Below are 57,443 nucleotides of genomic sequence, written 5' to 3' on the forward strand. Positions count from 1 at the left end.
CACCACTCTCCCATCTCTCTCCCCCACCTATTCGCCCCCCCCCCCCCCCCGGGGGGGGGGGCGGGGGGGGGCCCCCCCCCCCCCCCCCCCCGGCCGCAGCCGCGGTGGATCAGCAGCCCTGGGTGCTCACCAGGGCGTGGTAGGCGTCCAGGTCGTACTGGTAGCCCTTGACGTCGGGGCCGTCGGTGGCCGGGTCGCCGTGATCGTCGGTCAGTACTCCGTTCTGGTTGAGGCCGTAGCTGTAGTAGCCGTGGTGCAGCTTGTAGACCAGGTCCTGGCTGCCCACGCTGTAGCGCCCCGCGGAGGAGGCCGCGGGGCAGCTGAAGCTGCCCAGTGCGGTCATCGCCACGCGGTTGCCGGTGACGTTCATCCAGCCCTCGAAGACGTAGAGGGCGGAGCTGCGCAGACCCGCCGAGTCGGTGGAATCGAACTCATGGCCCATGCCGAGCTGGCCCTGGACCGGGCTGGTGCTGCCGTCGGCGATGTGGGCGGGTCCGTTGACACTGGTCACCGTCTTGTCGAAGGTGTCGGCGGCGAGCTGGTTCCAGATCCCCATCAGGTCGGTGGCCGGGTGGCCCTCCCAGACGAACGGGCGCTGGACCGGTGCGTTGGCGGCCGGGCCCACGGCGCTGTAGCAGCCGCCCGCGTTGGTCAGGCCGGCCGCGTCGAGCTGGGAGGCCAGGGTGGCGTCGTCGAAGCCGGCCAGCATGGCGTCCCAGCTGGAGGCGCCGAAGTACTGGATCGCGGCGGCCTCCACATCCACGTACCCGTCGCGGTAGTTGGGGTTGTTGGTCTTGCTGAAGTTGCCGAAGCCGCAGATGCCGGAGGAGAAGCTGCTGGCGTCGTTGTAGGTGTAGTTGCCCGCGAAGCCCATCGCCTCCTCCAGCAGCGAGACCCTGTTCTGCTCGGCCGCCGAGAGCTCGCTCCAGGCGGGCCCGTTCTTCAGCAGCAGCAGTGCCTGGGCGACGGGTGCGTGCGCCCACCCCTCCAGGCCGCCGTCCGCGTCCGGCTCATGGCCGCCGGCGATCAGGCTGCGTACCTGGGCGAGCAGCGCACTGTCCACGGTGGTCCCGTTGCTCGCCCTGCTCCCGGGGGCCTGCCGGTCGACCAGGGCCAGGTAGTACAGGACCTTCGCGGCGCCGATGCTGACCGGGTTGGTGCCGGGCCTCGGCACCGCCGAGGTGGGCGCCGCGAACGCGATACCCGGCGCGGCGACCGCCGAGTCGATGTCGGCCTGGGTGAAGCTGCCGCCGCCCCCGCCACCGGAGCCGCTGGTGGTGGCGGTGACCGGGGCGCTGGGTGCGGACTCGGCACCGGAGGCGTCCACGGCGGTCACGGTGTACGAGTGGGTGCTGTTCGCGGCCAGGCCGCTGACGGTGACACCGGTCGTGGTCGAGGTGGCGACCACCGCGCCTCCCTCGTACACCCGGTAGGAGGCGGCGGGGTCACTGCCGGCCGGCTCGGTCCAGTTCAGCGTCGCGGACGAGCTGGTGCTGCCGGTAACCACCAGCCCGGCGGGTGTGGCCGGGGAGGTGCCGCCGCCGCTCTGCTGGGCGGTGGCCAGGGTGAAGTCGGCGAACTCGTCGGTGGTGGTGTGGGTGGGGCTCCACGAGGTGTCGTGACCGCCGTGGAAGGTGGAGAAGAAGGTGCCCGAGACGGGAGTGCCGCCGAGGGTCTGGGTGGTCTGGCAGACGGGAGTCGCTCCGCCGTCGGCCCAGACGGTGATCTGCCCGGAGCCGGTGTTCACCAGCTGCTCCATGGAGTGCCACTTGCCGTCGGCGGGGAAGTGCCAGTTGCCCAGGCACAGGTCCGCGCCGTAACCCGAGCCCGAGGCCGTGTAGAAGTACAGTTCGCCGTCGGGTGCGCTGGTACTGCCGCCGCGCCACATGTAGCGGGTGGACCAGCCGCCGTTGCAGTGCTGGCCGCCGCTCTCGCAGCCGGGCACGCCACCGTAGAGGCCGGGCATCTTCCCGGCGGTCTTGCCGCCGAAGTCGAAACCGACCGGGAACCGGTACCAGTACTTCAGGTCGACGGTCGGGCTCTGGGCCAGCGCCTGCTGCCCGTTCAAGTTGAGGTTCTGGTAGAACTGGCCGCCGCCGAGCCCGCAGCCGCAGCTGGGCGGCCCGCTGAGGGCGGGGTAGGTGACCTGGAGGGCCTGGCCGCCGCCGGGCGCGGTGGAATCGCTGACGGGCTGCAGGTTGGAGTAGGTGCCACGCGGTCGAGGGGAAGCCGTCGAACGTCCCGGTCCACGCCGGGGACCCCGACGCCTTCGCCGCCGACGCCCTGGCCGCCGATGCTGTCGCACTGCTGGGTCCGGCGAAGCCGAGCGAGGCGGCGAGGGCGACCAGCGCCACCACCAGCCCGCAGACGAACAGGCGCCTGGTCCCGCCTCCGGACGGTGCTGTCATCCATCTCATACGTGCCACTCCTGACGGTGGAAAACCTGATGGACATCCCTCAAACGACGGTTCCCTGACGGAGCATCACAGGCAAGGCGTGGCATGGTAAGAGTTCAGAATTATGGTTAGGATTCATGGATATGAACCCTCTTGTGCTATCAAGCCCCTTCCGTCACTGATCATTCGAATGGCGTTCACATAGGAGAGTCCCGGCCAGGCGGGCGGGGCCCACTTCGGTCAGCGGCGCTGCGGTCAGCGCCGCTGCTGCCGGCGGTGCTCCTCGATGGCCTGCCAGACCTTGTCGCGCAGGAACGGGGCCTCGGTGAACCGCACGCCGGTGGCGTCGCGCAGGGCGTTGGCGAAGGCCGGCGGGACGGGGTTGAAGGGGCTCTCGCTCATCGACTTGGCGCCCAGCGGGCCGATCGAGTCGGAGGTCTCGGTGAAGTGGACCTCGGTGCGCGGCACGTCGGCGTAGGCGGGCAGGCGGTAGCGGCGGAAGGCGGCGGTGGTGACCTCGCCGCGATCGTTCACCAGCACCTGTTCGAAGAGGGTCGCGCCGAGCGCCTGGGCGACACCGCCCTCGACCTGGCCGCGGCACTGCATCGGGTTCATCACCTTGCCGGCGTCGGCACCGTGGACGCTGCGCAGGATCTTCATCTCGCCGCTGTCCGGGTCGACCGCGATCCGGAACCACTGCGAGTTGAAGGCCACCGAGCGGGGCGAACCGCCCCAGTGCCCGTCGGCCCTGAGCTCGACCTCCCTGCCGCGCGCGGCCTCGAAGATCTCCTTGAGCGAGACGAGCCGGCCGTCGCACTCCACCGAGTCGGCGGTCAGCCGCAGCAGGCTGCGGGGGGTGCGGGCGTACTCGGCGGTGAAGGAGAGGATCTGCTCGGCGAGCGCGTTGGCGGCCTTCATCACGGCCTTGCCCGCCACCACCGTGCCCGCGGAGCCGAACGCGCCGGTGTCGTGCTTGACCACGTCGGTGTCGGACTGCCGGATCGCGATGCGGTCCACCGTGGTGCCCAGCGCGCCGGCGGTGATCTGCTTGTGGACGGTGGTGGTGCCGTTGCCGAACTCCGCGGTGCCCACCGCGATGTCGTAACTGCCGTCCTCCAGCAGCTTCACCGTGGCGTCGGCGAAGTGGCCGCCGGGCGGTCCGGTGGCGATGGCGGACATCGCGAAGCCCTGCCCGACCAGCCAGCCCTCGGGTGCCAGTTCGGCGCTGCGGTCGTCGGCGAGGGCGTTGCGCACCACCTGGAGGCACTGGTCCAGGCCGTAGCTGGCGATGTGCAGGTCCTCCTCCTCGCCGCAGGGGCCCTCCATGTGGTCGCCGGGGCCGATCACGTTCTTCTCGCGCAGGACGAGCGGATCGATGTCCAGGCGCCGGGCCAGCTCGTCCATCGCCGACTCCAGGGCGAAGGTGACCTGGCCGAGTCCGTAGCCGCGGAACGCGCCGGCGGGCACGCCGTTGGTGTAGACCGAGTACGCGTTCACCTTCTTGTTCGGCGCCTGGTAGACGCCCATCGACTCGCCGACGCTGTGGAACATCACCGCCGGGCCGTGGTTGCCGTACGCGCCGGTGTTGGCGACCACCCGGAACTGAAGGGCGGTCAGCATGCCGTCGCTTCGGGCACCGACCTTCACCGTGACCTTGAAGGGGTGCCGGGTGGTGGCGCCGTAGAACTGCTCGGGGCGGGTGAACTCCAGCTTGACCGGCCGGTGCAGCTTCAGCGCGGCCAGCACCGCGATGTCCTCGGTGAGCATCTCCTGCTTGCCGCCGAACCCGCCGCCGACCCGGCCCGCGATCACCCGGACCTTCTCCATCGGCAGGTCGTACAGGTCGCAGAGGGCGCGCCGGGTCAGGAAGGGCACCTGGGTGCTGGAGCGCACCACCAGCCGCTCCTCGCCGCCGTCCTCACCCTGCTCGAAGTAGGCGACGCAGCCGTGCGTCTCCAGACTGGCGTGCTGGACCCGCTGGGTCCGGAAGGTCTCCTCGTAGACCACGTCGGCCTCGGCGAAGCCCCGCTCGACGTCGCCCAGCTCGCCGTGCACCTCGCCGCAGACGTTGTCCTGGGCGCGGAAGATGCGCGACTCCGGTCCCTTCGGGTGGATCACCGGCGCGCCGGGCAGCATGGCGAGCTCCGGGTCGATGACGTACGGGAGTTCCTCGTACTCCACCACGATCTGCCGGCAGCCCTCCTCGGCGGCCCCCTCGCTGTCGGCGACCACGGCCGCCACGCGCTGCCCGACGAACCGGACCACGTCGTCCAGCACCCGGGTGTCGTCCGGGTCCTCGGTGGGGTGCTCGTGCCGGGCCGAGGAGTACAGCTTGTCGGGGGCGTCGTGGTGGGTGAACACCGCGTGGACGCCGGGCACGCGCAGCGCGCGCGAGGTGTCGATCGAGACGATCCGGGCGTGCGGGTGCGGGGAGCGCAGCAGTTTCATCTGCAGCAGCCCCTCGACCTCGATGTCGAAGGTGTAGCGGGCGGTGCCGGTGACCACCTGCGGCCCGGCCGGCGCCCCCAGGCTGCGGCCCACCGCCTGTCCGGCGCACGGCTGCTCGGCGTGCCTGACCCCGCGGACCGCGTCCTCGATCGCCCGGTAGCCGGTGCAGCGGCACAGGTTGCCCTTCAGCGACCGTGGCAGATCGGTGAGTTGCTCCTCGTTCAGGGCGGAGGTGGTCATCAGGAAGCCGGCCGTGCAGAAACCGCACTGGAAGCCCTGCGCGTCCAGGAACGCCTGCTGCATCGGATGCAGTTCGCCGTCCCTGGCGAGGCCCTCGACGGTGGTCACCGAGCGGCCCTCGGCGCGTACCGCCGGGTAGAGGCAGCTGTGCACCGGCTCGCCGTCGACCTGCACCGTGCAGGCACCGCAGTCACCCGCGTCGCAGCCCTTCTTCACCCCGAACCAGCCGCGCTCGCGCAGGTAGGTGCGCAGGCACTGGCCGGGGCGCGGCTCGGCGTCGAAGGGCTGGTCGTTCACCCGGATCGCGAAGCTCATCGTCTGCACCCCTCGATGTCCTGTGCGGCCTCGACGGCCTGCGTGTCCTCGATGTCCTCGATCAGTTCCCTGCGGACCTCCTCGGCGAAGCGGAAGGTCATGTGCCGTCGCCAGGCCGGCAGTCCGTGGATGTCGTCGAAGTACTCCTCCGCCGCGATCCGGTACTCGATCGCCTCGCGCAGGGCCGCCTCGTTGGGCGGTACCGGGAACCACAGCCGGATCGGCCGCACGGTCGAGGCGGTGACGGTCACCGTCAGGGCGCCGTCCACCGGGTCGGCCGTCCCGATCACCAGCGCCCCGGAGCGGCCCAGGCCGTAGAGCGACGCCTGCCGGAACGCGGTACGGGAGCGCAGCGCACGGGCCGGCAGCGTCACCGAGCGCAGCAGCTCGCCCGGCTGCAGCCGGTTGCGCCCGGCGCCGGTGACGAAGTTCGCGACCGGCAGTTCCCGCGACGCACCGTCCTGGGACCGCAGCAGGCAGACCCCGTCCAGGGCGGCGGTCAGTGAGATCATCGGCCCGGCGGGCAGGGAGTTGCACAGGTTCCCGCCGAGGGTGGCCATGTTCCAGATCTTCCACGACGCCAGAAAGGCCCGGCAGCACTGTTCGAACAGCGGCCCGGCGGTCCACTCGGCGGGCCGCTCCGCGGACCTCGCGAAGCGGGACAGCTGGGCGATCGTGCAGGTCGCGGCGATCTCCAGGCCGCCGTCCGGGGTCACCGCGAGCGGCTCCCAGCCGGTGCGGCTGAGGTCGATCAGGCGGCGCAGGTGCGGCTGCGGCTCGGAGAAGAGATAGGTGCCGCCGCCCAGCCAGGCGTCACCCGGCCGCCACACCTCGCGACGGCGGGCGTCGCGCACCTCCAGCACCGTGTTCAGATCCATGCCGCGATTGAAGCAGCGGCCCGCTTGGAGGGACGACTGGCGAGGGGCACCACGTCCGGCCTGCTGGATTGGTGAATCAACCAAGAGGGATTTCGCTGCTCTGAGGTCGCATCTACGATGCTCTGACGCGCCCGGTCCTCGCATCTGCGGACGACCGCCCGAGCGCGGGCGCACAAGGAGCACGACATGATCGTCGGAGATCTGCTGGAACTGGAGGACCTGCGCCTCGGCCTGGCCTGGGGAACCCCGGAGCTGCTCGGCCGCCAGGTGACCGGGGTGACCTCCACCGACCTGCAGGACCCGGCGCGCTATCTGCAGCCCGGCGAGCTGGTGCTCAGCGGCCTGGTCTGGTGGCAGCCCGCGTCGGGCCGGGAGGGGGCCGCGCTGCGCTTCGCGAACTCGCTGCGCAGCGCGGGGGTCGCCGCGCTGCTGGCCGGTGAGGGGACCCACGGGTGGGTCCCGCCGAGCCTGGTCGACGCCTGCCGCACCCATGGCATCCCGCTGCTGACCGTCCCCAGCGCCACCAGCTTCCGCGCCGTCACCGACCGGATCTACCTCCGCCTGTGGGGCGACCCCGGCAAGGACGCGGGGCGGGCCATGGCCCTGCCGGAACTGGCCCGCCAGGAGCTCGCCGATCTGCTGGACGGCGGCGAGCCGCTGGCGCGGGTCCTGGCCCTGGCGGTGGTCCGGCTGGGCCTGCCCGACTGTGCGGTGCTCTCGGCCACCGGCCGGGTGATCGCCGCCTCCGGCTCCGCCGGCGCGGCCGACCCGGCGGACGGGAGCGCGCCGCACCCCAGCGCCATCGCGCTCGGCCCGGCCGGGGGGTCACCGTTCGACGGCTGGCAGCTGACACCGGGGACGCATCCGCTGATGCACGGCCTGGCCGAGCTGCTGGCGCCGGTCGCGGCGGCCGCCCGCTCCGAGATCGCCGCGCGGCGCAACGCCGCGGCGGCCCTGCTCGACCTGCTCGGGACCGGGGGCGCCGCCGACCGGACCGACCTCGCCGACGCCATCGGCGCCTGCGGCCTGGCCCCCGACCAGGAGCTGACCCCGATCGCCGTACGGATCGACCGGGCCCCGGCGGCCTGGGCGCTGGACGCGCTGACCGAGGCCCTGCACAGCACCGGCGCCGGGTTCGTGGCCGGCCCGGACTCCCGCGGCGAGGCGATCGCCCTGGTGGGCGGGCCGGTCCGGACCGACCTGCTGCGTGAGCTGCTGCCGCGCCTGCAGGCGCGGCTGACCAGCAGCCAGGTACTGCGGATCGGCGTCGGCCCGACCGTCGCACCCACCGCCACCGAGCTGCGCGCGGCCCTGGTCCGGGCCCGCTACGCGCTGGCCGGCGCGGACCCCTTCGCCGACGCCGACGAACCGGCCACCCTGGCCGCGCTGCTGCGCGGCGTCCCGGTCGAGGTGACCGACGCCTACCGGCAGCGGGTCCTCGGCCCGCTGGAGGAGCACGACCGCGAGAACAGCGTCTCGCTGCTCGGCACCCTGACCGCCTTCCTCGACTGCGACGGCTCCTGGGCCCGTACCGCCAAGGCGCTGCACGTCCACGTCAACACCGTCCACTACCGGGTGCGGCGGATCGAGGAACTGATCAGGCGTGACCTCTCCCGGCTCCCGGACCAGACGGACGTCCGCACCGCGCTCCAGGTGGGCCGTCCCTGACCGCCCGGGCACCCGCGCCGACGCCGCCGCGGGCATCTGCACCCAGACCGCCGCATCGTGGACACCCCACGGAGCCGCAGGTCACGGACGTATTCCAGTCGATGGCGAGGGGCTGACGCGTGCAGCGGGAATCCGCTAGCGTCGCCGATCTCTTTAGCTTTTCTTTATCAACGGGAGCAGTCCGTCGTGAACCTTGATTTCAGCAACTCCCCCGGCTTCTCGTGGTACGTGGTGCTGCTGGCGTTCAGCGGCATCGTCATGGCCGTGCTCGCTGTGATCAAGGGCAACCAGAGCACCGGCATGCGGATCTTCAACGGTCTGGTCGGACTCGCGTTCTTCGGCTACGCCGTCTACCTCGCCTTCATCTTCCAGGGCGGCACCTACTTCATCCTCTTCAAGGCGTTCATCCTGCCGGTCCTGCTGGTCGTGAACTTCTTCAAGTCGCTGGGCGCACGCCGCGCCGCCGGCACCGCCGCCGCCCAGCCCGCCCCGTACGGCGCCTACCCGCCGGCCGGCCAGCCCGGCATGCCCTACCCGCCGGCCCAGGCCGCGCCCGGCATGGCGTACCCCCCGGCCGGCCAGCCCGGGATGCCGTACCCGCCCGCGCCGGGCACGGCGTACCCGCAGGCCGCTCCGGTCGCGCCGCCGGTCCAGGCCCCGCCGGTCCAGGACGCAGCGGCCGCGCAGGCCGTCCCGGTGCAGCAGCCCCCGGCGGCGCCGGTCGCCGACGCGCAGGGCTGACGCCCAGCCCCGGCGCAGCCGACCCCGCTGCCGACCCCGCCCGTCACGGCGCGCGGTCGGCAGCGCCGCCCCTCGGTCACGGGCCGTCAGCAGCCCTGCGCGGCAGTCACTTTCCGCCCGCGAGAGCGCGCAGCTGCTCCACCTCGGCCTCGTCCGCGCCCAGAGCGGCGGCAGGCGCGAACAGCGCCGGGATGTCCTTCTGCCGTCCCCACTGGCGCAGGAACTCGGCGTAGGCCAGCAGGGCCTGCAGGTCGCCGGCCTCGATCCCGCCCCGGTAGCAGTCCTCCGCCGTCCGCCGGTCCTTGCGGTCCTCGTAGATCAGGGCCAGGTTCAGCCAGGCGTTGGCCTCGCCGTCGGCCGCCGCCGCCTCGTACTCCTTGATGGCCTCGTCGATCCGGTCCCGGTCGGCCAGGAACAGCGCGTAGTCGAAGTGCGCACCGGGCTCGTCCTGCTGAAGCGCGGTCAGGAACTCGCTCTCGGCGGCGGCCTGCTCCGCCTCGGTGCCGTGCTCGGCGCAGTAGTTCGCCCAGGCCAGCCTGGCTCCCTCGACCTCGTCCGCGAGCGCCTCGGTGAGGTGGGCGCGGGCCTCGTCGTAGCGGCCCAGCTGCACCTCGACCTCGGCCAGCGGCACCAGCACCGAGCGCACGCCCTCGGTCAGGCCCCGGGTCAGCCAGGGCAGCGCCCGCTCGGGGTCGTCGCCCTCCAGGTGCATCCGGCCCAGGTTGCCCAGCGCCATCACGTCGCCGCCCTCGACCGCCAGCAGCAGCACCTCCTCCGCCTCCACCAGGCGGTCCGGGTCGTCGCTGAGGAAGACGCCGAAGTCGTTGAGCGCCCCGGGCTCGCCGTCGCTGATGGCCCGGCGGTACCACTGCTCGGCCTGCTCGCGGTCGTCCAGCTCGTCGGCCAGCACCGCCGCGGTCCACAGCGTCACCGCACGACCGGCCGTGTGGGCGGCCTCCAGAGCCTCCAGCGCGTCCTCCGGCTCCTCGATCTCGATCAGCAGCGCGGCCAGCGCCTCGTAGGCGGTGATCACGCCGGACTCGGCGGTCTGCTGCAGAACGGCCAGCGCGGCGTCGACGTCGCCCCAGGCCTCGACCAGGTCCAGCAGCTTCTCTGCGACCTCGTCATGCCTGCTGTCCCAGGCCCGCGCGTACAACTCCAGGGCGGCCGCGTGGCGGCCCTGGGCCGCCTCCTCGTCCGCGCGCTGCACAAGTACCTGGTCACGCATGGTGGATCCCTTCCTAGGAGCAGTGTGCCCAGTGTGGCAGGGTGGCGGGCGCGAGGGTGGCACGGACAAGGGGCGGGTGAGCGGTGATGGACGGCGACCGGCAGGGCAGCGATCCGGACACGGCGGAGGCGGCGGGCGACCGGGGCGGGGACGCCGCGGACCCGGACTCCGCGCCGGCGGGGCGGAGACGGCTGGTCGTCGCGGCGCTGATGCTGGCGATGGCGCTGGCCGCGATGGACTCATCGGTGGTGTCCACCGCGGTGCCGCAGATCGTCGGCGACCTGGGCGGCTTCAGCTACTTCTCCTGGATGTTCTCCGGCTACCTGCTCACGGTGACGGTCACCATCCCGGTGTACGGCAAGCTCGCCGACTCGCTGGGGCGCAAGCCGGTGCTGCTGGTCGGCTGCGCGATCTTCCTGTTCGGCTCGCTGCTCTGCGCCACCGCCTGGAACATGCCGAGCCTGATCGCGTTCCGGCTGCTGCAGGGACTCGGCGGCGGAGCGATCCAGGGGACGGTGCAGACCATCGCGGCCGACCTCTACCCGCTGAAGCAGCGGGGCCGGATCCAGGCCGCGATGTCCACGGTCTGGGCGGTGTCGGCGGTCGCCGGGCCGACCATCGGCGGGCTGCTGGCCGGGTACGCGGACTGGCGCTGGATCTTCCTGGTGAACCTGCCGATCGGCCTGGTGGCCCTGTTCCTGCTGCTGCGCCATCTGCACGAGGAGGTGCGGACCCGCAGCGCCCGGGTCGACTGGGCCGGTGCCCTCGGCCTGTTCTGCTCCACCGGCCTGCTGCTGTTCGCCCTGGTCCAGGGCGGGGTGGCCTGGGCCTGGACGTCCCCGCAGAGCCTCGTCCTGTTCGCGACGAGCGCGCTGGGCGTGGTGGTGACGGTGTGGATCGAACGCAGGGCGGCGGAACCGATCATCCCGGGCTGGGTCTGGCGCCGCCGCGTCATCGCCGGCGTCAACCTGGCACTGGGCTTCCTCGGCGTGCTGATGATCGCACCGGTGGTCTTCCTGCCCATGTACGCGCAGTCGGTGCTCGGGCTCGCCCCGGTCGCGGCCGGGTTCGTGCTCTCCGTGATGACCATCAGCTGGCCGATATCCGCGGCCCTCTCCGGCCGCGTCTACCTGCGCATAGGCTTCCGCGACACCGCCGTGATCGGCGCGGCCTGCGCGACGGTGGTCCTGGCCGGATTCACCCTGCTGCCCTTCGGCGGCGCGGCCTGGCAGCCGGCCCTGGTGATGCTGCTGCTGGGGGCCGTCCTGGGGCTGTTCCAGCTGCCGCTGATCGTCGGGGTGCAGTCCAGCGTCCCCTGGCACGAGCGCGGCACCGCCACCGCCTCGATCCTGTTCTGCCGCCAGGTCGGCCAGAGCGTGGGCGCGGTGCTGTTCGCGGTGGTCGCCAACTCCACCCTGGCCTCCCGGCTGCGGGACGCCCCGGCCGCGATCCGCGGCGGGCTGCCAGGCAGCCTGGACCAGGTGTCCAACGCGCTGCTCGACCACGCCGGGGGACGTCACAGCGGAGGCAGTCAGGGCGGCGCGGGCCACGGCGGGCTGGGCTCCGCCGCCACCGACTACCTGCGGCACGCCGTCGCGGCGGCGGTCGACCACGTCTACCTCGGCGCGGCCGGGGCGGCGGCGCTGGCCACGGTGGTACTGCTGGTCGTCGCGCCCCGGCGCTTCCCGATCACCGAGGCCAAGTAGCCCCCGCCACCGAGAGGAAACGATCCCGCCCATGGCCAGCACTCCTGCCCCCGGCCGCGCCACGCACCAGGGACCGGCCTGGCGCGAGGTCGCCGACCGGGTGTTCCAGCGCCGGTACGAGCCCTGCGACGTGACGGTCGGCGCGGTCGTCGGCAGCGAGGGTCTGCTCGTCGTCGACACCCGCTGCAGCCTCGCCGAGGGCCGCGAACTGCGGGAGCACCTGCGGCAGCTGTCGGCCGCTCCGGTGCGCTGGGTGGTGAACACCCACTCCCACTTCGACCACGTCTGGGGCAACGCCGAGTTCACCGCGCCCCGGCTGCTGCCACCGGCGCAGCTGTGGGCGCACCGGGCGGCGGCGGCCTCGATGCGGGACTCGGGGAGCGACCAGGAGGCGGTGGCGTTCAAGGAGCTGATGACCGCGAAGGGCGGGACGTGGGCGGCCGGGATGGCCGAGCTGGTGGAGGTGGTCCCGGACCATCTGGTGGACCTCAGCCACACCCTGGACCTCGGCGACCGCCTGGTGGAGCTGCGGCACCCCGGACGCGGCCACACCGACGGCGACCTGCTGGTGCACATCCCGGACGCGGACGCGCTGCTGGCCGGCGACCTGGTCGAGGAGTCCGGACCGCCCGCACTCGGCCCCGACTCCTACCCGCTGGACTGGGCGCCCACCCTGGACGCCGTGCTCGCCGGGATCGGCCCGGACACGGTGATCGTGCCCGGCCACGGCGACCCGGTCGCCCCGGCCTTCGTCCGGGCCCAGCGCGACCGGTTGGCCGCCACCGCCGCCCGGCTGACCCGGCTGCACGCCGCCGGCGTACCCGCCTCCGAGGCGCTCGCGGCCGACACCGGCTGGCTGTTCGACGCGGACACGCTGACCCACGCCGTCCCCCGCGCCTACGCCCAACTCGACGGCACCCTGGGCTGACCGCAGCGGTGCCGGTCGCACCCCGGCGGCATGCCCGTGCACGGACAAAATGGCCCACTCCGTGAAGGCGCTCAAACAGCTGATACGTCACATACTGGTTGTGTCAGCACCGTGTGTCGCCGGAAGGGGCAAGTCGCCATGTCCAATGTCGAGCCGCAGACACGCTCCGCCTCCGCTTCCTCCCCAGCATCGGCCACCGCCGATCCCGCACCTCTGGGCCTGGCCGGGTTCGCCATGACCACGCTCGTCCTCAGCTGCTTCAACGCAGGGTTCCTCGACAAGGCGGCCGCGGGCGTGGTGCTCCCACTCGCCCTCTTCTACGGCGGGCTGGCCCAGTTCCTCGCCGGGATGTGGGAGTTCCGCCGGGGCAACACGTTCGGCGCAACCGCGTTCAGCTCCTTCGGCGCGTTCTGGCTGGCGTACTACGCCCTGATCAAGGACGTCGCCCCGACCCTGGTCCTCTCCCACGACGCCAACAAGGCACTCGGCCTGTTCCTGCTGGCCTGGGCCATCTTCACGGCGTACATGACCGTCGCGGCGATCCGGGTCAGCGGCGCGGTGCTGGGCGTGTTCGTCGCCCTGACCGTGACCTTCGCGCTCCTCTCCATCGGTGAGTTCGCCAAGAACGACTCGATCACCAAGGCCGGCGGCTGGCTGGGGCTGATCACCGCGGCACTGGCCTGGTACGCCTCCTTCGCCGGTGTGCTGAGCAGCACCTTCGGGCGGCCGGTGGTACCCACCTGGCCCGCACGCCAGCAGAGTTAGCACTCCGCAGTCCCCTCGGGCGCGGGGCTCCCCCGCCGGACCGGTCATGCCACACCCAGCATGCCGTGGACGGCGGTGAGGGGCCCCGCGCCGCTGTTGGTGCACGGACCTCGTGCACGCGTCTAGTCCGTACCGACCAGTCGGTACTAGCCTCCCCTCACGCCCTCGCCGCCGGAGGCAGACGCGCCCGCGCGCCGTGACCGTCCGGCCCCGACCGCGCGCCGCCCCACCCGTACCGGTGCACCGAGGAGCAGCATGACCGCCACGCCGTCCACAGCCGACGTCCCCGCGCCGAGACCCGCAACCGCCCCGCTCGCGCTGCTCTGGCGGCGCGAGCTGGCGCACTACCCGGACACCGCCCGCCGCTACGCCTACCTGGCGATCGTGGTGCTGACCACGATCGTTCTGTACTACGCGCTCTACATCCAGTACGCCGTCGCGACCTCGATCATCACCCACTTCCACATGACCTACCGCTACTTCATCTGGGTGTCGGTGGTCGGGAACGCGGTCGGGGCGTTCGCCTCGCTGGTGGCCGGTCTGGCCGACCGCTGGGGCCGCGCCAACATGGTCGTCTACGGGCTGCTGGTGACCGGGCTGCTGGTGCTGTTCGGCCTGCCGAACGCGAACAGCAAGACCCTCTACCTGGTGCTGTTCGCCCTGGTCGGCTTTGTCGAGGGCATCGTGCTGGTGGCCACCCCGGCGCTGATCCGGGACTTCTCACCGCAGTTGGGCCGGGCCACCGCGATGGGGTACTGGACCATGGGACCGGTGCTGGGCAGCCTGGTGGTCACCACGGTGACCAGCAACACCCTGGACTCCTCCAGCTGGCAGGACGAGCTGCGGTTCGCCGGCATCTCGGCGCTGATCGTCTTCCTGGTCGCGCTGGCGGGGCTGCGCGAGCTGTCGCCCCGGTTGCGCGACCAGATCATGGTGACCCTGCGGGACCGCGCCCTGGTCGAGGCCAAGGCCAAGGGGCTCGACCTGACGGAGATTCAGGGACAGAACCACTGGCGGCAGATGATGCGGCTGGACGTGGTCGGCTCGGCCTTCGCGATCAGCGTCTTCCTGCTGCTGTACTTCGCCGCGGTGGGCAACTTCGTGGTGTACTTCGCGACCACCTTCGGCTACTCGGAGCAGCGGGTGAACGCGCTGGCGAACTGGTACTGGGCCGCGAACGCCATCGCCCTGGTGGTGGCCGGACTGCTCTCGGACCGGCTGCGGGTGCGCAAGCCGTTCATGGTGGTGGGCGCGGTCGGCAGCATCGGCTTCACGCTCTGGTTCGCGCTGAGCGCGACTCGTCCGGCCACCGGCTACTACACCTTCGCCTGGATGTTCGTCGGCATCGGGGTGCTGGCCGGCTTCACCTACGCGCCGTGGATGGCGAGTTTCACCGAGACCGTGGAGCGGCGCAGTCCGGCGGCCACGGCCACCGGCCTGGCGGTGTGGGGCTGGATCATCCGGATCGTGGTGGCGGTCTCGGCCGCGTTCGTCCCGGTCGTGGTGACCTCGGCGACCCCGCTGGTGGAGCACGGCGCCCAGGTGGCCGTCGCTCAGCAGGAGGCCGGTCCGGCGCTGGCGATCTACACCCAGCACGCGCAGCTGTTCGGCGAGCTCGCGAAGTACCCGCCGACGGCGATCCCGCCGGCCCTGCAGGCGCAGGCGGTCCAGGAGGTGGGCCTGCCGGGCCTGTTGGCCGTGCAGAAGGCGGCGCAGCCACTCTCGGTGCTGCAGCAGTACGGACCCGAGGTCCAGGCCGCCCAGGCGGACAACCCGCAGAACTGGCGCACCTGGTGGTTCGTCTGCCTGGCCGGGCAGCTGCTGTTCCTGCCGTTCATCTTCGTGATGGCAGGCCGCTGGAGTCCGAAGCGGGCCCGTGCGGACGCGGAGGAGCACCAGCGGCTGGTGGACGCCGAGTTGGCCGCACTGGCAGGCGGCGAGGCCTGACACCCCGCCTCCGGGGCGAGGTGTCAGGCACGGACCCGCCCGCCGGTGCGGGGGCGGTGACGGGGGCTACTGCTGGACGAAGACGGCCACGGTGCGGGCCGGGACGGTGAAGGTTCCGGTGCCCGGGTCGAAGGCGGCGGTCTTCACGACCGGGTCGGTGCCGTCCAGTTGGGCCGGGTGGAGCTGCTGGGCGGTGCCGGCCAGGGTCGGCAGCGTCTGCCGCTCGGTGGTCGGGGTGGCGTTGAACACCACGGTCACCGAGCGGTAGGTGTGCAGGCCGGTGCCGTCGAGGTGGAGCGTGATCACGCCCGGGGTCTCGCCGGCGGTGCCGGACAGCGGGTAGCTGAGCCGCTGCTGCACCTCGGCGGCGGTGGCCATCGAGAACAGCGGGGTGGACTGCTTGATCCGCAGGAACTGCTGGTACTGCGCGGAGGCGGAGAGTTCCGCCGGGCAGCCCGGGACCAGCGCCGGGTTCGCCAGCAGCGGCTGGGCGAAGGGCCAGAAGGACTGGTTGGACGCCGCCGGCGGCAGCCCGCGGCCGAAGCCGTTGCCCTGGGCGCAGTTCCACTGGATGGCGTTGAACCAGTCGCCGCTGTCGAAGGAGTTGGCGTCCAGCGACTTGGACCGCAGCAGGTCGCTGCCGGCCACGGCGAAGCCGGGGCCCTGGGACAGTGCGGTGGTGGCCAGGGACAGCGACTGCATCCTGGCCCGGTCGGCCATCGAGGTGCCGGCCGGCAGCTTGTAGACCAGGGCGTCGTAGAGGTCGAGGTTGTCGTGCGCGTCCACGTAGGTGATGGCCTCACCGGGGTTGGCGGTGTAGCCGGTCGGTGAGCCGTTGTAGTCGACCTCGGAGCCGGTGACCGTCCTGCCGCCGCTGTCGGTGAAGGAGTAGCCGGCCAGATCGCCGGTCAGGCCGACCTTGATCTGGTCCATGGAGTGCAGCAGTGCCGCCTTCTGCTGGGCGGCGCCGCCGTTGACCGCGGCGCCGTTGGGGTCGGTGGAGAGGCCGGAGCCGAAGCCCTGGATCCGCGGGTCGGTGTCGAACGGGCCGCCGCCGCGGACCGCGTCGCGCTGGCGGTCGTTGAAGGTGGCGATGCCGGTGCCCGCCATGTTCACCTGCGTGGCCTGCACGAAGCGGGCGTTGTCGGCGACCACGCCGAAGTTCCAGCCCTCGCCGTAGAGGAACTCGCTGCGGCCGGTCCGCTGGAGCGAGGCCTGCACGTCGAGCATGGTCTGCTTGGGGTCCAGGCCCATCAGGTCGAAGCGGAAGCCGTCCACGTGGTACTGGGTGGCCCAGGTCCGGGTGGAGTCCACCACCAGCTTGTTCATCATGGTGTGCTCGGGCGCGGTGTCGGCGCAGCAGCTGTCCGTGGTGACCGCGCCGGTCGCCGAGAGGCGCTGGTAGTAGCCGGGGACGATCTGGTCCAGGACCGACCTCGGGTCCTGCCCGGACGCGGCGGTGTGGTTGTAGACCACGTCCATGACCACCCGCAGCCCGACCTTGTGCAGGGCGGCGACCATCTGACGGAACTGCAGGGTACGGGTGGTGCCGTCGGGGACGGTCGAGTAGGAGCCCTCGGGGACGGTGTAGTGGTAGGGGTCGTAGCCCCAGTTGTAGGCGTCGGTGGCGGCGGTCCTGGCGATGCAGGCCTGCTGTTGCTGCGAGTCGGAGGGGTAGGAGGCGAGGTCGCAGGGCGGGGTGGACTGCTCGGCCTTGCTCTCCGGGACCGAGGAGAAGTCGAAGGCCGGCAGCAGGTGCACGGTGGTGACGCCGGACTTGGCCAGCGCCGCCAGGTGCTTCATCCCGAGGGAGCTGAGGTCGGTGAAGGCGAGGTAGGTACCGCGGTCGGCGGCCGGGACGGTGCTGTCGGCGACCGAGAAGTCACGGACGTGGAGCTCCTGGATCTCCTGCCGGGTCGGGCCGACCGGCGCGGGTGACTTCTCGGCGGTCCAGCCGGTGGGCGCGGTGCCGGGGGCGTCGAGGTCGACGATCTCGCTGCGCCTGGAGTCGGCGGAGAGCGCCAGCGAGTAGGGGTCGGTGACGTGGTTGGTCACCAGTTGCTGCACGGACGGCGCCCAGACGGTGACCCGGTAGAGGTAGTACTTGCCCTTCCAGGAGCCGTTCCCGGTCGCGGACCAGACGCCCGTACGGTCGTCACGGTGCATGGCGACCAGGTGCGCGGTGGGTGCGCCGGGGCTGTCGTAGAGCTCCAGACTGACGGTGGAGGCGGTCGGCGCCCAGACCGAGAGCGTCACCGAACCTCCGCTGACGACCGGGCCCAGCTGGGCGTGGACGGCCTTGGACGCGTACACCGCGTCCAGCACACCCGGGGTCTGCACGCCGGTGGCGGCCAGCAGCGCGCCGTTGGCCTCGCGCTCGGTCATGATCAGCTGTCCGCGCAGCGCGGTGCTGACCCGGTTGGTGTCGCGGGGGTCGACGGTGAAGGCGGTGTAGCCCTTGAGCTCGGGATGCGCCGCGAGTTGAACCGCCGTCAGACCTCCTGCCACGGGCAGCAGTCGGAGCCAGTAGCCGGGGTCGCTGAGGTCGCCGTCCTTGATGGCCAGGGTGCCTGTCGGCGAATAGACCATCTCCGCCGAGGCTCCGGCGGCGAGGTTCTGGCCGAAGCCCCAGGCGGACGGGACGGCGACGGTGGTCGCGTCGATCCACTGGGCCTTGGACTGGCCAAGGTTGAGGTCCGCGGCGGAGGCGGTGGACTGCGGCAGGATGTAGCCGGGGGTGCCGTCGGTGATCCAGACCTCGCGGCCGTTGACGGCGAAGTTCAGCTCCTGGTTGTCCGGCAGGTCCTTGGTGTCGCCGTTGTGGATGATGTAGTCGAGGACGCTCGCGCCGGGTGCCAGCGGCACCGTGAAGACGTCGCCGAAGGCGTCCGTCCCGGAGGGCTGCAGCGGGCTGGTCCAGCTGGTGGGGGTGGCCGCGCCGGTCCAGTCGTGCAGGCCCCAGCCTGCGTAGTTCCCGTCGGTGCGGTGGTAGTGCAGGATCGCGGTGTTCGCGGGGACGGGCGGCGTCGGGCCGGGGTTGCTGGTGTAGGTGGTCTGGTCGCCGGAGTCGACCCAGACCTCGCCGGTGGCGGAGAGGTCGATGGAGCGGTCGGCGGCGCCGTCCTTGGTGCCGTTGTTCTCCACGATGAAGCCGACGGTGGAGGCGCCGGGCTTCACCTTCACATAGGCGAAGGCCCCGTAGGCGTCCCGTCCGACGAAGGGGTGGCCGGCCGGCCAGGTGGTGCCCTCGCCGTCCGCGATGTCGCCCCAGGCGTAGAGGTTCCAGCCCGCGTAGTCGCCGTCGGCGCGGTGGTAGTGGACCACCGCGTAGGTACGGGTGGAGGCGGTGGGCTTGACCACCGGCGCCGGGGTCCCGGCGGTCGTGGCGGCGGTGGCGTCGGCGAGCCGCCCCGCACTGTCCTGGACCACGGCCTTGTAGCGGACGGTGCTGCCGGGGGTGACCCCGGCCAGGTTCTGGGTGACCTGGTAGGGCGCGTGGTCGGCGGTGCCCAGGGTCTGCCACGTCCCGCCGCCCACGGAGGCGGCGAAGGTGACCCGGTCGAAGCCCCCGCCGGGGACGGTCGCGGCGACGGTGGCGGTGCCGGTCGTACCGGCGGCAGGCGCGGTGAGCGTCACGGACGGTCCGGCGGCGGGCCTGGCCAGCTTCGCGGTGGCCCGGTAGACGACGGCCGACTGCGCCGGGACGGTGATCGCCAGCCTGCTGTCGGCGCCGGTGGTCGCGGCGTCGACCGCGCCGCCGTAGATCGGGTCGAAGGTCATCCCGGACGAGTAGGTGGGCACACTGACGCTCTGCGCGGTGCTCGCGTTGTTCACCGCGACCAGGTACTCGACCTGCTGCTTCGCGTCGATGCGGGAGAAGGCGTAGACGCCGGGCCCGTTGGCGGCGTAGCGCTCGACCTGGGCGCCGTCCTCCAGCGCCGGGTTGGCCCTGCGCAGCGCGGCGAGGGTGGCAATGGTCGTGTACAGCGGGGTGCTGGTGCTGTAGCGGTCGGCGGATCCGGGAGTACCGCCGATGACGGTGTCGGTGTTGTACTCGTCGACCTTGGACGCGAACATGTCCTGGCGGGCCGACTTGTCGCCGCCGGTACCGGTGAAGCCCTGCTCGTCGCCGTAGTAGACCACCGGCTGACCCCGGGTGAGGAACTGCAGCTGCTGCGCCAGCTGGTCCTTGCGCAGCAGCTGGGCGTTGCTGTCACCAGGGCCGGCGGACTGCAGGAAGTAGCCGATCCGGCCCATGTCGTGGTTGCCGAGGAAGGTCGGCAGCTCGTAGGCGTTGGTGTCGGCGGTGGTGTACTTGTAGTCGTTCGCGTAGAGGGAGGAAAGCGCCTGCGCCGAACCGCCGTTCGCGACATAGCTCTGCGCCGCCGACTGGAACGGGAAGTCCAGCGTCGCCTGCAGCTTGCCCTGGGTCACATAGGACGAGGTGGTCGACGTGTCGCTGTCGTAGACCTCGCCGAACATGAAGAAGTTCTTGTTGCCGTGCTGGGCCGCGTAGGTCTTGAGCGCCGGAGCCCACTGCTGCCAGAACGCCATGTTGACGTTCTTCACGGTGTCGATCCGGAAGCCGTCGACTCCGGTGGTCCTGACCCAGTCCTCGTAGATCTTCTCGAACCCCTGGACCACGCGCGGATCCTGGGTGTCGAGGTCGTCGAGGCCGGAGAAGTCGCCCTCGGTTCCGGACTCGCCGGTGAAGGTGGAGTTGCCCCGGTTGTGGTACATCGTCGGGTCGTTGAGCCAGGACGGGGTCTTCGCGGTGGCGTCGCCCGGCTGGTCGAAGACCGGCGTGTACGGGAAGGAACCGGTGGTCAGCTTCGGATAGTTCGAGGTGCCGTTGGCCGCGTTGGCGTTGGCTATCGCGGTGGTGTCGACCGGACGGCCAGTGGCGTCCAGGGTCGGGTAGGCGCCGGTGGAGCGGTAGCCGTAGGTCTGCTGCGCGTAGTCGATGACGTCGGCGGTGTGGTTGGTGATGACGTCGAAGAAGACCTTCATCCCCATCGCATGCGCCTTCGCGATCAGCTCCTTGAGCTGCGCGTTGGTGCCGAAGTGCGGGTCGACCTGGGTGAAGTCGGTGATCCAGTAGCCGTGGTAGCCGGCCGAGGCGTTGGCGCCGGTGCCCTGGACCGGCTTGTTCTTGAAGATCGGGGCCATCCAGATCGCCGTGGTGCCCAGCTTCTTGATGTAGTCGAGCTTGCCGATCAGGCCCTGGAGATCGCCCCCGTGGCAGAAGCCCTTGTCGGTCGGGTCGAAGCCGTTGGCCATCCGGCTGCCGGTGATCCCACCGGTGTCATTGCTGGTGTCGCCGTTGGCGAAACGGTCCGGCATGACGAAGTAGTACTGCTCGCGGGTCAGGTCGTGCCGGTCCGGGGTGGCCGCCAGCGCCTGGTCCGACGGCGCGGCGGACAGCACGGCGGGTTGCGGCGCGGAGGTCAACGGCGCCGCGGCGGCCGGGGCCACGAGGGCCAGGCCTGGCGCGATGAGGGCAACCGAGGCGATCAGGCTGCAGAGTCTGGCTCTTCTGGCCACGCGGGCTCTCCCTTTGAGGTGGCGTCAGCCGATGCGGCGACTAGCGAGGACCGTACTGTCAGCAAGTTGTTTCAGCAAGATGCTGAAAGGATTTCCATCGCTGTCCGCACGCCCCCGTCCTCGAACCATCCGCCGGCACCTGACGGTCGACGCGTCCCCGTCGCAGGGCGCCCTCACCCGGACGGGTCAGTACGGCCGCGGCCGGAGCCGGGCCATCACCCGTACGGCGGAACGTCCCGCTGCGGCGGCCCTCGGCTCCGAGCAGGCCGGCGGCCACCGAGGGAACGGCCAGTAGGACTTCAGAGGGATATCCGGCCACGAATCCGCGACCAGAGGGTGACCAGGTCCCAGCAGGCCGCGTGGCAGACTTCTGCCCCATGGGGAACCCGACGAGGGACCACGACAGCGGCGTCCACGCCGCAACGGTGCGCCCTGCCGGTTCCGTCGAGCACGACGGCGGAACCCTTCGTACCGCGCCCCGCCCCGCCGTTGCGGCGCCCCCCGCACCGCTCCGGCGCCGGGTCCCGGATCGCTGCCGACAGTTGCTCCGCAGCCACTTCCGCTCTCCCGGCCGCCCCCGGCTCTGGTTCGAGCTGCTGCTGACGGCGGTCGGTTACACCGGCTACACCCTGGTCCGCAACGCCGTCCCGGAGATACGGGCCAGGGCCGAGAGCAACGCCCGGGACATCTGGCGGCTGGAGGAGTTCCTGCACATCGCGTACGAGAGGTCGTTCAACCACGCGGTGGACTCGGTCAGCTGGCTGATCACCGCGATGAACTACGACTACGCGACCCTGCACTTCGTGATGACCATCGCCGTGCTGGTGTGGCTGTTCCGTTTTCAGCCAGGCCGCTACCCGGCAGCCCGGCTGGCGCTGTTCGTGACCACCGCACTGGCCCTGGTCGGCTACTACTTCTACCCGCTCGCCCCACCCCGGCTGATGGACCGGGCGGGCTTCGTCGACACCGTCGCCGAGCACCACACCTGGGGTTCGATGGCGTCCGGGGACATGGCCAACGTCTCCAACCAGTTCGCCGCGATGCCGTCGATGCACATCGGCTGGTCGCTGTGGTGCGGCCTCACGCTGGCCTTCCTGGCCCGACGCCGCTGGGTGCGGCTGCTCGGGCTGCTGTACCCGGTGACCACACTGATGGTGATCGTGGCCAGCGCCAACCACTTCTTCATGGACGCGATCGCCGGTGCGCTCTGCACGGGCGCGGGGATAGCGGTGTCCCGGCTGGTCTACGGGCGCTGGGTCTACGCCTTCCCCCGTGACGGCGCGGAGCGCCCGGTGCTGAGCGGCCGCCCCACGCCGCGCCCGGCCCGCTCCCGGGTGGCCCTCACCCGCTGAAGCCCTCCGGGCCGGCCGCAGCCGTCGGTCAGCCGTAGAAGACGGCTTCGACGACGGCGCGGGCCCGGCGGGCCCGGCGGCGGTAGTCGTCGACCATCGTGCCCGCGTGCCCGTCGCCGTAGCCGAGGTAGCGGGCCACGCCCGCCAGTTCGGTGGAGTCGCCGGGGAAGCTGTCCCCGGCCCGGCCGCGTACCAGCATCACCGCGTTGCGGACCCGGGTGGCCTGGACCCAGGCGGCGTCCAGCGCCCGTGCCTGCTCCTCGGTCAGCAGCCGCTCCGCCAGCGCGGCGGCCAGCGCGGCCCGGGTCCGGGTGGTCCGCAGCGCCGGAACCCGGTGCGCGTGCTGGAGCTGCAGCAGCTGCACCGTCCACTCGACGTCGGCCAGGCCGCCGGGGCCCAGCTTGGTGTGGGTGGTGGGGTCCGCGCCGCGCGGCAGCCGCTCGGTCTCCACCCGGGCCTTGATCCGGCGGATCTCCCGCAACTCGGCCGGGCTCACCCCGGCCGCCGGGTACCGCAGCGGGTCGATCAGCTCGGTGAAGGCCGCGCCCAGCGCCGCGTCCCCGGCGACCGGCGCGGCACGCAGCAGCGCCTGGCTCTCCCAGGTGTGCGACCAGCGCCTGTAGTAGGCCGCGTAGGAGGCGATGGTGCGCACCAGCGGCCCCTGCCGGCCCTCCGGGCGCAGGTCCGCGTCGATCAGCAGCGGCGGCTCGGTCGACGGCAGCTGCAGCAGCCGCCGCAGCTCCTCGACGACCTGGCGGGCGGCGGTACCGGCGACGGTCTCGTCCGCACCGGGCAGCGGGTCGTGGACGAACATCACGTCGGCGTCGCTGCCGTACCCCAGCTCGGCACCACCAAGCCGGCCCATCCCGATCACCGCCAGCCGGGTCGGCAGCGGCGCCCCGAGAGCGGCCTCGACCGAGGCCGAGCAGGCGGCGAGGGCGCCGCCGATGGTGGCGGTGGTGAGCGCGGTCAGGGCCTCCGCCGAGGCGGCGGCGGACTCGCCCGGGTCCTCGCCCAGACGGCCCAGGACGTCGGCGGCGGAGGTGCGGAACAGCTCCCGCCGGCGGACCGACCGCACCGCGGCCACCGCCGCCGGGGCGTCGGCCGCGCGGCCGACGGCGGAGGCGGTCTCCTGCTCCAGCGCGGCCGCCGTCCTGGGCTGCAGCCCGTCCCGGTCACCGAGCAGGGCGACCGCCTCCGGGGCGCGCAGCAGCAGGTCCGGGGCGAGCCGGCCGGAGGAGAGGATCCGGGCCAGGTTCTCCGCGGTCGCGCCCTCGTCCCTGAGCAGCCGCAGGTACCAGGGGGTGGAGCCAAGGCTGTCGGAGACCTTGCGGAAGTGGAGCAGCCCGGCGTCCGGGTCGGCGGAGTCGGCGAACCAGCCCAGCATCACCGGCAGCAGGGTGCGCTGCAGCGCGGCCCTGCGGCTGACGCCGGTGGCCAGCGACTGCAGGTGGCGCAGCGCGTCGGCGGGCGCGCGGTAGCCGAGGGCCGAGAGCCGGGCCCGGGCCGCGGCGGCGGTGAGGCCGTTCAGGCCGAGGCCGCTGGTCAGCCCGGCCTCCTCCGCGCCCAGCTGGGCGACCGCGTCCAGCAGCGGCCGGTAGAACAGCTTCTCGTGCAGCCGCCGCACCTCGCGGGCGTGCCGGCGCCACTCCGTGCGCAGCTCGTTCACCGGATCGGTGCGCAGCCCCAGCGAGCGGCCGAGCCGGCGCAGGTCGTCCTCGCCGGTGGGGACGAGGTGGGTGCGGCGCAGCTGGAACAGCTGGATCCGGTGCTCCATCGCGCGCAGGAACCGGTACGCGGCGTCCAGCGCGGCCGCGTCCGCGCGGCCCACGTAGCCGCCGGCCGACAGGTCGGCGAGCGCGGCCAGGGTGGTGGGGCTGCGCAGCGAGGCGTCCGCGCGGCCGTGCACCAGTTGCAGCAGCTGCACCGAGAACTCGACGTCGCGCAGCCCGCCCGGGCCGAGCTTGAGCTCGCGTTCGACCTGGGCGGCCGGGATGGCGTCGACCACGCGGCGGCGCATCTGCTGCACGTCCTGGACGAAGTTCTCCCGCTCGGAGGCCTGCCACACCATCGGGGTGACCGCGTCCAGGTAGGCCTGGCCGAGCTCGGCGTCGCCGGCGATCGGACGCGCCTTCAGCAGCGCCTGGAACTCCCAGGTCTTGGCCCAGCGCTGGTAGTAGGCCAGGTGGCTGGCCAGGGTGCGCACCAGCGGGCCGTTCTTGCCCTCGGGGCGCAGGTTGGCGTCGACCGGCCAGATGGTGCCCTCGCGGGTGGTGTCGGAGCAGAGCCGCATCATCCGGGCCGCCAGCCGGGTGGCGGCCCGGACGGCGGCGCCGTCGTCGGCGGCGCCCTCGCGGGGTTCGGCGACGAAGACCACGTCCACGTCGGAGACGTAGTTCAGCTCGTGGCCGCCGCACTTGCCCATGGCGATCACGGCCAGCCGGCAGCCGCTCGCGGCGGCGGGGTCCTCCTCGGCGGCGATGTCCAGCGCGGCCTGCAGGGTGGCCCCGGCGAGGTCGGCCAGCTCGGCGGCGGTCTGGCTGATCTGGGTGGTGCCGGTGAGGTCGCGGGCGGCGATGCCCAGCAGGCAGCGGCGGTAGCCGGTGCGCAGCAGGTCCGCGCGGGAGCTGCCGGGCACGGTGACGGCGGGCCAGATGTGGCTGTAGAGGGTGCGCAGGAACTCCTCCGGGCCGGGGTGGATGTCCCGCAGCTCGAAGGAGATCAGCGCGTGCCAGTCGTGGGGGTGCCGGGCCAGGTGGTCCCCCAGCGCCGCGCTGGCGCCGAGGACCGCGAGCAGCCGGTCCCGCAGCGGCTTGGCGCTGGTGACGGTGTCGAGCAGCAGCCGGCGGTCGGCGGGGTCGCAGGCCTCGGCGAGCCGGGACAGGCCCTGCAGCGCCAGATCGGGGTCGGCGGTGGCCGCCAGGGCGTCCAGCAGCACGGTGTCGGCGGCGTGCTCCGCCAGCGCGGGCGCCGCCAGCCGCCGTACGGCGGCGTCCGGGTCGGTGAACCCGCGCCGCGCCAGCCGCGACGCCGGATTCACCCGCCGCGCCCCGCTGCGCGCGCTCCCCCCGATGCCGCCTGCCGTGCTGTCCAAGGCGCTGCCCCTCCGACGACCGACTGACCGACTCCAGCCACTGAAGACTCTCGCAACAAGATCCGAGCCTACGTGCTCTGTGCGAATGATGCCCCGTCAGGACTCATCCAGCAGCCCGCAGGGTCCCCACCGGCTTGGCAAGGACCTTGCGGTGGCCGGCTTCAAGCCGGTGCGAGGTGGGTCAGCCCGATGTCCGTCGCGGCGGTCGTCAGCTCCCCGTCATAGGTCAGGAAGGCGTCCAGCTCCGCAGCCAGCGGTTGCGCCGTCGCCAGGTGGATCGCGTCCAGCGTCCCCAGCTTCCGCACCTCGAAGGCCGCAGCTCGCGTCAGCACGTCGTCGTCCAACACGATCTGATCGACACCCTTGAGCGCGTTGGCAACCAGGAACGGGATGCGCTGCCGATCGATACCAGCGCGGCGAAAGGTCCGGGCGATCTCCACCCCGGCAAGCTGCGAGGTGACCAGGTAGACGTCAGTGCGCAGGGCACCACGCCATTGACGCAGGGCCGCGGTTTGGGGTTCCGGCTGTACGAGCTTGAGCAGGACGCAGGAGTCCAGGTAGTAGAGACTCACCCCCGGCGCTCTTTGTCCCGGTCAGCGATCAGTTGATCGGACAACGAGGGCAGTTCAGCCAGGTCGTCAAGCAGTTCCGGCATGGCACCGGGGTGCGGCGTGCGGCGGACCTTCCCCTCCGTCGCCAGCCGACCCAGGGTGGACTCGGGCTGCGTCGACGGGGTCATCCGGATGACCTCCCTGCCGTGCTCCGTGAGTATGACGGTGACGCCCTGGCGCACCTTCGCGGTGATCTTGGCGGGGTTGTGGTTCAACTCTCCGAGCGGGATCGTCTCCATATCTCCAATGTACACAATAAATGTGTATCTCCAGAAGCAGTGGGCACGACAGAGGCCAGCGGGTCGATCCCGCTGGCCTCTGTTCGTTCTACTAGCCCAGGGCTCTGACCTGCGGCTACAGCACCGGGAGGTTCTTCCTCAGTTCGAAGGGGGTGACCTCGGAGCGGTACTCCTCCCACTCCTGGCGCTTGTTGCGCAGGAAGAAGTCGAAGACGTGCTCGCCGAGGGTCTCCTGGACCAGTTCGCTGTTCTGCATCAGGTCGATGGCCTCGCCGAGGTTCTGCGGGAGGGGCTCGATGCCCATCGCGCGGCGCTCCATGCTGCTGAGCGCCCAGACGTCGTCGTCGGCGCCGGGGGGCAGTTCGTAGCCCTCCTGAATGCCCTTCAGGCCGGCCGCCAGGATGACCGAGTAGGCCAGGTAGGGGTTGCAGCCGGTGTCCAGGGAGCGGATCTCGACCCGGGTCGAGCCCTGCTTGCTGGGCTTGTACATCGGGACCCGGACCAGGGCGGAGCGGTTGTTGTGGCCCCAGCAGATGTACGAGGGGGCCTCGCCGCCGGCGCCCGCGGAGCGCTGCGAGCCGCCCCAGATGCGCTTGTAGGAGTTGACCCACTGGTTCGTTATGGCCGCGGTCTCCGCCGCGTGCCGGAGCAGACCGGCGATGAAGGAGCGGCCGACCTTGGAGAGCTGGTACTCGGAACCCGCCTCGTGGAAGGCGTTGCGGTCGCCCTCGAACAGTGAGAGGTGGGTGTGCATGCCCGAACCCGGGTGCTGGGAGAAGGGCTTGGGCATGAAGCTGGCGTGCACGCCCTGCTCCAGCGCGACCTCCTTCATCACCGAGCGGAAGGTCATGATGTTGTCGGCGGTGGAGAGCGCGTCCGCGTAGCGGAGGTCGATCTCCTGCTGGCCGGGGGCGCCCTCGTGGTGGCTGAACTCCACCGAGATGCCCATCGACTCCAGCATGGTGATGGCCTGTCGGCGGAAGTCGTGGCCGACGCCGCGCGGGGTGTGGTCGAAGTAGCCGGAGTGGTCCGCGGGGACCGGCACGGTGCCGTCGCTCGGCAGGTTGTTGAGCAGGAAGAACTCGATCTCGGGGTGGGTGTAGAAGGTGAACCCGAGCGCGGCGCACTTCTCCAGCGTCCGCTTGAGCACGTACCGCGGGTCCGCGTACGAGGGCGAGCCGTCCGGCATCAGGATGTCGCAGAACATCCGCGCCGTACCGGGGGCCTCGGAGCGCCAGGGCAGTATCTGGAACGTCGCCGGGTCCGGCTTCGCCAGCATGTCCGATTCGTACACCCGGGCGAAGCCCTCGATGGCGGACCCGTCGAAGCCGATGCCCTCCTCGAACGCCTGGTCGAGCTCGGCGGGGGCGACGGCGACGGACTTCAGAAAGCCGAGGACATCCGTGAACCACAGCCGGACGAACCGGATGTCGCGCTCTTCGAGTGTGCGGAGAACAAACTCCTGCTGCTTACCCATGGCGACAGTCTCACCTCTGCTCTTTACGAATGCGTTACGTGGGAACGGCCGGGGCGGCGCTCCGCGCACCCACGTGTCCGCTGAGTCGTATCATCGCAGATTCGAGCCGGGCGCAGAGCTGACCGGGAGTGGGGCCCGACCAGCGGTTTCTGCGCACCGCCGGCCCCCGGACGGCCCGGGTGCCGCAAGTCCCGCCCCGCGGCCGTACCCCTGACCGCACATAACGTCGGATAGACGATTACGCTGGGCCCGTGCCTTCTCTACGCCTCGCGCTGAACCAGATCGACACCACCGTCGGCGACATCGCCGGGAACGGCGACCTGATCGTCCGGTGGACCCGTCACGCCGTCGAGCAGGGCGCCCACCTGGTCGCCTTCCCCGAGATGACACTCACCGGCTACCCGGTCGAGGACCTCGCACTCCGCCCCTCGTTCGTGGACGCCTCGCGCGCCGCGCTGGTCGCGCTGGCCGAGCGGCTGCAGGCGGAGGGCCTGGGCGACGCCGCCGTGGTCGTCGGCTACCTCGGCCGGTCCACCACCTCCTCGCCGCGGCTGGGCCTGCCGGTCGGCTCGCCGCAGAACTGCGCCGCGCTGCTGCACGGCGGCAAGGTGGTCGCCCGGCTGGCCAAGCACCACCTCCCCAACTACGGCGTGTTCGACGAGTTCCGCTACTTCGTGCCCGGCGACACCCTCCCCGTGGTCCGGCTGCACGGCGTCGACGTCGCGCTCGCCATCTGCGAGGACATCTGGCAGGACGGCGGCCGGGTGCAGGCCGCCCGGCAGGCCGGCGCCGGACTGCTGCTGGTGGTCAACGCCTCCCCGTACGAGGCGAAGAAGGGCGACGAGCGGCTGGAGATGGTGCGCCGCCGCGCCGCCGAGGCGGGCTGCACCCTCGCCTACGTGAACCAGGTCGGCGGCCAGGACGAGCTGGTCTTCGACGGCGCTTCGCTGGTCGTCGACGGCACCGGCGAGCTGCTGGCGCAGGCGCCGCAGTTCGAGGAGTCCTGCCTGCTGCTGGACCTGGAGCTGCCGCAGGGCGCGGTCCCGGCCCCGCAGGGCAGCCGGTTCGTCGCCGACGGCCTGGAGATCCTGCACACCCTGCTCGGCGAGGACGTCCTCGATGGCACCGACTCGGCCGACCGGGTGACGCCGACTCAGGCGCCGCGACTGGGCGAGGAGGAGGAGATCTACGGCGCGCTGGTCACCGGCCTGCGCGCGTACGTCCGGAAGAACGGCTTCAAGTCGGTGCTGATCGGGCTGTCCGGCGGCATCGACTCGGCGCTGGTCGCCGCACTGGCGGTGGACGCCGTCGGCGCGGAGAACGTCTACTGCGTCTCCATGCCCAGTGCCTACTCCTCGCAGCACTCCCGCGACGACGCGGCCGAACTGGCCCGCAGGACCGGGCTGCACTTCCGGACCGTTTCGATCGCGCCGATGTTCGACGCCTACATGGGCGAGCTGGGACTGACCGGTCTGGCCGAGGAGAACCTCCAGTCCCGGCTGCGCGGCACGCTGCTGATGGCGATCTCCAACCAGGAGAACCACCTGGTGCTCGCCCCGGGCAACAAGAGCGAGCTGGCCGTGGGCTACTCCACCCTCTACGGCGACTCGGTCGGCGCCTACGGGCCGATCAAGGACGTCTACAAGTCGCTGATCTTCCGGCTGGCGCGCTGGCGCAACCAGTCCGCGGTCGAGCGCGGCGAGACGCCGCCGATCCCGGAGAACACCATCAGCAAACCGCCGAGCGCCGAGCTGCGCCCCGGCCAGGTCGACAGCGACTCGCTGCCGGACTACGACCTGCTCGACGCGGTGCTCACCGCCTACGTCGAACGGGATCTGGGCCGGGCCGAGATCCTGGCCCAGGGCTACGACGCCGCGGTGGTCGACCGGGTGATCCGGCTGGTGGACACCGCCGAGTACAAGCGGCGGCAGTACCCGCCGGGCACGAAGATCTCGTCCAAGAACTTCGGCCGCGACCGGCGCCAGCCGATCACCAACCGCTGGCGCGAGGCCTGACCCGGGTGGTCAGAGCTGGATGTGGGCGGCGATCGGGAGGTGGTCGCTGCCCGTGGTCGGCAGCGTCCAGGCGTCGGTGGGTGTCACGCCCCGGGTCATGATCTGGTCGATCCGGGCCATCGGGAACTCGGCCGGGTAGCTGAAGCCGAAGCCCGCCCCGGCCGACCCCTGCGCCGACCGCATCTGCGCGGTGACCGGGGCCAGGCTGCGGTCGTTCATGGTGCCGTTGAGGTCGCCCAGCAGCACCACCCTGGACAGCGGCTCAGCCTCGAGCGCGTTCCCGAGCGCCTGCGCGCTCTGGTTCCGCTGGTTCGCGGTGAACCCGTTGTCGAAGTTCACCCGAACGGAGGGCATATGGGCGACATAGACCGCCACTGAACCCTGCGGCGTGGCGACCGTGGTCCGCAGCGCGCGGGTCCAGCCGATCCTGATGTCCACCACCCGGGTGTCACTCAGCGGGTACCTGGACCAGAGCCCGACCGTGCCCTCGATCGCGTGGTACGGGTACTGCCCGGCCAGCCGCTGTTCGAACTCCGGCATCTCGCCGCCGGACAGCTCCTCCAGGGCGATCACGTCCGGCGCGGCGGCCTCCAGGGTGCGCACGGTGCCGGGGATGTCGGTGTTGTAGGCCCACACGTTGTGCTGGACCACGGTGAAGTCGTAGGCGCCGCCGCTCTTGTCACCGAGCAGCGAGCCGAACAGCGCGACCCAGATCGCGGTCGGCAGCAGCACCGCGATCAGCGCCGTGGCGGAACGCCGCACCAGACCGAGCACCAGCAGCACCGGGACGGCCAGGCCGAGCCAGGGCAGGAAGGTCTCCATCAGGCTGCCGAGGTTGCCGATGCTGTCCGGAACCTCGCGGTGGAAGGCCAGCAGGCCGGCCACCGCCAGCGCCAGCAGGGCCGGGATCCAGCCGCGCCGCCAGGTGGACCGGCCCCGACGGTCCCGTCCCCAGCCGCCGACGCCGGGGACGCGGGACCGCCGGGGACCCGTGCTCGCCTGCTCCGACTGCGTCACCTGTGCCATGTCCGTCCTTCGTGCCTCGTCCTGCAACCATCACCTGTGGTGATCATCGCTGTTGCCAGCGTATGGGTGCGAAGACGCGGACATGGGTGGTTCAGGTTCCGGCTTGCGGCAAATGCCCTTCTTCCCCACATGCGGAAACAGGCAGCGTCGTGGTCGCGGCGACCCTTCCGGGGACGGCGGCGGGCGCGGCGATGCCCTGGAGGACGGTGTCCACGATGGTCGCCGAGAGTGTCGGGTCGTCCAGTCGCGGCTCGGGCTGGAGCAGCGTCCGGGACAGCATCGGGCCGACGATCAGCTCGCCCAGCAGGTCGAGGTCCACGTCCCCGCGGATCTCACCGCGCTGGACGCCGCGCTCCAGCAGTTGCCGCAGCCGCAGCCGGCGCGGCTCGATGATCTGGGAGTGGTAGTGCCGGTAGAGCTCCGGCAGCGCCCGCAGCTCGGCGGAGAGCGCGCCCAGCGAGGTGTGCGAGCGCCGCGCCAGCGCCGCGCGCCGCAGGTACTCCAGCACCTCGACCAGGCAGTCGCGGACGCTCTCCGCAGTGATCTCCGGCTCCGGCTCGTCCGTCCGCCGGAGCACGTCCAGCAGCAGTTCCTCCTTGTTGGACCAGCGCCGATAGATGGTGGCCTTGCCGACGCCCGCCCGCGCGGCGATGCCCTCGATCGACAGCCCGGTCAGGGTGCCGCCCTGCTCCAGCAGGTCCAGCACGGCGTCGACGATGGCCTGCTCGGCGGCCCCGCTCCGGGGTCGCCCCCGGCGGCGGGCGGCGGCCCGGCACGGGCCCTCCACGGCGGTCGCCCCGCCCACCGCGCCCACGTCGCCCGCGGTGCTCACCTCGTCCACCGTGCTCACGTCGTTCATGGTGCTCACGTCACCGCTCCGCCGTCGGGCCTGCCGCGTCCTCGGTGGCGCGGGGCCTGCCGGGCAGGAAACTCAGTGCCACGACCGCGCCCAGCACCGCCACGCCGGACGCGGCCAGCGCGGTGACGTGCATGGCGTGGATGAAGGCGTCCTTGGCCGGGTCGACCAGGCCGGCCGCACGCTGACCGATCCTGTCGACCACGCCCAGGGTGCCCTCGATCGACTCGCCCGCCGGGGTCCGGTACGGCGCGGGCAGCGCGTTCAGCCGGTCCTTGATGCCGCTGCGGTAGGTGGTGGAGAGCAGCGCGCCCAGGATGGCGACCCCGAGCGAGCCGCCGACCTGGCGGAAGGTGTTGTTCACCGCCGACCCCGAACCGGCCTTCTCGCGCGGCAGGCTGGACATGATGGTGACCGTCGCCGGGGGCATCACCAGGGCCATGCCGGCGCCCTGGACGAAGGCCAGCACCTCCAGCACCCAGATCCCGGTGGCGCGTCCGAGCAGCAGGAAGCCGGCGAAGGTCGCGGCGATCATCAGCAGTCCGGCGGCGCAGGTCGCCTTCACCCCGAAGCGGGTGACCACGTGCCGGGCCCGGGGCGAGACCAGCAGCTGCGCGACGGCCAGCGGGAGCAGCAGCAGACCGGCCTGCAGCGGCGAGTAGCCGCGCACGCTCTGCAGGTAGAACACGCTGACGAAGGTGACCCCCATCAGTGCGAAGAAGGTCAGCCCGATGGACACGACCGAGGCCGAGAAGTGCCGGTTCCGGAACCAGCCGATGTCCAGCACCGGATGCCGGCTGCGCAGCTGGTAGAGCACGAATCCGGCCAGCACCAGCAGGCCCGCCAGGATCGGCGCCCAGGACTGGGTGACGGTGAAGTCGGCGACCTGGCCGCCCTTGATGATGCCGTAGATCAGCGAGACCAGGCCGACCACGGAGAGCAGCACGCCGATCGGGTCCAGCCGGCCCGGGTTGGGGTCCCGGGAGTCGGGCACCAGCCAGACCATCCCGACCACCGCCGCCACCACGATGGGGACGTTGACCAGGAACACCGAGCCCCACCAGAAGTGCGCCAGCAGCAGTCCGCCGGCGATCGGGCCGATGGCGATGGCCAGGCCGACCGCTCCGGACCAGATGCCGATGGCCCTGGGCTGCTCCTCGCGCTCGAAGACGTTCATGATGATCGCCAGCGTGGCCGGCAGCACGAAGGCGCCGCCGACGCCCATCGCGGCGCGATAGCCGATGAGCTCGGCCGGCGAGTCGCCATCGAGCAGAGCAGCGACCCGGCGCCGAACACCACCATGCCGAAGAGCAGCGTCTTCTTGCGTCCCAGCCGGTCGCCGAGCAGGCCCGCGGTGAACAGCAGGCCGGCGAAGACCAGGGTGTAGGAGTTGATCGCCCACTCCAGCTGGCTCTGTGTCGCCCCGATCCCCACCGGGGCGGGCGTGGCGATGGTCTTCATCGCGACGTTGAGTATCGAGCTGTCGAGCACGACGACGAGCAGGCTGAACAGCAGCACGGTGAGGATCGCCCAGCGGCGCCGGTGTATCGCGTCGGGGACCCGCCGGGTGGCGACGGGGGCAGTGGTGGTCATGACGACCACCCTAGACCTCTTTCCGATACGGCACCGTCTCGTATCGGAAAGATTCGATAACGGTCGCCCCGGTCCCGGCCCTTTGCGCGCAGCCGACGACATGTCAGCATGGAGGGGAATCCGGGGACGCCCCTGCGGCGCCACGAGACGACCCACACAGGAGACAGTCATGCAGAACGGTTCGCTTCCGCCTGCCCCAGAGTCGGCCGACCGCCCGACGAGTCCGCTGCCGGCCGGCCCCGCGCCGAAGTCGCTCTACGGCGGTGTCACCTCCCGCCGTGTCACCGTCCGCGACCTCGCCGCGGCCAAGCAGCGCGGCGAGCGCTGGCCCATGCTCACCGCCTACGACGCGCCGACCGCGAGCGTCTTCGACGACGCCGGGATCCCGGTGCTGCTCGTCGGCGACTCGGCCGGGAACTGTCACCTCGGCTACGAGACCACCGTGCCGGTGACGATGGACCAGATGGTGATGCTCTCCGCCGCGGTGGTGCGCGGCACCAAGCGCGCGATGATCGTCGCCGACCTCCCCTTCGGCTCCTACCAGGAGTCCCCCGCGCAGGCCCTGCACAACGCCGCGCGACTGATGAAGGAGGCCGGGGTCGGGGCGGTCAAGCTGGAGGGCGGCGAGCGCTCGGCGCCCGCGACCGAGCTGCTGGTCCAGGCCGGTGTCCCGGTGATGGCCCACCTAGGCCTCACCCCGCAGTCCGTGCACGCCTTCGGCGGCTACCCGGTCCAGGGCCGCGGCGACGAGGCGGCCCACCAGCTGCTGCGTGACGCCAAGACCGCGCAGGCGGCCGGCGCCTTCGCCGTGGTCCTGGAGGCCGTCCCGGCCGAGCTGGCCCAGCAGGTGACCGCCTCGGTGCACATCCCCACCGTGGGGATCGGCGCCGGTGCCGGCTGCGACGCCCAGGTCCTGGTCTGGACGGACATGGCCGGGATGACCGACGGGCACGTCCCGAAGTTCGTCAAGCAGTACGCCGACCTGCGCGGCGTCCTGGGCGAGGCGGCCCGCGCCTTCGCCAGTGACGTGATCGGCGGCAGCTTCCCCGCCGAGGAGCACAGCTTCCACTGACCACCCTGTGGGGGCGTGGGGAGGTCTCCCCGCGCCCCCGCCCGGGCGGCGCCGCGGGCGGGGGCGCGCGGGCGGGGGCGCGCGGGCGGGCAAAACTCGGGTGCGGTGCGGAGCGCCGGATGGGAGGGTGCGCGGATGAACCGACAGAAGATCAGTTCCATCGCCCACCTGGACCACCCCATCGCCGCCCCGCTGACCGACGAGTCGGTGCGGCGGCTGCTGGACCGCGCGCTGCCGCGCGGGGACGAGCGGGTGCTCGACCTCGGCTGCGCGCGGGGCGAGTGGCTGGTACGGGCGGTCGAGGGACGGCCGGGGCTCTCGGCGGACGGGGTCGACCTCGACGTCACGACCATCGAGCGGGCGAGCGCGGAGCTCGCCGGGTCGGGGCCGGCCGGACAGATCACCCTGCACGCCGGGGACGCCAACGACTTCGACTCCGGGCACCGCTACGACCTGGTGCTGTGCGTCGGAGCGACCCATGCCTTCGGCGGGCTGCTGCCGACGCTGGAGTCCGTCAGCCACCATCTCGCCCCCGGCGGGTCGGTACTGGTCGGCGAGGGCTACTGGCAGCGCGAGCCCACGCCGGCCGCGGTGGAGATCTTCGGCGGCGGGGAGGACCCGTACCACGACCTGGCGACCACCGTGGAGCAGGTGGTCGAGGCCGGCTGGACGCCGGTGTACGGGCACACCAGCACCGCCCACGAGCTGGACGACTACGAGTGGTGCTGGACCGGGACGCTCTCGCGCCGGGCACTGGACCACCCCGAGGACCCGGACGGCGCGGAGCTGCTGAAGGCCGCGACGATCCACCGCGAGGAGTGGCTGCGCGGCTACCGCGACATCTTCGGCTTCGTCACCCTGCAGCTGCGCCGGACCTCCGAGGGAGAGCCGAGCGGGGTCTGACAGTACGATCGGCTGCGCTCTGCCGGTACGGTCGGCAGCGGCACCGCGACGCGCGCCCTGGAACGCGCCCGCGCTGCCTGGCGTTCACCCGGTGTCGCTTGTCGTGGGGAGTGGCGGGCGACATGATCGGCACTCCCCCAGCCGTTCGGAGCCCCGTACCCATGACGTACCACGACGCACACGCCCACGCGGAACGGAAGATCAGCGTGATCTTCTGGGTCCTCCTCGCCGTCCTGGCCGCGTCCGGCTGGTCGCTCTGGGCCGACCAGGGCAACGCCCGGGTCGGCGTGTTCCTGTTCGTCGTCGCGGGCTGGCTGATCTCGCTCTGCCTCCACGAGTACGCGCACGCCCGCACGGCGCTGCAGGGCGGTGACATCTCGGTGGGGACCAAGGGCTACCTGACCCTGAACCCGCTGAAGTACACGCATCCGGTCTACAGCTTCATCATGCCGCTGGTCTTCATCATCCTCGGCGGCATCGCACTGCCCGGTGGCGCGGTGTTCATCGAGCGCGGCCGGATCCAGGGGAAGTGGAAGCACAGCCTGATCTCGGCGGCGGGACCGGCGGTGAACCTGCTCTTCGGACTGGTGCTGCTGATCGGGCTGAGCACGGTCTCGCTACCGTCCGCGATCGGCCATCTGAACTTCTTCTCGGCCATCGGCTACCTGGCGATGCTGCAGATCATGGCGGGGATCCTGAACCTGGTGCCGATGCCCGGGCTGGACGGCTACGGCATCATCGAGCCCTGGCTCTCCTACGCCAACCGGCGCGCGTTCGGCAACCTCGCCCCGTACGGGATGATGATCGTCTTCCTGCTGCTGTGGAACCCGACCGTCAACGACTGGTTCTTCAACACCGTGATCCACAGCGTCCTCGCGCCCTTCGGCTACTCCTGGGAGCTCGCGGGCACCGGCAGCGGGCTGTTCCACTTCTTCAACCTGCACCTGGGCAGCATCTTCGGGAGCTGAGCTGCCGCCGGCCTCCCGCTAGCGGACGCGGGCGCGGCGCCACTGCACCCAGCCCACGTTGCTGGAGATGCCGGCCAGCAGCACCCAGGCCAGGCCGATCCAGAAGCCCGCGAGCACCGACACCACGGCGGCGGCCAGCGCCAGCACGGCGAGGACGAAGGCGAGCAGGGCGAAACGGGGCATCGAGCACTCCAGAAGAGAAACGGGCCGGACCCGGACCATTGTGTCCGACGTCCGGCCCGGCTCCGCTCCAGGGGTCAGCGGTCAGGCGTCAGCGGTCAGGCGTCAGCGGTCAGGCGTCAGCGGTCAGGCGTGAGGCGTCACCTCGGCAGGCAGGCGTCAGACGTCGGTGATCCGCAGACCCGCGTGCGCCTTGTAGCGGCGGTTCACCGAGATCAGGTTGGCGACCAGCGACTCCACCTGGTGCGCGTTGCGCAGCCGCCCCGCGAACACGCCCCGCATTCCGGGGACCCGGTTCGCCAGCGCCTGCACGGCGTCCGTCGCGGCCCGCTCCTCGCCCAGCACCAGCACGTCGATGTCCACCTCCTCGACGCTGGGGTCCAGCAGCAGCACCGCCGAGAGGTGGTGGAACGCGGCGGTGACCCGGGAGTCCGGCAGCAGCGCGGCGGCCTGCTGCGCGGCGCTGCCCTCGGCCGGCTTCAGCGCGTAGGCGCCCTGCTTGTCGAAGCCCAGCGGGTTGACGCAGTCCACCACGATCTTCCCGGCGAGCTGCTCGCGCAGTGACTCCAGCAGTTCCGCGTGCCCCTCCCAGGGCACCGCCACGATCACGATGTCGCTCTCCGCCGCGGTGGTGGCGTTGTCCGCCCCGCGCACGCCGAGGCCCAGCTCCTCGGCCTTCTCCTGGGCCCGCTCGGCGCTGCGCGAGCCGATCACCACCTGCTGGCCCGCCCTGGCCAGTCGGTAGGCGAGGCCGCGCCCCTGCGGGCCGGTGCCGCCGAGGACGCCGACCACCAGGCCGGAGACGTCGGGCAGGTCGAACGGGCTGCGGGCGGGAGCTGAGGCCGCTTCAGATGTACTCATTCACGAATCCTCCCATCGCGGCCCCCGCCTGCGGGAGCATGGAGGGCATGGATGCGGTCAGGGTCACAGTGCTGCGAGAACTGCTCGACGGGACACCATGGCTGGCGCGCACCCAGGGCTTCGCGGTCGCGCTGCGCGGCGCGGTCACCCGCCGCTCGGCGGCCCCGGGCGGGCTGCTGCTGGTCGGCACCGAACGCCGGGAGCCGTGGCACCTGGCCGCGCACCTGGACGACGAGGCCGCGTGGTGCGGACTCCCGCAGCTGTCCCCCACCCTGGTCCGGCACAGTGTCCCGCCGGGCTCGCCGCCGCACCTCGCAGTGCCGCTGCGGCGGCTGGAGCGCACCCGGCGCGGTGAGACGGTCTTCGTCGTCGCCCCCGAGCCCACCGACGAGCGGCTGCTGGAGCGGGTGCAGGACGCGCGGCGGACCGGCGCGACGGTGCTGGCGCTGGAGAGCGACGACCGGGAGCTGCGCGGGCTCGCCCACGAGGCGCTGACCGTGCCGGCGGGGGACCCGACGCTGACCTTCGACGTGGTCCAGCACCTGGTCAGCGCGGCGGCCGGGGAGTCCGTGACCGCGGCCCCGGTCCGCACCGGGCTGCGCGGACGGCTGGCCCAGGTGGTCGACCGGCTCTCCGCACCGCCCCCGCCGATGCGCTGGTGACCCCCCACCGGCCGCCCGGCCGCCGACGGTCCCCCGCCGCAGCTGCCGGCGCCCGCCGGTGCCGTCATCCGCCGGCGAGACGCCGGTCTGCCGAGGCAGCTGCCGAGCTACCGGCCCGCACCGTCGGCGCGGTTCGGACGGTCGGCGCGGGTGGGTCGTAGCACGGCGGCCGTCGCCGCGCCGGAGGCGACCACGGCGACCGCTGCGGCGAGGCGCGCCCAGGCGCCGCTGTCCGTGACCGGCAGCAGCGCGGCGGCGAACACCAGCAGGGCGGAGGCGTAGGCCGCGAGCAGCGCCCAGGGCCTGCGCGCCGTCCGCGCGCCGGGCGGACCGGCCGCAGCGGCGTCCACGCTCACCAGGTAGGTCAGCAGCAGCACCACCTCGCAGCCGGCCAGCCAGTCCGGCGGCCGATGCAGCGTCAGCAGCACCACGCAGCCGACCGCGAACACCGTGGCACGGTGCCGCGCGATCCGGTTACGCAGCCGGAATCCGCTGATGACCGGACGCGCCAGCACCGGCGCCGCCCCGAAGAACCCGCCGGCGGCCGCCAGCAGTGGCAGCAGCAGGTCGATCGGAGGCCGGGAGGCCCACGCGGTCGGATCGGTGGCGAGCAGGGCCAGCACGCAGCCGAGCAGCCGCAGCGGCCAGCCGAACCCGGTGGCCCCGGGCCCGGGAGCGGGAGCGGCCGACACGAGGAACGCGGGCGCGAGCGCCGCCGTACCCGTACCCGTCCGGAACTGCGACGGCTGGATCTCCGCCGCCTGGGTCTCCGCCGCCTGGGATTCTGTCAGCTGGGTCTCCGTCAGCCGGCTTCCGCTCATCGGATCCTCCCCTGGACGCGGGTGCGGAGCAGCGGCGCGAGCGAGAGGTCCAGCGTGCCGCCCTCCCACGGAACCACCGGGACACCCTTCTCGATCAGGCTGTAGCGCACCGCCTCACGGTCCAGCCGCCACAGCCGCAGCGCGAGTTGCTCCACGGCGTCGTTCTCGGCGATCCTCGGGTCGCCGATCGGGATCTCCACCACGACCAGCGGGTTGCCGCGCTCGGCCAGGCCGCCGAGGACGTCCATGATCCGGGTGTCCGCCAGCGGCGTCACCGCGTACACCAGGGCTCCGTGCGGCAGCGCGGGCGGGGGCAGCCGGTTCAGGTCCGGGGTGTTGAAGGCCAGGTCGCGGCGGATGTCCAGGACGGTCTGCACGATCCGGTAGAAGTACGCGTCACCGGTGCCCGGCTGCAGCCAGTACAGCTTGCCGCCGACCGAGACGATGCCGACCCGGTCGTGGCTGCGCAGGTAGGTGCGGACCAGGCCGGCCGCCACCCGCAGCGAGGAGTCCAGGCTGGAGGCCCCGGTGAGCGGGTCGGCCACGTCGCTGAAGGCGTCGAGCAGGATCACCGCGTCGGCGGTGCGCTCGGCCGCGAACTGGTTGATCTGGATGCTGCCGCGACGGGTGGTGGAGGGCCAGTGGATCCGCCGCTGCCGCTCGCCCCAGACGTGCGGGCGCACGCCGACGACCTCGACGCCCTCGCCGCTCTGCCGCGCGGTGTGCTCGCCCAGACGGTCCGGCAGCCGGACCGGGATGGGGGTGAGACTGCCGTCGACCGGCATCGGGAACACCTCGACCTCGCCGAGGTCGACCCGCAGGGTGCGCCGGGCCAGGCCCCCGGCGTCGTACAGGTCGAGGTCGACGACGCCCAGCGACCAGCGGCCCCAGCGGCGGGCGGTGAACCCGAGGGTGACCACGGCTCCGGTCACGTCCACCGAGACCAGCGTGGTGCCGGGGCCGGGGGCGACCCCGGGGTCGATCCAGCCGGAGACGCCGTCGAACGCGACGGTGACGGTGGCGGTGAGCGGCTCGCCCTCGAAGCAGCGCCGGGTCGGGACCTCGGCGGTGGCCCGGCTGCGGCTCGGCCGGGCGCCCCCCGCTGCCGCGAGCAGCAGCAGGCAGGCGGGGCCCGCTGCCAGCGCGAGCAGCCAGCCCTCTCCGCTGAGCAGGGCCGCCGCCACGGCCGCGGCGCCGACCGTGGCCAGCCGCAGCACCCGCTCCCCGGGCCGCCAGCCCTCCGGCTGCGCCAGCGGCGCGCCGGAGTCGTCGTCCCCGGGCCCCGCTCCCAGCGCCCGCAGCACCGCCGCGTTCGCGGGCGTCATGCGGAGGCGGGGGACGGCGCCGGCACGGCGGGCGCGGGGTTGGCGCGCGGGGTGGTGCGCGGGGTGGGGACGGTGTCGACCAGGCCCGCGATGACGTCGTCGGCGCTGATCCGGCGGACCCACAGCTCGGGGCGCAGGCTGATCCGGTGGGCCAGGGCGGGCACGGCCACCGCCTTGACGTCCTCGGGGACGACGTAGTCGCGGCCGGCCATCACCGCACGGGCGCGGGCGAGCTGGACCAGGGCGAGCCCTCCCCGGGGCGAGGCGCCGACCTGGATCTGGGCGTGCTTACGGCTCGCGTCGATCAGCGCGACGATGTAGTCCACCAGGTCGTCGTCGATCTCGACCCGCTCCAGGCTGTCGCGCATCGCCAGCACCTCGGCCGGGTCGGACACCGCCGCCAGCACCGCCTCGGGCGCGGAGCGGTCCAGCCGGGCCCTGAGCATCGCGGCCTCGTCCGCCACCGGCAGGTAGCCCATCCGCACGCGCAGCAGGAAGCGGTCCAGCTGGGCCTCGGGGAGGGTGTAGGTGCCCTCGTACTCGATCGGGTTGTCGGTGGCGATCACCACGAACGGGGACGGCAGCCGCCGGGTCACCCCGTCCACCGAGACCTGCGCCTCGGCCATCGCCTCCAGCAGCGCCGCCTGGGTCTTCGGCGGGGTGCGGTTGATCTCGTCGGCGAGCAGCAGGTGGGTGAAGACCGGGCCCGGACGGAACACCATCTCGCCGGTGCGCTGGTCGTAGAACGGCGCACCGGACACGTCCGAGGGGAGCAGGTCGGGGGTGAACTGGATCCGGCTGAAGTCCAGCCCCAGGACGGTGGCGAAGGACCGCGCCAGCAGCGTCTTGCCGAGCCCGGGCAGGTCCTCGATCAGCACGTGGCCGCCGGCCAGGACGCCCAGCATCACCAGTTCCAGGGCCCCGCGCTTGCCCACGACGGCGCGCTCCACCTCGGCGAGGACGGCGTGGGCCCGCTCCCCCGCCTGCTGCGGCGTCAGCGTCGGCACGGGCGCGCCGGGCCGGATCGTGGTGGTGGTCGTTGCGGTCACGGTGCTCCTCGGTGGACGGTGAGGTGCCGGTCGGGCCGGCGCGGGGCGGCGGTCGGCGCTCCGGGGGTCACAGGTGCTCCAGGCGGTCGACCAGGGCGGTGAGCAGGTGGGGCGGCAGCGGCTCCGGCGCGAGCCTGGGATCGACCCGGCGGACCGTGGCGCCGCCGGCGGGGCGCGCGTCCAGCGGGTGCCTGCTGATCCGGACCCGGGACGGGTCGATCCACGGCCACAGCTCGGGGCCGATGAGCGCGGCGGCCCGCTCGGGCTGGGTGTGCAGCGACACTCCGTGCCGCTCGGCCAGCCGGACCGCGAACAGGCGCTGCAGCAGCGGGCGCAGGTGGAGTTCGTAACCGGACAGCGACTCGTGCGAGTCCTCGATCGCCGCGTCCCAGTACCGCAGGGTGGGTTCGCGGCTGCCGACCAGGCGGACCTTGCGGCGGTAGTCGCTGTCCATGGCGTCCGCGCCCTGCACGTAGCGGACGGCCAGCGGCACGACGGCGGCCAGGGCGGCCGCGCCGCCCGCCGCGGCGGTGAGCCCGCCGACCAGGGCGAGCACGGTCTCGATGACGAGGGCGGCTCCGCCGAGGAAGAGCAGCGACTCGGGCAGCACCCCGAGCCGGGGCGCGGGACGGGAGCTCACGGCGCGACCACCTCCGACGGGGCGGCTGCGGCAGCCGCGTCGGCGGCCGCAGCCGCGGCCCGGCGCTCGCGCTCCCTGCGGGCGAGGTGCGCGGCGAGGTGGCCGCTGATGGCGTCCAGCGCGGCGCGGGCGCGGCGCAGCTGGTCCACGTCCATGGGGTGGGTGGAGTAGCGGGCCTCGCGGAACAGCTCCGCCAGGACGACCGACTCCGGGCCGACCGGCAGGCCCGCCTCGCTTGCGCGCAGCAGCGTGTCGGCCGGGCTGTCCGCGGCCTGCCGGCGGACCCCGCCGCCGGCCAGCGAGTCCTCCATCGCCGCGTAGCAGGCGATGACGGCGGCCCGTACGTCCTCCCCGCGCAGCGCCAGGCGCCCCGCGCTGACGGCCTCCGACAGCGCGGCGGTCCCGTCCTCGGGGGCGAGCGCCGAGACGACCGGCGCCGAGGGCCTGGTCCTGACCTGCAGCCAGCGCAGGACCGCGACGACGCCGACGACGACCAGGGCCAGGCAGAGCAGTCCGACCAGGAACAGCAGGATCGTGCCCAGCGGCAGACCCGCCGCCGACTGCTTCGGATCCGGCGCGGGGGTGCTGAGCGGGTGCGTGGGCCCGGCGCTGGCCTGCGCGGTCACCACCGGCAGTGGCGGGTTGTCAGGGCCCTTGGCCTGCCCGGTACCGAGGGCGATGACCGAGACGAAGGTGACCAGGGTGGCACCGAGCAGCACCGCGAAGGTCATCGAGGCCAGCCGCGCCTCACGCCCGGTCCCCATCGGCCGCTCGTCCTGCCGGGCCCGGTACTTGGCGGCGGCGGTGCAACCGGCGATGAACACGACCAGTGCGACCAGCACCCACCAGCCGTTCAGCGGTCCGTCCCCGCCGAAGGGCGCGGGTCCGGCCGCGTGCAGGCTCATCGCGGCCACCGACAGCCCAAGCACGGCCACGACCGCGAGCACGGCCTTCACCGCGCCGCTCCCGCCGCCGGAGGCCCCGCCGACGGAAGCCCTGTCGCCGTCGAAGCCCCGGCCGGGGGACCTGCCCTTGCCGACGGCCCTGCCGCCGTCGAAGGCCCGGTGACCGTCAGCGGCCCGGTCACCGTCAGCGGCACCCGCGCCGCCGGAGCGGTCCTGTCGCGGCGCGGCGGCCGCGCCGGGGTCCGTCACCGCGCCGGGGTCAGCGCCCCTGTCGTCCGCCACGCCTGAGTGCCCCCCGAGCCGTACTGGTCCCGCCCCGTCCGTACCGGGCGGCGAAGCTCCGTACGCGGCCTGGTCTCGGTGTCACCCTGGCACGTTCACCGCACCGGCGCCAAGAGGGTGCCCGGTATGCCACCGATGTCCGGATCGGTGGCTGCTGCCCGGCTACTTCCAGCGCGGGTCGTTGTCCCACTCCTCGTTGCGCTCCCGGGTCTTCTCCAGCGCCCGGGCGGCGTCGGCCTCGGTCGGGTACGGGCCGAGCCGGGCGCGCCCCGGGCAGACCATGCCCTTCTCGACCGCCTTGTGCTTCAGGCAGTAGTACCAGCCCTCGTCGGGGTCCCCGCTCGCGGTGGTCCCGGTCATACGCCGCTCCTTCGCCGGTCGTCCTGCCCCCATCCTGCCCTGGACGGCAGGCCCCACGCCTGCCGTCCAGCCGTTCGGGACGAACGTCGGGCCCCCCGATCGTGAGGATCGTTAGGATTGAGCCCATGTCTCCCCTCGTACCGGGCACCCTCTCGCCCACCCGCAGCGTTCCGGCGCACATCCCGCGCCCCGAGTACGTCGGCCGCAAGGCGCCGAAGCCCTACACGGGCCCCGAGGTGCAGACGGCGGAGACGATCGAGAAGATGCGGATCGCCGGCCGGATCGCGGCCCGCGCGATGGAGGCCGCGGCCGCCGCGATCACCCCCGGGGTGACCACCGACGAGCTCGACCGGATCGCGCACGCGTACATGTGCGACCACGACGCCTACCCCTCGGACCTCGGCTACCGGGGCTTCCCCAAGTCGATCTGCACCTCCGTCAACGAGGTGATCTGCCACGGCATCCCGGACTCGACCGTGCTGCAGGACGGCGACATCGTCAATCTGGACGTGACCGCCTTCATCCACGGCGTGCACGGCGACCTCAACGCCACGTACCTGGTCGGGGACGTGGACGAGGAGTCCAAGCTGCTGGTGGAGCGCACCCTGGAGGCGACCCGGCGCGGCATCGCGGCGGTGAAGCCGGGCCGGCAGATCAACATCATCGGACGGGTCATCGAGTCCTACGCCAAGCGCTTCGGCTACGGCGTGGTCCGGGACTTCACCGGACACGGCATCAACACGTCGTTCCACTCCGGGCTGATCGTGCCGCACTACGACGCCCCGCACGCCACCACGGTGATCCGTCCCGGGATGACCTTCACCATCGAGCCGATGCTGACGCTGGGCACCTACCAGCACGAGGTCTGGTCCGACGGCTGGACCGTGGTCACCAAGGACCGCAAGCGCACCGCGCAGTTCGAGCACACCATGGTGGTGACCGAGGACGGCACCGAGATCCTGACGCTGCCCTGACCCCGCCGTCCGGCCCCGTGGCCCGGCCCCGCCGTCCGGCCTAGCCGATCAGCCACTGCTCCCCGACGGCCACCGCGCCCACGGCGGTGCAGGCGTCGGTGAGCACGTCCAGCACCCGCAGCGGGTCCGGCAGCGGCAGGTCGGGGCCGCGGACCCAGGTGGCCGTCGTCCCGTCGATCAGGCGGGACGGCGGCAGCAGGACATAGCTGCCCTTGGTGTGCCAGCGCAGGCCGGGATGCTCGGAGACGTCCTCGGGGCGGGTGTCCAGCTCGGAGGTCCACCACTCGTCCTCGTCGAGGGAGGCGCGGCTGGTGGTGAAGAAGAGGTAGCGGTCCTCGCCTATCGCGGCCACCGGGCCCGGGGCGACGCCGAGTTCGTCCATCTGCTCCAGCGCGAGGCGGCCGGCCTCGGCCGGGACGTCCAGGACGTCGTGCGCCCGGCCGGTCGCGGTCACGGCGTTGGCCAGCGGGTCGCGCGCCAGCCAGCGGCCGACCTGCTCGACGTCCACGGTGGCCTGGGACTGCCAGGCGAAGGACAGTGGATGCTGCGCCGGGGCCGGACAGCCGACCCGGTCGCAGGAGCAGCGGTAGTCCTCCGCGTGCGCGGCGGGCGCCACCGGGAATCCCGCACGCACGGCACGGAGCAGCTGCTCCAGGCGCGAGGCGGCGTCCTCCGCACCGGACGGAACCGCACCGCCGGTGCCCGTGCCGGTCCATCTGCGCCACCAGCTACTGCGCCTCGCGGGTTCCATCGAGCCCCTCTCGCCTCCCTACACATCCCAGGGTTGCCGGAATGTGTACAGGCAGGATACGGGTGCGAAGGGTGTGCTGTGTGCGAGGGGCCGGAAGTGCGAAGCTGTCGGCATGCGACAGGCCCACACACAGTTCGTCGGCGGGCCGCTGGACGGCAAGGTGCTGGCGGTGGCGGTGAACCTGGCGGAGCGCGTGCCCCGGGAGTACCGGCTGCCGGTCCCCGCGCGCGGGGACGCCCCCGCCCAGGTGCTGGTCTACCACCGCCAGGAGGTCCGCGGCGCCGCGGTCAGCTGTTGACCATCTGGGTCAGCTGGCCGGCGGAGGGAACCTGGTCGGTGACGTTGAGTCCGTTGGACGCGCCGGCCTGCTTCACCCCGGTCATCACGTTCTGGACCTGGTTGAAGTCGGCGTCGCTCGCCGTGCCGCCCTTGATCTTGCTCGGCAGGTTCTTGATGCTGTCCACGCCCGACTGCAGCGCATTGGTGGCCTTGGACAGGGTCGGGTCGCCCTTGGCGTCGTTGAGCGCGGCCTTCAGCCGGTTGTAGGTGAAGGCCGCGGCCAGCGCGCCCTTCACCAGTGCGGCGGTGCGCCCGCTCGCCCCCTTCTGGAAGGTCCCCGCCTTGAACGGCTTGTAGAGCCACTGGTAAGAGGCCCCCGCGGCCAGGCTGGCGTTGGCGACGAAGCGGGTCTTGGCGAAGGCGATCGCGGAGGCGCTGTTCGTGGGCGTCGCCGCGTTGGCGGTCAGGCTGGCGTTGTCGCTGGACTTCTTGGAACAGGCGGGCAGCACCAGCAGCGCCGCCGCGAGGGTGACCGCGACGACGGAGGCGCGAAAGCGGGGCGACGACAACACGGCGGGTCCTCCGGAGGTTCGGAACGGCACTCTCCGGCCCACGCTCACACGCCGCCCCCGGACCGGCGAGCCGCTACGGGCCGAACGGGTGAGCCCGCCCCGGCCATCGCTCCGACCCCGGCTCCTGACACCGTTCCCGCCGGGACGGTCAGTCGGGCTCGGGGTACCGGGCGCCGTGCAGGCGGGGTTCCAGACCGATCCAGATCACCGACATCAGGCGCCGGGCGGTCTCCTCCGGCGGCTCGGGACCGGTGTCCAGGACCCAGCCGGCCAGCGCGTCGGCGGCGCCGACGATGGCCTGGGCCACCGCCGCGGCCTCACCCCGGTCCGGGCTGTCGCCCTGACGCGGCGTATCACCCTGACGGGGCGTCGGGACGGAGCTCAGCGCGGCGCGCCGGACCAGCGCGGTGACCGCGTTGGTGACCTGGCGGCGGGCCGCCGCCACCTCCTCGACGATCGGCTCGCCCTGTGCCCGGGCCTGCTGGTACAGCACGATCCAGCTGTCCCGGTGCTCCGCGACGAAGGCGAAGAACGCGGTCAGTCCCCGGCGCAGCTGCTCACCGGTCTCCAGGCCGGGCTCCGCCGCCTGGCCGACCGCCGCGATCAGCCGGTCCGCCTCGCGGCGGATGCAGGCGGCGAACAGCGCCTCCTTGGAGCCCAGGTACAGGTACAGCATGGGCTTGGAGACGTCCGAGGCCTCCGCGATCTCGTCCATCGAGGCGGCGTGGTAGCCGCAGCGGGAGAAGACCCGCACCGCCGCGTCCAGCATCTGCTGCTCGCGTTGGGCACGCGGCACCCGCTTGGCCTTCGGTGGGGCCGCAGCCTCGGTGGCACTCAAGGCCGCGGGGTGTGCATCCGATCGCATGGAGTGAAGCATAGGGGGCGTTCCGTCGCCGCCGACCCGAGGAGGCCGGGAGATCATGAGCGGGCGCGGCGACGGGCAGGCGGACGGGTGACGCGCGGCACGCACCCGGGCCCTTGCGTTCCCTCCGCGACCGCCATTAACTAGCATCGCTAGTTAATGGCGGCGCAGCGCGGCCCCGACGACGGAAGGACCATCCGGTGCGACAGCATGGAGACCAGTACATCGGCGGCGAGTGGCGGGACTCCCTCGGGAGCGACTCGATCCCCGTACTGAACCCGGCGACCGAGGAGGTCATCGCGTCCGTACCGGCCGGCACCGCCGAGGACGTCGACGCCGCCGTGCGCGCGGCCCGGGCCGCCGCCCCGTCCTGGGGCGCGACCACGCCCACCCAGCGCCTGGAGTACCTGAGCCGGCTCTGCGAGGGCCTGGCCGCCCAGCAGCAGGAGATCGCCGAGACCGTGGTCGCCGAACTCGGCTGCCCGATCGGCTTCGCCACCGCCGTGCAGGCGGCGCTGCCGCTCGGCGTGGCGCACTCCTACCTCGACCTGCTGGACGGGTACGAGTTCTCCGAGCAGGTCGGCAACTCCATCGTCTACGCCGAGCCGGCCGGGGTGGTCGCCGCGATCACCCCGTGGAACTACCCGCTGCACCAGATCGTGGCCAAGGTCGTCCCGGCGCTCGCGGCCGGCTGCACCGTGGTGCTCAAGCCCGCCGAGGACACCCCGCTGGTGGCCCGGCTGTTCGCCGGCCTGGTGCACCGGGCCGGCTTCCCGGCCGGGGTGTTCAACCTGGTCACCGGTATCGGCACGGTCGCGGGGGCAGCCCTGGCCGCCCACCCGGAGGTGGACCTGGTCTCGTTCACCGGTTCCACGGCCGTGGGCCGGAGCATCGCCGAGACCGCCGGACGCGGCATCAAGCGGGTGGCCCTGGAACTGGGCGGCAAGTCCGCCAACGTGGTGCTTCCCGGCGCCGACCTGGCCCGCGCGGTGAACGTCAACGTCGGCAACGTCTTCGCCAACTCCGGCCAGACCTGCAGCGCCTGGACCCGGCTGCTGGTCCAGCAGGACCAGTACGAGGAGGCCGTCGCGCTCGCCGCCAAGGCCGCCGAGAAGTACGTCCCCGGCGACCCGGCCGCGCCCGACACCCGGCTGGGCCCGGTGGTGAACGCCAAGCAGCGGGACCGCGTGCGCGGCTACATCGAGACCGCGGTGCGCGAGGGCGCCCGCGTCGTCGCCGGCGGCCCGGAGGCCCCCGAGGGGCTGCCGGTCGGCTTCTACGTCCGCCCGACCGTACTGGCCGACGTCCGGCCGGACACGACGGTGGCGCAGCAGGAGATCTTCGGCCCGGTCCTGTCGATCCTCGCCTACCGCGACGAGGAGCACGCCCTGGAGATCGCCAACGGCACCGAGTACGGCCTGGCCGGCGGCGTCTGGGCAGCCGACAACGAGACCGCGGCGGCGTTCGCCCGCCGGATGGACACCGGCCAGGTCGACATCAACGGCGGCCGCTTCAACCCGCTGGCGCCCTTCGGCGGCTACAAGGGCTCCGGCGTGGGCCGCGAGCTGGGACGCCACGGCCTGGAGGAGTTCCTCCAGCCGAAGTCCCTGCAGTTCTGATCAGTCGTCCGCCCCTCCTTCCGGAAGAGGAACCACACACATGGTCCGCGCCGCCCTGCTCCCCGCCGTGGGCGCTCCCCTGGAGCTCACCGAGATCGAGCTGCCCGAGCCCGGCCCCGGCCGGGTCCGGGTGAAGCTCGCCGCCGCCGGCGTCTGCCACTCCGACCTGTCGCTCTCCACCGGGGTGCTCCGCGCGTCCACCCCGGTGGTCCTCGGCCACGAGGGCGCCGGCACCGTCGTCGCGGTCGGCGAGGGCGTCCGCTCAGTGCGACCCGGCGACCCGGTCGTGCTGAACTGGGCGCCGGCCTGCGGCCACTGCCACCTCTGCGTGATCGGCGAGCCGTGGCTCTGCGAGAACTCCTACGCCGCCTCGGTGCAGGGCTACGCCGCCCTCGCCGACGGCAGCACGGTCTACCCGGGGCTGGGCGTCGCCGCCTTCGCCGAGGAGACCGTGGTCGGCGAGAACGCGCTGATCCCGCTGCCCGAGGGCGTTCCGCTGACCTCGGCCGCGCTGCTCGGCTGCGCCGTGCTCACCGGCTACGGCGCGGTCCACAACTCCGCGCGGGTGAAGGCGGGCGAGTCCGTGGTGGTCTACGGGCTGGGCGGGGTCGGCCTGGCCGTGCTGCAGGCCGCCCGGATCGCGGGCGCGGCCCCGATCATCGCGGTGGACGTCACCCCGGAGAAGGAGGAGCTGGCCCGGCTGCACGGCGCCACCGACTTCCTGATCGCGGACGAGCAGACCCCGAAGGCGGTGCGCGCGCTCACCGGCGGGCACGGCGCGGACCACGCGTTCGAATGCGTCGGCCGGAGCAGCACGATCCGCGCGGCCTGGTCGGCCACCCGGCGCGGCGGACGGACCACGGTGGTGGGCATCGGCGGCAAGGCCGACATGGTGTCCTTCTCCGCCCTGGAGATCTTCCACTTCGCCCGGACCCTGACCGCCTGCGTCTACGGCAACAGCGACCCGGTCAAGGACATCCCGGTGCTGGCCGAGCACGTCCGCTCCGGTGCGCTCGACCTGGAGGCGCTGATCACCGACCGGATCACGCTGGACGAGATCCCGGCCGCGTTCGAGCGGATGGCCGCCGGGCGCGGCGGCCGATCGCTGGTGGTCTTCTAGCACGAGGCGGCTCCACCGGCACGATGTGGTTCGACGCGGCGGGGTGTTCCTCGTTAAGGTGGTTCGTTCCCCCGCTTGCTCCAGGACCGAGGAAATCACGTGAGCACCGATCACCCCGCCAGCGCGCCCCAGGTCCTCCAGGAGGCCGAGCGGCGACGCACCTTCGCCGTGATCAGCCACCCCGACGCCGGAAAGTCGACGCTGACCGAGGCGCTCGCGCTGCACGCCCAGGCGATCACCTCGGCCGGTGCGGTGCACGGCAAGGGCGGTCGGCGCGGGGTCACCTCCGACTGGATGGAGCTGGAGCGCGACCGCGGCATCTCGGTGACCTCAGCCGCGCTGCAGTTCGGACACCGGGGCCATGTGATGAACCTGGTCGACACCCCCGGCCACGCGGACTTCTCCGAGGACACCTACCGGGTCCTGGCCGCCGTCGACTGCGCGATCATGCTGGTGGACGCGGCCAAGGGCCTGGAGGAGCAGACCCGCAAGCTGTTCTCGGTCTGCCGGCACCGCGGCGTCCCGGTGATCACCTTCATCAACAAGTGGGACCGCCGGGGCCGCGAGGCGCTGGAACTGCTGGACGACATCGAGACCGTGCTGGGGATCACCCCCGTGCCGGTGGTGTGGCCGGTCGGCAACGCCGGCAACCTGCGCGGTCTGGTGCAGGCCTCGGACACCGAGCAGATGCTGCGCTTCACCCGCGTCCCCGGCGGCACCCACAAGGCCGTGGAGGAGCGGCTGACCTCCGAGCAGGCCACCGCCGAGGAGGGCGGCCTGTGGGAGACCGCGCTGGAGGAGCTGGAACTCGTGCTCTCCTCCGGTCCCGGCTGGGACCCGGAGGCCTTCCGGGCCGGGAAGATCAGCCCGGTGTTCTTCGGCGCCGCGCTCACCAACATCGGCGTCGGCCTGCTGCTGGACGCCGTGGTCGACCTGGCCCCGGCCCCCGGACCGCGTCCACTGGCCGCGCCCGCGACCGGCGGGGGCGGCGGCGCTGCCGGCAGCGGCGGCTCGGCCGTGCCGGCGACCCGTCCGGTCGAGTCGGACTTCTCCGGCCTGGTGTTCAAGATCCAGGCGAACATGGACCCGGCGCACCGCGACCGGATCGCCTTCGTCCGGGTCTGCTCCGGCGTGTTCGAGCGCGGGATGTCGGTGACCCGGGCCGCGAGCGGGCGCTCCTTCGCGACGAAGTACGCGCACACCGTCTTCGGCGCCGAGCGCACCGTCGTCGACACCTCGTACCCGGGCGACGTGGTCGGCCTGATCAACGCCACCGCGCTGCGGGTCGGCGACACCCTCTACGCGGGCAAGAAGGCCGAGTTCCCGCCGCTGCCGGCGTTCGCCCCGGAGCACTTCGCGGTGGCCCGGCCCAAGGACATCAGCCGCTCCAAGCAGTTCCGCAAGGGCATCTCGCAGCTGGACGAGGAGGGCGTGGTGCAGGTGCTGGTCTCGGACCGGCGCGGTGACCAGGCCCCGGTGCTGGCGGCGGTCGGGCCGATGCAGTTCGACGTGGTGCTGCACCGGATGGAGCACGAGTTCTCGTCCCCCATCGCGCTGGACCACCTCCCGTACAACATCGCCCGGGTCACCGACGCCGAGGGCGCGGCCACGCTGCACCGCACCCGCCTGGTCAACGGCGAGGCGCTCACCCGCCGCTCCGACGACGTGCTGCTGGCGCTCTTCGGCGACAAGTGGCAGATGAACAGCTTCGTCCGCGGCAACCCCGACGTAAAGCTGGAAGCCCTCATCGCCACCGCCGACTAGGGGCAATTGGGGGCGCGGGGCTCTGCTTGATCAACTGCACGCGCTGCCAACCATGCACCTTCGTAGGGGGTTGGCAGCACAGAGCCCCGCGCCTGCCTCACTCCTGCCGCTCGCCGGAGGTGAACCGGGAGATGATCAGCGCGATGATGATGATCGCCCCGTTCAGGCACTGGTTCCACAGCGGCGGGACCCCCGCCAGGGTCATCACGTTGACGACGAGCTGAAGCGTCAGCACCCCCGTCAGCGCGCCGAAGAGCGTGCCGCGGCCGCCGTTCAGGCTGACCCCGCCGATGACGGTGGCGGCGAAGACCTGGAAGATCCAGCCGCTGCCCTGGTCGGCGGAGATCGAGCCGTAGTGACCGGTGTAGAGGATCCCGGCGAAGGCGGCGAGCGTGCCGCCGAGGATCAGCACGATCCAGGTGATCCGGTCCACCCGGATCCCCGCGGTGCGCGCGGCCTCGGGGTTGCCGCCGATGGCGTAGAGCGCGCGGCCGTGCCGCAGCCAGGCCAGCGCGCAGCCGCCGACCGCGAACAGCAGCACGCAGATCCACACCGCCGCCGGGGCGCCGAACCACGAGGCGCTGCCCAGGTAGGTGAAGGAGCTGGGCACGTTCACGATCGACTGGCCCTGGGACAGCGCGACCTGAAGCCCCCTCAGCATGGTGAGCCCGCCGAGGGTGACGATGAATCCGTTGAGCCGCAGCTTCAGGATCAGGAAGCCGTTGAACCCGCCGATGACCGCGCCGACCAGCAGGCAGAGCGGGATCGCGGCCCAGCCGGGGAACAGGCCAAGACCGTTGAAGCGTCCGCCGGAGGTGGGCAGGACCAGCCAGACGGCGACGACCGGGGCGACGCCGATGGTGGACTCCAGCGAGAGGTCCATCCGGCCGCAGATCAGGATCAGCGCCTCGGCCAGCACCAGCAGGCTGAGTTCGGTCGACTGCTGGGCGACGTTGACCAGGTTGGTCGTGGTCAGGAAGGCCGGCGAGACGATGAAGCCGATCACCCCGAGCACCAGCAGCACCGGGACCAGCGACAGGTCCCGGTAGCGCTGCAGCTCGAACCGGCGGCGCCGCGCGGCGCCCGCCGCCCCGTCGCCGGCCGACAGGGCGGTGTCCGGCGGTACGGCGGCCGTCGCGGTGTCGGCGGTCCCGGTGTCACTGACGGATGGCATGGATTCCCTCTTCATCGCTGGTCCTGGGCTTCGGCGGGGGTGCGGACGGGGTCGGGGTCCGCGCTGGTGAGTCCCTCCATCGCGGCGACGAGCTGCTCGTCCGTCCAGCCGGGGGCGAACTCGCCGACGACCCGGCCGTGGAACATCGCCAGGACCCGGTCGCAGCTGCGCAGGTCGTCGAGCTCGTCGGAGACGACCAGCGCGGCCCGGCCGTCCCGGGCATGCCGGCGGATGCGCTCCAGGAGGAACTCCTTGGACCTGACGTCCACGCCGTTCGTCGGCCGGATCGCGACCAGCAGCCGCGGGTCGGTGGCCAGCGCCCGCGCGACGACGACCTTCTGCTGGTTGCCGCCGGACAGCGCGCCGACGATGGTGGCCGGACCCGGGGTGCGGATGTCCAGGTCCGCGATCATGCGTCCGGCGAAGGCGGCGATACGCGACGGCAGTACCGTCCCGTACGGGCCGAGCTGGTCGGTGACGGTGAGGGTGGCGTTCTCGGCGACGCTGCGGCCCACGACCAGCCCCTGCAGATGCCGGTCCTCGGGTACCAGGCCGACGCCGGCGGCCAGCGCCGCCGGGACCGAGCCGGGCCTGACCGCGCGTCCGTCGACGGCGACCGTACCGCCGGCCGGGCGGTGCAGCCCGGCCAGCGTCTCGCCGACCTGGACGTTGCCGCTGGCGGTGGCCCCGGCCAGCCCCAGCACCTCGCCCGCCCGGACCGTCAGCGACAACTCCTGGTACGCGCCCGGGAGGTGCAGGCCGTCGACGGTCAGCAGATCCTCCCCTGGCACGGACGCAGCGGCCGAGGACGCGGCGGGCGTCACGGCGGAGGACGCGGCCGCCGGAGCACGGCCCGACTCCCCGGTCATCGCCTCGACCAGCGCCGCGTGGCCGAGTTCGGCGACCGGCGCGGTGAGGATGTGCCGGGCGTCCCGGTAGACGGTGACGCTGCTGCAGAGCTCGTACACCTCGGCGAGGTGGTGCGAGATGAACAGAAAGGCCACGCCCGAGCGTTGCAGCTCGCGGAGCTTGGCGAAGAGCCGCTCGATGCCGCGCGCGTCGAGCTTGGCGGTGGGCTCGTCCAGGATGACGAACCGGGCGCCGAAGGACAGCGCCTTGGCGATCTCGACGAACTGCCGCTGCTCCACCGTCAGTTCCTTCGCCCGAAGGCCTGGGTCGACCTCGACCCCGTACTCGGCCAGCAGTTCGGCGGCCCGGGCACGCAGCTGCTTCCAGCGGATCGGGCGGAAGGCGCTGCCGCCCTGCCGGTTCACGAAGAGGTTCTCGGCGACCGTCAGATCCGGGATCGCGGTGGAGCGCTGGTAGACGCAGGCGACCCGGCTGCGCCAGGCGGCCTGGTCCCCGACGGCGGGTGCGGGCTGCCCGCCGAAGCGCAGGGTGCCGCTGTCGGCCCGCTGCATGCCGGTGAGGATCGAGACGAGCGTGGACTTGCCCGCCCCGTTGCGGCCGACCAGGGCATGCGACTCCCCCGGCGCGACGGCGATCCGCGCGTCGCTCAGGGCGACGGTGGTGCCGAAGCGCTTGGAGATCCCGTGGGCCTCGACCACGGGTACCGGGTCGGTCGGGCTGGTTGGCGTGTCGGCCACGGCCGTTGGTCCTCTCAGGTGCGTCCGGGCGGATCAGGCCCGGACCTCGGTCGGCTGCCTCGACTACTTGGAGACGGTGTTGCCCCACAGTGTGGTGTCGTCCACGTTGGCCTTGGTCACCAGGGGCGCGGGCAGTTGGTCCTCCAGGCCGTTGGGGATGGCGATGATGGTGGAGTTGTGGTCGGTCGGGCCCGGCTGGAAGGTCTTGCCCGCGACCGCCGCCTCGGCGTAGTACAGCGCGTACTTGGCGTAGAGGTCGGCCGGCTGCGAGATGGTGGCGTCGATCTGGCCCTTGCGGATCGCGTCGAACTCCTGCGGGATGCCGTCGTTGGAGATGATGGTGATGTGGCCGGGCGTCCCGGCCGGCTTGAGCAGCCCCTTCTGCTGCAGAAGCGCCAGGGTGGGCTGCAGGAAGACGCCGCCGGCCTGCATGTAGAGGCCGTTGAGGTCGGGGTTCTGGGCCAGCGTGGTGGCCAGCTTGCTGGAGGCGACGTCGCCCTTCCAGTCGGTGACCAGCGGGAAGACCTGGATACCGGGGAAGTTGGTCTTCATGCAGTCGGCGAAGGCCTCGGAGCGGTCCCGGCCGTTGATCGAGGTCAGGTCCCCCTCGAACTCGGCGACCTTGCCCTTGCCCTTGAGCTGCGCGCCCAGGAACTGGCAGGCCTTGGTGCCGTAGGCGCGGTTGTCGGCGCGGACCACCATGTAGACCTTGCCCTTGTCGGGCCTGGTGTCGACGCTGACCACCGGGATGTTCCTGGCCGCCAGGGCGTCCAGGGTGGAGGCGATCGCGCCGGTGTCCTGAGGGGCCATCACGATGGCCTTGGCGCCGGTGTTCTCGAAGACCTGGACGTTGGCCACCAGCTTGGTGACGTCGTTCTGCGAGTTGCTGACCGGGAGTTCGTTGACGCCGTCGGCGGTCACGTCGGACTTGAGGTACTGGGCGTAGGAGTTCCAGAAGTCCGAGTCGGAGCGCGGCAGATCGATGCCGATCGGCGGCTTGGCGGCGGCGGTCCCGGTGGCGGTGGTGCTGCCGCGGTTGCAGGCGGCCAGGCCGGTCACCAGAAGCAGCGTGACGGCCGTGGCGGCGGTGGTACGTGCGGTGCTGCGGTTCATGACCTTCACATCTCCCGGGATTCAGGTACTACGCAGTGGACATCCGAGCAGTTGACATCCGATGTATCTGAGAGTCGGAGGCAGTACGGAGGCGCACTGTCACCCTTCCGGCGGGGTGGCAGGCCCCGCCGCCACCCGTAGGTCTCCCAGGACCGGCCCCTGGCGATCAGGACGTTACGACGGTCTTGCCTGCACTGACAAGGGATTGCACAATCCCAATTCCGCCACGGACCACACATCCGATGAATTTCTTGCGCGGCTGGCTGACCATCCGTAAACTCCCCAGCCAGACCAGCCCTCCGACCTTTGGGTTGGCCATCTGCCTCAGCTGGTGAGAGGAACTCCCTTGTCCGACGCGACCACGCGCATCACCGGGGTCGACACCTACGACATCCGCTTCCCCACCTCCCGAGAGCTGGACGGCTCCGATGCGATGAACCCCGACCCGGACTACTCCGCGGCCTACCTGGTGCTGCGCACCGACGACCCCGGCGGCGCCGAGGGCCACGGTTTCAGCTTCACCATCGGGCGGGGCAACGACGTGCTGGTGGCCGCGATCCAGGCACTGCGCCCGCACATCGTCGGCCGGGACCTGCGGGCCCTCTGCGCCGACCCGGGCTCGCTCTCCCGCGACCTCGTCGGCGACAGCCAACTCCGCTGGCTGGGGCCGGAGAAGGGCGTGATGCACATGGCCATCGGGGCCGTCGTCAACGCCGTGTGGGACCTGGCGGCGAAGCGGGCGGGCAAGCCGCTGTGGCAGTTCCTCGCCGACGCGGAACCCGAGTGGCTGGTCGGCCAGGTCGACTTCCGGTACCTGGAGGACGTGCTGACGCCGGATCAGGCGCTGGCGATGCTGCGGCAGGCCGTCCCCGGACGGGCCGGGCGGACCGAACGGCTGCGGGCCGAGGGCTACCCCGGCTACACCACCTCCCCCGGCTGGCTCGGCTACTCCGACGAGAAGCTGACCCGGCTCGCCCGGCAGGCCGTCGCCGACGGTTTCACCCAGATCAAGCTGAAGGTCGGCGCCGACCTCGCCGACGACATCCGGCGTTGCCGCACCGCCCGTGCCGCCGTCGGACCCGACGTGCGGATGGCCGTGGACGCCAACCAGCGCTGGGGCGTCGAGGAGGCGGTGCACTGGACCAAGGCCCTGGCCGAGTTCGACCCGTACTGGGTCGAGGAGCCCACCAGCCCCGACGACGTCCTCGGCCATGCCGCGATCCGGGCCGGGATCGCCCCGGTCAGGGTCGCCACCGGCGAGCACGTGCAGAACCGCATCGTCTTCAAGCAGTTGCTGCAGGCCGGTGCCATCGACGTGCTGCAACTGGACGCCGCCCGGGTCGCCGGGGTCAACGAGAACCTGGCGATCCTGCTGCTGGCCGCGAAGTTCGGCGTCCCGGTGTGCCCGCACGCGGGCGGCGTGGGGCTGTGCGAACTGGTGCAGCACCTGTCGATGTTCGACTACGTCGCGCTGTCCGGGACCACCGAGGACCGGGTCATCGAGTACGTCGACCACCTGCACCAGCACTTCGTGCAGCCGGTACGGCTGGAGCGGGGCCACTACCTGGCCCCGTCCGCGCCCGGATTCTCCGCCGAGATGTGGCCCGGGTCCATCGCCCGCTACACCTACCCGACCGGCGCCTTCTGGGCCGCAGACGCCCTTGCCCAGGGCGCGGCGGCCCAGCAGACTGCTCGCACCCGCACCCCGGAGGCCACCCCATGACCGCTTCCAGCACCCCTGGCGCTTCCCCCCGCTCCCCCGGTTCTCCCCACCCCCACGACACCCCCGACGCCCCGGCCGGCCCCAACGCCCCGACCGGCGACGACCGCCACCGCCCCGGCGGCGCCGGCGAGCTGGCCGGACTGCGCGCCGTGGTCACCGGCGGCGCCTCCGGCATCGGCCGCGCCACCGCCCTGCTGCTGGCCGCCCGTGGCGCGGACGTCGCCGTGCTGGACCTGGCCGGCGAGACGGTCGGGGCCCCGCTGCGCGGCTTCAAGGCCGACGTCGCCGACGACGCCTCGGTACGCGCGGCCGTCGACGCCGCCGTCGAGGCGCTGGGCGGCCTGGACATCCTGGTCAACAACGCCGGTATCGGCGCGGCCGGGACGGTCGCGGACAACCCCGACGAGGAGTGGCACCGGGTGCTGGACGTCAACGTCCTGGGCCTGGTCCGGGTCACCCGGGCCGCGCTGCCCAGCCTGCGCCGCTCCCGGCACGCCGCCATCGTCAACACCTGCTCCGTCGCCGCCACCGCCGGGCTTCCGCAGCGCGCGCTGTACTCGGCGAGCAAGGGCGCGGTGCTCGCACTGACCCTGGCCATGGCCGCCGACCACGTCCGCGAGGGCATCCGGGTCAACTGCGTCAACCCCGGTACGACGGACACCCCGTGGGTCGGTCGGCTGCTCGACGTCGCCCCCGACCCGGAGGCCGAGCGGGCCGCGCTGAACGCCCGGCAGCCCATGGGCCGCCTCGTCGGCGCGGACGAGGTCGCCGCCGCCATCGTCTACCTGGC

44 protein-coding genes and 1 pseudogene (1 of these 45 running past the window's edge) are annotated in these 57,443 nt (G+C 72.4%); 19 read left to right on the forward strand and 26 right to left on the reverse strand.

Annotated features, from left to right (window positions below; genetic code table 11):
* Positions 1–109 precede the first annotated feature (109 nt).
* From ABH925_RS24610 to ABH925_RS24620, 3 genes are all read right to left on the reverse strand, one after another.
* Entirely contained in the window at positions 110–2,305 is a 2,196-nt protein-coding gene (locus tag ABH925_RS24610; protein WP_370151047.1) for a polysaccharide lyase, read from the reverse strand.
* 346 nt (positions 2,306–2,651) lie between these two features.
* Entirely contained in the window at positions 2,652–5,399 is a 2,748-nt protein-coding gene (locus ABH925_RS24615) for a molybdopterin-dependent oxidoreductase (RefSeq protein ID WP_370151048.1), read from the reverse strand.
* The gene (locus tag ABH925_RS24620) at positions 5,396–6,277 is read right to left on the reverse strand and encodes a xanthine dehydrogenase family protein subunit M (RefSeq protein ID WP_370151049.1); all 882 of its coding nucleotides are present in this window, start codon (positions 6,275–6,277) and stop codon (positions 5,396–5,398) included. The genes ABH925_RS24615 and ABH925_RS24620 overlap by 4 nt, the downstream gene beginning before the upstream one ends.
* A gap of 186 nt (positions 6,278–6,463) precedes the next feature.
* Here ABH925_RS24620 and ABH925_RS24625 point away from each other — a divergent pair, with 186 nt between their 5' ends.
* Both ABH925_RS24625 and ABH925_RS24630 read left to right on the forward strand, forming a co-directional pair.
* Positions 6,464–7,945 carry a PucR family transcriptional regulator gene (locus tag ABH925_RS24625; RefSeq protein WP_370151050.1) on the forward strand — a complete coding sequence of 494 codons (1,482 nt, stop codon included), beginning with the start codon at positions 6,464–6,466 and terminating at the stop codon, positions 7,943–7,945.
* Between the two features lie 186 nt (positions 7,946–8,131).
* Complete coding sequence (locus ABH925_RS24630; RefSeq protein WP_370151052.1) at positions 8,132–8,686, forward strand: hypothetical protein; 555 nt, start codon at positions 8,132–8,134, stop codon at positions 8,684–8,686.
* 106 nt (positions 8,687–8,792) lie between these two features.
* Here the strand turns inward: ABH925_RS24630 and ABH925_RS24635 are convergent, their stop codons facing one another.
* Positions 8,793–9,914, reverse strand: a complete 1,122-nt coding sequence (locus tag ABH925_RS24635) for a hypothetical protein (protein WP_370151053.1) — start codon at positions 9,912–9,914, stop codon at positions 8,793–8,795.
* 86 nt (positions 9,915–10,000) lie between these two features.
* On the opposite strand from ABH925_RS24635, the gene ABH925_RS24640 reads away from it, so the two are divergent.
* The 4 genes from ABH925_RS24640 (at position 10,001) to ABH925_RS24655 (ending at position 15,260) form a co-directional block, all read left to right on the forward strand.
* Positions 10,001–11,620: an MDR family MFS transporter gene (locus ABH925_RS24640; RefSeq protein ID WP_370151054.1), complete on the forward strand. Its 1,620-nt coding sequence runs from the start codon at positions 10,001–10,003 to the stop codon at positions 11,618–11,620.
* Between the two features lie 31 nt (positions 11,621–11,651).
* Complete coding sequence (locus ABH925_RS24645; protein WP_370151055.1) at positions 11,652–12,548, forward strand: MBL fold metallo-hydrolase; 897 nt, start codon at positions 11,652–11,654, stop codon at positions 12,546–12,548.
* 138 nt (positions 12,549–12,686) lie between these two features.
* On the forward strand, positions 12,687–13,313 hold the full coding sequence (locus ABH925_RS24650) for an acetate uptake transporter (RefSeq protein WP_370151057.1): 627 nt from the start codon (positions 12,687–12,689) through the stop codon (positions 13,311–13,313).
* Between the two features lie 255 nt (positions 13,314–13,568).
* Positions 13,569–15,260, forward strand: coding sequence for an MFS transporter (locus ABH925_RS24655; protein WP_370151058.1), 1,692 nt, complete (start codon positions 13,569–13,571; stop codon positions 15,258–15,260).
* Positions 15,261–15,326: 66 nt separating this feature from the next.
* On the opposite strand, the gene pulA is transcribed toward ABH925_RS24655, so the two are convergent.
* Positions 15,327–20,804 carry a pullulanase-type alpha-1,6-glucosidase gene (gene pulA, locus ABH925_RS24660; RefSeq protein WP_370151059.1) on the reverse strand — a complete coding sequence of 1,826 codons (5,478 nt, stop codon included), beginning with the start codon at positions 20,802–20,804 and terminating at the stop codon, positions 15,327–15,329.
* A gap of 377 nt (positions 20,805–21,181) precedes the next feature.
* Between pulA and ABH925_RS24665 the strand changes: the two genes are divergently transcribed.
* Positions 21,182–22,156 carry a phosphatase PAP2 family protein gene (locus ABH925_RS24665; RefSeq protein ID WP_370151060.1) on the forward strand — a complete coding sequence of 325 codons (975 nt, stop codon included), beginning with the start codon at positions 21,182–21,184 and terminating at the stop codon, positions 22,154–22,156.
* Between the two features lie 28 nt (positions 22,157–22,184).
* Here ABH925_RS24665 and ABH925_RS24670 read toward each other — a convergent pair whose 3' ends face one another.
* The 4 genes from ABH925_RS24670 to ABH925_RS24685 all read right to left on the reverse strand — a co-directional run bounded on the left by ABH925_RS24670 (position 22,185) and on the right by ABH925_RS24685 (position 27,577).
* Entirely contained in the window at positions 22,185–25,229 is a 3,045-nt protein-coding gene (locus ABH925_RS24670) for a bifunctional [glutamine synthetase] adenylyltransferase/[glutamine synthetase]-adenylyl-L-tyrosine phosphorylase (RefSeq protein WP_370151154.1), read from the reverse strand.
* Positions 25,230–25,411: 182 nt separating this feature from the next.
* Complete coding sequence (locus ABH925_RS24675) at positions 25,412–25,822, reverse strand: type II toxin-antitoxin system VapC family toxin (RefSeq protein ID WP_370151061.1); 411 nt, start codon at positions 25,820–25,822, stop codon at positions 25,412–25,414.
* Positions 25,819–26,100: a type II toxin-antitoxin system Phd/YefM family antitoxin gene (locus ABH925_RS24680; protein WP_370151062.1), complete on the reverse strand. Its 282-nt coding sequence runs from the start codon at positions 26,098–26,100 to the stop codon at positions 25,819–25,821. Before ABH925_RS24680 ends, ABH925_RS24675 begins: the two co-directional genes overlap by 4 nt.
* Positions 26,101–26,215: 115 nt before the next feature.
* The gene (locus ABH925_RS24685) at positions 26,216–27,577 is read right to left on the reverse strand and encodes a glutamine synthetase family protein (RefSeq protein ID WP_370151063.1); all 1,362 of its coding nucleotides are present in this window, start codon (positions 27,575–27,577) and stop codon (positions 26,216–26,218) included.
* Positions 27,578–27,828: 251 nt separating this feature from the next.
* On the opposite strand from ABH925_RS24685, the gene ABH925_RS24690 reads away from it, so the two are divergent.
* A complete protein-coding gene (locus tag ABH925_RS24690) occupies positions 27,829–29,592 on the forward strand; it encodes an NAD+ synthase (RefSeq protein ID WP_370151064.1) in 1,764 nt (587 codons plus the stop codon).
* A gap of 9 nt (positions 29,593–29,601) precedes the next feature.
* On the opposite strand, the gene ABH925_RS24695 is transcribed toward ABH925_RS24690, so the two are convergent.
* From ABH925_RS24695 to ABH925_RS24705, 3 genes and pseudogenes are all read right to left on the reverse strand, one after another.
* Positions 29,602–30,618 carry an endonuclease/exonuclease/phosphatase family protein gene (locus ABH925_RS24695; protein ID WP_370151065.1) on the reverse strand — a complete coding sequence of 339 codons (1,017 nt, stop codon included), beginning with the start codon at positions 30,616–30,618 and terminating at the stop codon, positions 29,602–29,604.
* 91 nt (positions 30,619–30,709) lie between these two features.
* Positions 30,710–31,477, reverse strand: coding sequence for a TetR/AcrR family transcriptional regulator (locus tag ABH925_RS24700; protein ID WP_370151155.1), 768 nt, complete (start codon positions 31,475–31,477; stop codon positions 30,710–30,712).
* Between the two features lie 10 nt (positions 31,478–31,487).
* Positions 31,488–33,067: pseudogene (locus tag ABH925_RS24705) on the reverse strand (MFS transporter).
* Between the two features lie 169 nt (positions 33,068–33,236).
* On the opposite strand from ABH925_RS24705, the gene panB reads away from it, so the two are divergent.
* The 3 genes from panB (at position 33,237) to ABH925_RS24720 (ending at position 36,010) form a co-directional block, all read left to right on the forward strand.
* Positions 33,237–34,139, forward strand: a complete 903-nt coding sequence (gene panB, locus ABH925_RS24710) for a 3-methyl-2-oxobutanoate hydroxymethyltransferase (protein WP_370151066.1) — start codon at positions 33,237–33,239, stop codon at positions 34,137–34,139.
* A gap of 135 nt (positions 34,140–34,274) precedes the next feature.
* Positions 34,275–35,042, forward strand: coding sequence for a cyclopropane-fatty-acyl-phospholipid synthase family protein (locus ABH925_RS24715; RefSeq protein WP_370151067.1), 768 nt, complete (start codon positions 34,275–34,277; stop codon positions 35,040–35,042).
* Between the two features lie 161 nt (positions 35,043–35,203).
* Positions 35,204–36,010: a site-2 protease family protein gene (locus tag ABH925_RS24720; RefSeq protein ID WP_370151068.1), complete on the forward strand. Its 807-nt coding sequence runs from the start codon at positions 35,204–35,206 to the stop codon at positions 36,008–36,010.
* Positions 36,011–36,028: 18 nt separating this feature from the next.
* On the opposite strand, the gene ABH925_RS24725 is transcribed toward ABH925_RS24720, so the two are convergent.
* Together ABH925_RS24725 and npdG are read right to left on the reverse strand one after the other, a co-directional pair.
* Positions 36,029–36,193, reverse strand: a complete 165-nt coding sequence (locus ABH925_RS24725; RefSeq protein ID WP_370151069.1) for a hypothetical protein — start codon at positions 36,191–36,193, stop codon at positions 36,029–36,031.
* Between the two features lie 156 nt (positions 36,194–36,349).
* The gene (gene npdG / locus ABH925_RS24730; protein WP_370151070.1) at positions 36,350–37,051 is read right to left on the reverse strand and encodes an NADPH-dependent F420 reductase; all 702 of its coding nucleotides are present in this window, start codon (positions 37,049–37,051) and stop codon (positions 36,350–36,352) included.
* A 47-nt stretch (positions 37,052–37,098) separates the two neighbouring features.
* Here npdG and ABH925_RS24735 point away from each other — a divergent pair, with 47 nt between their 5' ends.
* Positions 37,099–37,713, forward strand: a complete 615-nt coding sequence (locus ABH925_RS24735) for a hypothetical protein (protein ID WP_370151071.1) — start codon at positions 37,099–37,101, stop codon at positions 37,711–37,713.
* A gap of 107 nt (positions 37,714–37,820) precedes the next feature.
* Here ABH925_RS24735 and ABH925_RS24740 read toward each other — a convergent pair whose 3' ends face one another.
* The 6 genes from ABH925_RS24740 to ABH925_RS24765 form a co-directional block, all read right to left on the reverse strand.
* Entirely contained in the window at positions 37,821–38,534 is a 714-nt protein-coding gene (locus ABH925_RS24740; RefSeq protein WP_370151072.1) for a hypothetical protein, read from the reverse strand.
* On the reverse strand, positions 38,531–39,859 hold the full coding sequence (locus ABH925_RS24745; protein ID WP_370151073.1) for a DUF58 domain-containing protein: 1,329 nt from the start codon (positions 39,857–39,859) through the stop codon (positions 38,531–38,533). The genes ABH925_RS24740 and ABH925_RS24745 overlap by 4 nt, the downstream gene beginning before the upstream one ends.
* Positions 39,856–40,908, reverse strand: a complete 1,053-nt coding sequence (locus tag ABH925_RS24750) for an AAA family ATPase (RefSeq protein WP_370151074.1) — start codon at positions 40,906–40,908, stop codon at positions 39,856–39,858. Before ABH925_RS24750 ends, ABH925_RS24745 begins: the two co-directional genes overlap by 4 nt.
* Positions 40,909–40,975: 67 nt before the next feature.
* On the reverse strand, positions 40,976–41,548 hold the full coding sequence (locus tag ABH925_RS24755) for a hypothetical protein (protein WP_370151075.1): 573 nt from the start codon (positions 41,546–41,548) through the stop codon (positions 40,976–40,978).
* Positions 41,545–42,735 (reverse strand): DUF4129 domain-containing protein, encoded by a 1,191-nt coding sequence (locus ABH925_RS24760; RefSeq protein WP_370151076.1) that lies wholly within the window; start codon positions 42,733–42,735, stop codon positions 41,545–41,547. The genes ABH925_RS24755 and ABH925_RS24760 overlap by 4 nt, the downstream gene beginning before the upstream one ends.
* Positions 42,736–42,897: 162 nt before the next feature.
* Positions 42,898–43,095 carry a hypothetical protein gene (locus tag ABH925_RS24765; protein WP_370151077.1) on the reverse strand — a complete coding sequence of 66 codons (198 nt, stop codon included), beginning with the start codon at positions 43,093–43,095 and terminating at the stop codon, positions 42,898–42,900.
* A gap of 125 nt (positions 43,096–43,220) precedes the next feature.
* On the opposite strand from ABH925_RS24765, the gene map reads away from it, so the two are divergent.
* Positions 43,221–44,069, forward strand: coding sequence for a type I methionyl aminopeptidase (gene map / locus ABH925_RS24770; protein WP_370151078.1), 849 nt, complete (start codon positions 43,221–43,223; stop codon positions 44,067–44,069).
* Positions 44,070–44,109: 40 nt separating this feature from the next.
* Here the strand turns inward: map and ABH925_RS24775 are convergent, their stop codons facing one another.
* A complete protein-coding gene (locus ABH925_RS24775) occupies positions 44,110–44,820 on the reverse strand; it encodes a bifunctional DNA primase/polymerase (protein ID WP_370151079.1) in 711 nt (236 codons plus the stop codon).
* 112 nt (positions 44,821–44,932) lie between these two features.
* On the opposite strand from ABH925_RS24775, the gene ABH925_RS24780 reads away from it, so the two are divergent.
* On the forward strand, positions 44,933–45,118 hold the full coding sequence (locus ABH925_RS24780) for a hypothetical protein (protein ID WP_370151080.1): 186 nt from the start codon (positions 44,933–44,935) through the stop codon (positions 45,116–45,118).
* Here ABH925_RS24780 and ABH925_RS24785 read toward each other — a convergent pair.
* Both ABH925_RS24785 and ABH925_RS24790 read right to left on the reverse strand, forming a co-directional pair.
* A complete protein-coding gene (locus ABH925_RS24785) occupies positions 45,108–45,671 on the reverse strand; it encodes a hypothetical protein (RefSeq protein WP_370151082.1) in 564 nt (187 codons plus the stop codon). The genes ABH925_RS24780 and ABH925_RS24785 overlap by 11 nt on opposite strands.
* Positions 45,672–45,819: 148 nt before the next feature.
* On the reverse strand, positions 45,820–46,536 hold the full coding sequence (locus tag ABH925_RS24790) for a TetR/AcrR family transcriptional regulator (protein WP_370151084.1): 717 nt from the start codon (positions 46,534–46,536) through the stop codon (positions 45,820–45,822).
* 197 nt (positions 46,537–46,733) lie between these two features.
* On the opposite strand from ABH925_RS24790, the gene ABH925_RS24795 reads away from it, so the two are divergent.
* The 3 genes from ABH925_RS24795 to ABH925_RS24805 all read left to right on the forward strand — a co-directional run bounded on the left by ABH925_RS24795 (position 46,734) and on the right by ABH925_RS24805 (position 51,036).
* Positions 46,734–48,152 (forward strand): aldehyde dehydrogenase family protein, encoded by a 1,419-nt coding sequence (locus ABH925_RS24795; RefSeq protein ID WP_370151085.1) that lies wholly within the window; start codon positions 46,734–46,736, stop codon positions 48,150–48,152.
* Positions 48,153–48,192: 40 nt separating this feature from the next.
* Complete coding sequence (locus ABH925_RS24800) at positions 48,193–49,272, forward strand: Zn-dependent alcohol dehydrogenase (protein ID WP_370151086.1); 1,080 nt, start codon at positions 48,193–48,195, stop codon at positions 49,270–49,272.
* Positions 49,273–49,371: 99 nt separating this feature from the next.
* Positions 49,372–51,036, forward strand: a complete 1,665-nt coding sequence (locus ABH925_RS24805) for a peptide chain release factor 3 (RefSeq protein WP_370151087.1) — start codon at positions 49,372–49,374, stop codon at positions 51,034–51,036.
* 97 nt (positions 51,037–51,133) lie between these two features.
* Here ABH925_RS24805 and ABH925_RS24810 read toward each other — a convergent pair whose 3' ends face one another.
* From ABH925_RS24810 to ABH925_RS24820, 3 genes are all read right to left on the reverse strand, one after another.
* Positions 51,134–52,210, reverse strand: a complete 1,077-nt coding sequence (locus ABH925_RS24810; RefSeq protein ID WP_370151088.1) for an ABC transporter permease — start codon at positions 52,208–52,210, stop codon at positions 51,134–51,136.
* An 11-nt stretch (positions 52,211–52,221) separates the two neighbouring features.
* Complete coding sequence (locus tag ABH925_RS24815; RefSeq protein ID WP_370151089.1) at positions 52,222–53,817, reverse strand: sugar ABC transporter ATP-binding protein; 1,596 nt, start codon at positions 53,815–53,817, stop codon at positions 52,222–52,224.
* A 63-nt stretch (positions 53,818–53,880) separates the two neighbouring features.
* Positions 53,881–54,930 carry a sugar ABC transporter substrate-binding protein gene (locus tag ABH925_RS24820; RefSeq protein WP_370151090.1) on the reverse strand — a complete coding sequence of 350 codons (1,050 nt, stop codon included), beginning with the start codon at positions 54,928–54,930 and terminating at the stop codon, positions 53,881–53,883.
* 346 nt (positions 54,931–55,276) lie between these two features.
* On the opposite strand from ABH925_RS24820, the gene ABH925_RS24825 reads away from it, so the two are divergent.
* Complete coding sequence (locus ABH925_RS24825) at positions 55,277–56,653, forward strand: L-fuconate dehydratase (RefSeq protein WP_370151091.1); 1,377 nt, start codon at positions 55,277–55,279, stop codon at positions 56,651–56,653.
* Between the two features lie 140 nt (positions 56,654–56,793).
* Positions 56,794–57,443, forward strand: the 5' portion of a protein-coding gene (locus ABH925_RS24830) for an SDR family NAD(P)-dependent oxidoreductase (protein ID WP_370151156.1). The gene runs 88 nt beyond the window's last position; only the first 650 of its 738 coding nucleotides appear in the window; the start codon lies at positions 56,794–56,796; its stop codon lies beyond the right edge, outside the window.

The sequence above is a fragment of the Streptacidiphilus sp. EB129 genome, from assembly GCF_041262645.1.
Classification (GTDB): Bacteria; Actinomycetota; Actinomycetes; order Streptomycetales; family Streptomycetaceae; genus Streptacidiphilus.

Excerpts from the sequence above, each read along its gene's own strand:
- ABH925_RS24720 (WP_370151068.1), top strand. The coding sequence starts at position 35,204 with ATGACGTACCACGACGCACACGCCCACGCGGAACGGAAGATCAGCGTG.
- ABH925_RS24820 (WP_370151090.1), bottom strand. The coding sequence starts at position 54,930 with ATGAACCGCAGCACCGCACGTACCACCGCCGCCACGGCCGTCACGCTG.
- ABH925_RS24635 (WP_370151053.1), bottom strand. The coding sequence starts at position 9,914 with ATGCGTGACCAGGTACTTGTGCAGCGCGCGGACGAGGAGGCGGCCCAG.
- ABH925_RS24780 (WP_370151080.1), top strand. The coding sequence starts at position 44,933 with ATGCGACAGGCCCACACACAGTTCGTCGGCGGGCCGCTGGACGGCAAG.
- ABH925_RS24640 (WP_370151054.1), top strand. The coding sequence starts at position 10,001 with ATGGACGGCGACCGGCAGGGCAGCGATCCGGACACGGCGGAGGCGGCG.
- ABH925_RS24725 (WP_370151069.1), bottom strand. The coding sequence starts at position 36,193 with ATGCCCCGTTTCGCCCTGCTCGCCTTCGTCCTCGCCGTGCTGGCGCTG.
- ABH925_RS24685 (WP_370151063.1), bottom strand. The coding sequence starts at position 27,577 with ATGGGTAAGCAGCAGGAGTTTGTTCTCCGCACACTCGAAGAGCGCGAC.
- ABH925_RS24655 (WP_370151058.1), top strand. The coding sequence starts at position 13,569 with ATGACCGCCACGCCGTCCACAGCCGACGTCCCCGCGCCGAGACCCGCA.
- ABH925_RS24745 (WP_370151073.1), bottom strand. The coding sequence starts at position 39,859 with ATGACGCCCGCGAACGCGGCGGTGCTGCGGGCGCTGGGAGCGGGGCCC.
- npdG (WP_370151070.1), bottom strand. The coding sequence starts at position 37,051 with ATGAGTACATCTGAAGCGGCCTCAGCTCCCGCCCGCAGCCCGTTCGAC.
- map (WP_370151078.1), top strand. The coding sequence starts at position 43,221 with ATGTCTCCCCTCGTACCGGGCACCCTCTCGCCCACCCGCAGCGTTCCG.
- ABH925_RS24650 (WP_370151057.1), top strand. The coding sequence starts at position 12,687 with ATGTCCAATGTCGAGCCGCAGACACGCTCCGCCTCCGCTTCCTCCCCA.
- panB (WP_370151066.1), top strand. The coding sequence starts at position 33,237 with ATGCAGAACGGTTCGCTTCCGCCTGCCCCAGAGTCGGCCGACCGCCCG.
- ABH925_RS24810 (WP_370151088.1), bottom strand. The coding sequence starts at position 52,210 with ATGCCATCCGTCAGTGACACCGGGACCGCCGACACCGCGACGGCCGCC.
- ABH925_RS24615 (WP_370151048.1), bottom strand. The coding sequence starts at position 5,399 with ATGAGCTTCGCGATCCGGGTGAACGACCAGCCCTTCGACGCCGAGCCG.
- ABH925_RS24775 (WP_370151079.1), bottom strand. The coding sequence starts at position 44,820 with ATGGAACCCGCGAGGCGCAGTAGCTGGTGGCGCAGATGGACCGGCACG.
- ABH925_RS24620 (WP_370151049.1), bottom strand. The coding sequence starts at position 6,277 with ATGGATCTGAACACGGTGCTGGAGGTGCGCGACGCCCGCCGTCGCGAG.
- ABH925_RS24665 (WP_370151060.1), top strand. The coding sequence starts at position 21,182 with ATGGGGAACCCGACGAGGGACCACGACAGCGGCGTCCACGCCGCAACG.
- ABH925_RS24790 (WP_370151084.1), bottom strand. The coding sequence starts at position 46,536 with ATGCGATCGGATGCACACCCCGCGGCCTTGAGTGCCACCGAGGCTGCG.
- ABH925_RS24735 (WP_370151071.1), top strand. The coding sequence starts at position 37,099 with ATGGATGCGGTCAGGGTCACAGTGCTGCGAGAACTGCTCGACGGGACA.
- ABH925_RS24765 (WP_370151077.1), bottom strand. The coding sequence starts at position 43,095 with ATGACCGGGACCACCGCGAGCGGGGACCCCGACGAGGGCTGGTACTAC.
- ABH925_RS24715 (WP_370151067.1), top strand. The coding sequence starts at position 34,275 with ATGAACCGACAGAAGATCAGTTCCATCGCCCACCTGGACCACCCCATC.
- ABH925_RS24680 (WP_370151062.1), bottom strand. The coding sequence starts at position 26,100 with ATGGAGACGATCCCGCTCGGAGAGTTGAACCACAACCCCGCCAAGATC.
- ABH925_RS24740 (WP_370151072.1), bottom strand. The coding sequence starts at position 38,534 with ATGAGCGGAAGCCGGCTGACGGAGACCCAGCTGACAGAATCCCAGGCG.
- ABH925_RS24700 (WP_370151155.1), bottom strand. The coding sequence starts at position 31,477 with ATGAACGACGTGAGCACGGTGGACGAGGTGAGCACCGCGGGCGACGTG.
- ABH925_RS24625 (WP_370151050.1), top strand. The coding sequence starts at position 6,464 with ATGATCGTCGGAGATCTGCTGGAACTGGAGGACCTGCGCCTCGGCCTG.
- ABH925_RS24645 (WP_370151055.1), top strand. The coding sequence starts at position 11,652 with ATGGCCAGCACTCCTGCCCCCGGCCGCGCCACGCACCAGGGACCGGCC.
- ABH925_RS24695 (WP_370151065.1), bottom strand. The coding sequence starts at position 30,618 with ATGGCACAGGTGACGCAGTCGGAGCAGGCGAGCACGGGTCCCCGGCGG.
- ABH925_RS24800 (WP_370151086.1), top strand. The coding sequence starts at position 48,193 with ATGGTCCGCGCCGCCCTGCTCCCCGCCGTGGGCGCTCCCCTGGAGCTC.